This window comes from Pseudomonas sp. IT-P176, from assembly GCF_949767245.1.
Taxonomy (GTDB): domain Bacteria; phylum Pseudomonadota; class Gammaproteobacteria; order Pseudomonadales; family Pseudomonadaceae; genus Aquipseudomonas.
On the sequence record NZ_CATKPN010000056.1, the window covers coordinates 1 to 43,691 of the forward strand.

Genomic DNA, 43,691 nt, shown 5'->3' on the forward strand with positions numbered 1-43,691 from the left:
AAATTCCGAAACCCCTATCTGCGTATGCAGGTAGGGGTTTTGTTCTTGTCCGCGAGAAAGTCCGGCGCCAACCTGACATATCTTTCATGTTCCAGGGCCGCCATTGGGTGGATTAACCCTGAAGTGGACCCAGGGTTTTGTTAAGGTGCAGCTCGTTTTTCAAGGGACTGATGACACGCCCAGGGACCGGCGGTTAATCCAGTCAAAGAGTTGCCGTAGAAATGCCTGAACCCATCCCCATCAAGGACCACGAGAAAGAAACCCGCCTGGTCAACAAACGGCTAATGGCCTGCGCGCTGCTCGTGGCGGCCATCACTTGCGCCCTGGTGGTGCGCTTGTACATCCTGCAGGTCGTCGAATTTGACTACCACTCGACCATCTCCGAAAACAATCGGGTGCACGTGCTGCCCATCACCCCAACGCGTGGCCTGATCTACGACCGCAATGGGGTGCTGCTGGCCGATAACCGGCCCAGCTACAACCTCACCCTCACCCGTGAGCGCGCTACCGATGTGAAAGGCGAACTGGATACCCTCATCAGTTTGCTGCACCTGCCTGGCGAAGACCGTGCATTGTTCGACAAGGCGCTGAAACAGATGCGCCATCCTTTTGTCCCCGTCACCCTGTTCTACGAGTTGAGCGAAGAGCAAATCGCCATCCTCGCCGTCAATCAGTTCCGCTTGCCGGGCATCGATGTCGAACCGCAGTTTGTGCGCAACTATCCGCTGGGCGCGCACTTTGCCCACTCCATCGGTTATGTCGGGCGGATCAACGAGAAAGAATCCAAGACCTTGGACTCAGTGGAGTACCGCGGCACCCAGTCGGTCGGCAAGACCGGCATCGAGAAGTTCTACGAGTCCGAGCTGCACGGTCACGTTGGTTACGAAGAGGTCGAGACCAACGCCCAGGGGCGCGTGCTGCGGGTGCCCAAGCACACCGACCCGATTCCCGGGAAGAACATCGTCCTCAGCCTCGACGTCAAACTGCAAGAGGCTGCGGAAGCCGCACTGGGTGACCGGCGCGGTTCGGTGGTCGCTCTCGACCCGGCCACCGGCGAGGTGCTGGCCATGGTCAGCAAGCCGAGTTTCGACCCCAACCTGTTTGTCACCGGCATTAGTTTCAAGCAATACGCCGCGCTGCACGACTCCATCGACCGCCCGTTATTCAACCGCGTGCTGCGCGGCCTGTATGCGCCGGGCTCGACCATCAAGCCAGAGGTGGCGATTGCTGGCCTGGATGCCGGGGTGGTGACGCCACAGACTCGGGTCTTCGATCCGGGCTACTACCAATTGCCCGACTTCGACCACAAATACCGCAACTGGAACCACAGTGGTGACGGCTGGGTCGACATGGACGCGGCGATCATGCGTTCCAACGACACCTACTTCTACGACCTGGCGCATAAGCTGGGCATCGACCGCCTGCACGACTACATGGCCATGTTCGGCCTCGGCGAAAAAGTCTCGCTGGACATGTTCGAAGAGTCAGCCGGTCTGATGCCATCGCCCGCCTGGAAACGTGCTACGCGCCGCCAGGCCTGGTTCCCGGGGGAGACGGTGATCCTCGGCATCGGCCAGGGCTACATGCAGGTCACCCCCCTGCAGCTCGCCCAGGCCACGGCGCTGATCGCCAACAAGGGCGTGTGGAACCGTCCGCACCTGGCCAGGAGCGTCGATGGCATCGCGCCAGTGGACGAACATCCAATGCCCAACATCCTGTTGAAAGACCCGCGCGACTGGGAGCAGGTCAACCACGGCATGCAGATGGTCATGCACGATGCACGCGGCATTGCCCGGGCGGCAGCGGCGGGTGCCCAGTACCGCATCGCCGGCAAGAGCGGCACCGCCCAGGTGGTAGCGATCAAGCAGGGCGAACGTTACAACCGGGCGAAGACCCTGGAGCGCAACCGCGACAACGCCTTGTTCGTCGGTTTTGCCCCGGCCGAACACCCCAAGATCGTAATCTCGGTGATGATCGAAAACGGCGAGGCCGGCGGTCGTGTCGCAGGTCCCGTGGTGCGCCAGATCATGGACGCCTGGCTGCTGGACAACGACGGCCACCTGAAACCGCAATACGCCAGCCCGAGCAAGGCTCATGGCGACCCTCAGGTATGAAGTTGGCCTGCGTGGCACTTGCCAGTTGCTTGACGTTAACGTAAACATAGAAGGCGACGCCGATTGTCCATGGCGCAGGTTTTGCTTGAGGAAAGTGTTGTCCGAGTCATCGGGCAAACTTCCCTTTACTGCCATCTGAACCGGGTGTAGACATTTGCCCATGACTTGCGTGCTTCGTCGCGAGTATGCACATGGCCCGGCGAGGTACTGGGCGGACCGATCCGGAGCGCTTGATGAGCCTTATAAAAACAACAACCGCAAAGCTGCCACACGAAGCCCGGCTCGCCCGGGAGAAACTGCACCTTGAAGGCGAAGTCCCCGATGGCGTGTTACGCGCCGAAATCGATGCTTCATGGCGACGCAGCCTCAGCCACGGTGTGCACTTCAATGGCAAGCATGAACTGGCGCTGGAATCGAGCGCGAGCCTGGACCTGCTGTTGGCCAGCAATCGGCTGCTGATCGACGCGGCCCTGCCAGCCATCGATTACCTGGCCGAACGCCAGGGCAAGGAAGGGCTGATTATCCTCGCCAACTCCGATGCCACCATCCTTGCGGTCGAAGGCCGCGCCGATCGCCTCAAGGGCAGCGGTCTGCAGGACATCACCCTCGGTGCCTGCTGGAGCGAAGCCGTTCGTGGCACCAACGCGCTGGGTACCGCCCTGGTGGAAGCGCGACCGACGCTGATCGATTGCGGCGAACACTACCTCGATCGCCTGAGCGATTTCTCCTGCACCTCCGTGCCCATTCGTTGTCCCCACGGCGACATCCTCGGCGTACTCGACCTGACCCGCGAAGGTCCGCTGGGCCGCGCCCACGACAGCAGCGCGCTGCTGGCCATGGCTGTCAGCCAGATCGAAAGCCGGGTGTTCAACGCCAGTTATCCGGACGAAATCGTCCTGGCTTTCCACAGTCGCCGGCAATACCTCGAATCCCCCTGGCAAGGCTTGCTGGCCGTGAGCCTGGGCGGGCAGATCCTCGCAGTCAGCGGCCAGGCCTGCCAGTTGCTGCACGCCGAGCGTTCGGCGCTGGTCGGACGACGCTGCGAAGAGTTTCTTGGGGTCGACGGCTTGCAACTGCTGGCGCGTCTGCAGCAGGGCGGTGTCGGCAGCCTGCAAACGGCCAAGGGCGAGTTCTTCTACAAAACCCTGCGCGCCCCCCAGCGTTCGATCAACCTCAGCACGCCCGCGCGCAGCAGCGCAAAACCGCTCAAGGCGCCAGTGGAGCTCGAAGCCCTGGCCGGCAACAATCCGCGTTATGCCCGCGCTTTGCGCATGGCCCGCCAGGGCCTGGCCAATCAATTGCCAGTGTTGCTGCTGGGAGAGACCGGCACCGGCAAGGAAGTCATCGCCCGCGCCCTGCACCTGGCCGGCGCCCGTTGTGACAAACCTTTCGTCGCGGTGAATTGCGCGGCGATCCCCGAAGGCCTGATCGAGTCGGAACTGTTCGGCTACCGCGAAGGCGCATTCACCGGTTCGCGGCGTGGCGGCATGGTCGGGCGCCTGCAGCAGGCCCATGGCGGCACCCTGTTTCTCGATGAAATCGGCGACATGCCCCTGGCCTTGCAGGCACGTCTGTTGCGCGTGCTGCAGGATCGCAAGGTGGCGCCGTTGGGTGCCGGTGAAGAACAGGACATCGACGTCGCGCTGATCTGCGCCACCCACCGCGACCTCAAGCGCCTGGTGGAAGACAAACATTTTCGCGAGGACCTGTTTTACCGGGTCAACGGCATCAGCGTGATGCTCCCGGCCTTGCGTGAGCGCGAGGACTTCAGCGCTTTGGTCGCCCGCCTGCTGGTCAAGCTGGAGGCTCCGGCGGTCGTTCTGCATGACGACTTGAACCGCTTGCTCGGTGGCTACCATTGGCCTGGCAACATCCGCCAACTGGAAATGGTCCTGCGCACCGCGTTGGCCATGCGCGAGCCGGGGGACAGCGTACTGACCCTGGATCACCTGCCCGACAGCATGCTCGACGAATTGAACGCCAGCGAACGCCCGCAGGCGGGCAGCATCCGCGAGAACGAACTGGAACTGATTCGTCAGTCCCTGGACAGCCACCAGGGTAATGTCTCGGCCGCCGCCGACGCCTTGGGCATCAGTCGCGCGACCCTGTACCGCAAGCTTAAACAGTTGCGCAGCTGATGCGGCGCTGGATTGTCAGGCTGGTCGACAGCCCCAACCCCCAGGCACTGGACGCCGCGCTGGCCTGGCTCTACAGCTTCGTGCGACCGCACCGGTTGGCGATCGGCGGGTTGTTGGGGTTGTCGATGTGCGCCTCGCTGCTGGTCCTGGTGCAGCCCTGGCTCACCAAGCTGCTGATCGACGACGGCTTGCTGGCCCGGGACTTTTCCATGCTGGTGCTGATCGCCGCGCTGATGATTGGCGCGGGATTGCTTGGCACGGCACTGTCGGGGATCAACCGTTACCTGCACACCCGACTCTCGGGGCGGATTCTATTTTCCCTGCGTGACGACCTGTACCGGCACCTGCAAACCCTGTCGCCGGGATTCTACGGGCAACGGCGGATCGGCGACCTGATGTCGCGCCTGGATGGCGACGTGGCCGAGATCCAGCGCTTTGCCGTGGACTCGCTGTTCTCGGCGGTATCCAGCGTGATCGGCCTGGTCTGCGCGGTGGCCATGCTGCTGACCCTGTCGTGGAAACTGTCGTTGCTCGCGTTGATCCTGATTCCCCTCGACGTGCTCTGGTTGCGTTGGATGCGGCGCAAGGTCGAACGGGATGTGCGGCAGTTGCGCGAGCGCTCGGCGGACATGTCCTCGTTCATGGTCGAGACCCTGCCGGTGATGAAATTCATCCAGTCCGCCGGCCAGCAACAGCGCGAAGCGCGACGCCTGGAATCCCTGGGCCATGGTTACATGAGCCAGTTGCTGCGCCTGCAAATCACCGAGTTCTTCACCCAGGCGGTGCCGGGCACCCTGACCTCCATGTCACGCGCCTGTGCCTTCCTGATCGGTGGCTACTGGGTGGTGCAGGGCACTTGGCAGTTGGGGGCATTGATCGCCTTTTCCACCTACCTGGGCATGGCCGTCGGGCCAGTCCAGAGCTTGTTGGGCTTGTACGTGGCGATCCAGCGCATGACCGTCAGCCTCGGCCGGGTGATGGAGCTGCGGGGCGAAACGCCGAGCGTGCTGAGCCCGCTCACGCCACAACCGATGCCGACCTGCGGTGAACTGCGTTTCGACAACGTGCACTTCAGCCACCCCGGCCGCCCGAGCACCTTGCGCGGTATCCAGGCACGCATTCCCTACGGCTTGAAGGTTGCCTTGAGCGGTGGCTCCGGCGTCGGCAAGTCGACCCTGATCGACCTGCTGCAGCGTCATCACGATCCGCAGTCCGGTCGGGTACTGCTGGGGGAGGTCGATCTGCGGGAGCTGGACCTGTTCCAATTGCGCCGGCGGATTGCCGTGGTCAGCCAGGACATCGTGTTGTTTCGCGGCAGCCTGGCCGACAACCTGGCCTACGCGGTGCCGGACGCCAGCCGCCAGGCGATTGCTGAAGTGGCGCGGCTGGCGCAACTCCAGAGCCTGATCGAGTCGTTGCCCGAAGGCCTCGACAGCCCATTGGGCGAGCGCGGCCAGCAGCTCTCGGGTGGGCAGAAACAGCGGATCGCGATTGCCCGCGCCTTGTTGCAGGACCCCTTGATCCTGGTGCTGGACGAAGCCACCTCGGCGGTGGATGAAACCACCGAGCGCGAGGTTATCGAAGCCATCGACCGACTGTTTGCCGGGCGCACGCGGATCCTGATCAGCCACCGTCCCTCGACCCTGGCCGATGCCGATTTACGCTTTGAATTGCTCGACGGCCTACTCATTGCAAAAACGGTGCTGCATGAAGCCTGAACTGCTGGTCGGTTTGGTCGACAGCGGCCACTCGGCGGCGCAGCAGCCGCTGGTGGTTGCGCGAAGACGTTTCTCCCTGCTGGACGATGGGCTGGCCGAAGGCGCGCTGTGTGACGATCCGCTGGGCCATGGCAGCGCGGTGCTCGAGGCCATCGGCCGGCGCGCGCCCGCAGCGCGGTTTTGTGTGGCCCAGGTGTTTGACCAGCGCGGGGTCACCAGCGCCTTGCAGATCGCCACCGCGATCGACTGGCTGGTGGCGCAGGACGTTCGCCTGATCAATCTGAGCCTCGGCCTGCGTCAGGATCGCAGCCTGTTGCGCCAAGCCTGCGCCGCGGCGCAGGCCCGCGGCGTGTTGCTTTGCGCCTCCAGCCCGGCGCAAGGCGAGGGGGTGTTTCCAGCCAATTATCCACAGGTGCTGCGGGGCACTGGCGATGCCCGTTGTGCCGAGTCGCAATGGTCGTGGCTCAACAGTGCCCAGGCGGATTTCGCCGCGTGCGTGCAGGGCACCCACCCAGGACAGTCGGGTGCCAGCCTCGGTTGTGCGGCGTTGAGTGGGCACATCGCAGCATTCTTGCTGGCCCAGCCCCAGGCCAGCAATGAGCAGGTCATCCAGTGGCTACAGGACAACGCCCACTATCGTGGCCCTGAACGGCGTATTGGCCCATGAACACGTTGCTGATCCTCGGTGCCGGGCCGGCCGGTGCGGCTACTGCGCTGGGCCTGCGCCGGCTGGGTTACCCAGTGACGCTGGTCAGCGAATGGCGACGCTTTGCGGCACTCGAAGGGGTTTCCCTGCGGGTGCTGGAAGCCTTGCGTGGCGCCGGGCTGGAACAGGCGCTGGCGCAGGGGGCACTGGCGTCCCAGCGACAGGTGTCGTGGAACGGTCAGCAGCATGCGCAGAATATCGAGTACCTGCTGGACCGCCCGAGCTTTGACCGCGGCTTGCGTGAGGACCTGCGCCGAGCGGGCGTCGAGGTCATCGAAGGCCGGGTGCTGAACGTTCAGTCGAGCGCATCGGGACACAAGGTCGAGGTCCAAGGGCGTGAGCCGCTACTGGCGGATTTCCTCATCGAGGCTCGGGGGCGTCAGTCCCCGGCGCTCGGCAAAGGCCTGCGCGGACCGGAAACTGTCAGCCTGCTCAATCGCTGGCAGGGCACGCCGGGCAGTACCGCCAGTGCGGTGGAAAGCCTGGAGCAGGGCTGGGCATGGATGGCCCGGCGCGCTGACGGTCAGTGTTATTGGCAATGGACGGTGGACGTGGCCAGCGCCACATTGCCGGCCAAGGCACTGTTGCTCGACTACTGTCGCCAGCGGCGCGAGGCTTCGGCACTGGCCAGGGCATTCTTTGCCGATGCAGCGCAACTCGACGTGCAGCTGCATGCCCGCAGCAGCACCGCCATATTGTCCTCGCAGGTGTGTGGCGACAACTGGATCCGGGTCGGTGATGCGGCGATGGCCGTGGACCCGCTGTCGGGCAACGGTATTTTCCAGTCCCTGTCATCGGCCCTGCAGGCCCCGGTGGTGATCAATACCCTGCTGCGCAAACCCGAGCGGGCGGCGCTGGCCCAGGGATTTCACCGGATGCGGGTGGAACAATTGTTCCTCAGGTTTGCACGGATCGGCCGGGACTTTTATGCCGACGAACAGCGCTGGCCGCAACAGCCGTTCTGGCAGGCTCGCCGGCAGTGGCCAGACAGCCAAGTGGCACACGCCGAAGCAGACTTTGCCGCGCTGCGGATTGAGCGGGCACCGGTGCTCAAGGACGGCTTTGTCGATGAGGCCGAGGTGGTGATCACCGCAGACCAGCCATTGGGGATCTGGCATGTGCACGGAGTGGAGCTGGCGCCGTTGCTGCGGCGGTTGCGTAGTCAGCCCGCCGCAGAGGCGCTGGCAGGGCTGACGGCAGAACAGGGAACATTGATCAGGCGCTGGTTGTTGACGCAAGGCTACCAGCCCTGAAATGGGTGCTGACTGGGCGGGTCTATTCGCCAGCAAGCAAGCTCCCACAAGGGGGATCGATCACACATCCCCGGTGGGAGCTTGCTCGCGATAGCGCTACAGCTTGATCAACACCGACTTCAATTCGGTGTAATGCTCGATCGCCGCATACCCCATTTCCCGACCCACACCGGACATCTTGTAGCCACCAAAGGGCAGCGCCGGGTCGAGGGCGCTATGGCAGTTGACCCAGACTGAGCCGGACTTGATCCGCGGAATCATCCGGTGCACCGCCGCCAGGTCGTTGGACCAGATGCTCGCCCCCAGCCCATAAGGACTGTCATTGGCCATGCGCAAAACCTCGGCTTCGTCATCGAACGGAATCGCCACCAGCACTGGCCCGAAAATTTCCTCCTGGACCAGCGAGTGCTGTTGGTCGACGTCGACAATCACCGTTGGCTTGACGAAAAACCCAGGTCCGAACTGTTCCCCGCCACAGGCAATGGTCGCGCCGCTTTCCCGGCCCATGTCGATGTAGTTGCTGACGCGTTGCTGTTGCCGCGCGGAGATCAACGGGCCCATCTCAACACTCGGGTCCAGGCCATTGCCCAGCTTCATCGCATTGGCAATGCCGGCGATGTCAGCCACTACATTGTCGAAATGCTTACGCTGCACATAAAGCCTGGAACCGGCGCAGCAGACCTGGCCCTGGTTGAAGAAAATCGCGCTGGCAGCACCCGCTGCGGCACTCGCCAGGTCGGCGTCGGCCATGACAATGGTCGGTGATTTGCCACCCAGTTCCAGGGTCACGCGGGTCATGGAGTCCATGGCGATCTTGCCGATCTGTATGCCCACCGCGGTGGATCCGGTGAAGGTCAGCTTGTCCACCAGCGGGTTGTGGGTCAGGGCGGAGCCTGCGGTGATGCCGGTGCCGGTGACCACGTTGAACACCCCGCTGGGGTAGCCGGCTTCGAGTACCAGTTCTGCCAGCTTGAGTGCGCTCAGCGGGGTTTCGTCCGCGGGCTTCAACACCACGGTGCAGCCGGTGGCCAGGGCTGGACCGAGTTTCCAGCAGGCCAGCAGCAGCGGGAAGTTCCAGGCGACAATGGCGCCAACCACGCCCACCGCTTCCCGCCGGATGAAACTGTGGAACTGCTCATCGGGCATCAAAGGCAGCGAGACTTCGACGCTGGAGCCTTCGATCTTGGTGGCCCAGCCGGCCATGTAGCGCAGGAAGTCGATGGACAATTGCACGTCCATGACCTGGGCCACCGCGGCACTCTTGCCGTTGTTCAGGCATTCAAGTTGCGCCAGCACCTGCGCGTCGCGCTCCATCAGGTCGGCGAGCTTCCACAGCAGGTTCTGCCGCTCGCGCGGGCGGGTGCGGGTCCAGGCCGAATCATCAAACGCCTGGCGGGCAGCGAGCACCGCCCGATCGACGTCGTCCGGAGTGGCCTTGGGCACGACGCACAGGACCTCGCCGGTGGCTGGGTTGTGCAAGGGCATGGTCTGGCCGTCGGCGGCCTCGACCCATTCGGCGCCGATCAGCATGCGCGGGGCGCGCTGGATGAACGCCGAAACGGCGGGAAGCGGAGTGGGGAGCGACATGATGGAGCCTCGTCTTATTCGTGTGCCGAGGCTGATCGCAACCCTTGTGCCAGTTTGCTCGGGGCCCGTATTCAGAGGCTCTTGCGGCGAAAGGTTTAGGTTTTCGCGAGTACTGATGTCGCAGATTGCGACAATTTTTGAGACGCACCGCTGAGACGGGCTGCCGAGTGGCGATGAGCTATCCGTTAGCCCGATGGCGATACCCGCCACACCACCCGTTATCGGCAACACCCCAATCCCCGTAGCAGCTGTCGAGCCCGCGAGGCTACGTTCGAGGACGTAGTCCTCGCCGCCCTTTGCTCCTCATCGCCCCGCCATGCGATCAATCACCGCCCACAACTGCGGGTCGTTGAAGTCTTCGATCACCAGGTGCGCCCCTGCGGCCAGCAGCGTTTCGCGGCGCTGACTGGTCACCAGGCCCACGGTAAAGATCCCGGCCTTTACCGCTGCCGTCAGGCCGGGGATCGAGTCCTCGAATGCCAGGCTCACCTCGGCGCTGGCCTGCAAGCGCTCCAGGCCGGTCAGGTAGGGCAGGGGGTCGGGCTTGGCGCGGGGCAGTTCTTCGGCAACCACTACATGCTCGAAGCGCTCGCGCAGAGCCAATGCCTGCAACATGTGCTCGGCATTCGCTCGTGGTGCATTGGTCACTACCGCCACGCCGATGGCCTGCTCCTGGGCAAAATCCAGTAAGCGTACCAGCCCGGCAATCGGCGTCAGGTGCGCTGACAACTGGCGAAAGCGCTGCTCCTTGCGATCAGCAAAGGCTTCGTGCTCGGCCACCGAGCGTTCGGGGAACAGGTAGCGGCACATGGCGGCATTGGCCTGGCCGCTGACATGAGCTTCGAACTCGGCTTTGGTAAACACCCGGCCGTCCTCCTCCAGCAACAACTGTTGCATCGCCTGCAAGTGCAGCGCGTCGGTGTCGGTGAGGGTGCCGTCGAGGTCGAAGAGCAAAGCATTGAGCATGGCGCAGTTCCCGTAGCTGAAGCGGTTAAGCGGATAGCTGGTCATCCTATACGAGGAACACTCACCTATGCTCGTCTCAGCCTGCAACAGTTGTCGCGAAATTAAACGCCGGGCACCTCAGTGGTTGCCGGAATTACCCGGGTGTTTACCAGCAAAGCATTGATTCAACGAACTATTCATAAGCTGGCACGCTCCGTGTATTGGTCCTTGGTAGACGTTTCTCTTGCCTTCGTCAGCGGCATGTTCGCTGGCGGTAGAAACCATAAAAACGACCGTTCAAAAAAATAAGAAAGCACCGTGCGAGGTTCGACGTTGATGAAGAGAAAACTCCGATCAGGCATGAGCGCCAGTCTCCTGGCGCTTGCCGCGTGTGCCGCCCTGCATGCTCCGCAAAGCATGGCCGCGCGTGACGCCCAGACCATCCTCAAGGAGACCTGCCAGGGCTGTCATACCCCTGAAGCCGAGAACGCCTTGAGCCGTATCAGCCACCAACGCAAGACTCCGGAGGGCTGGCTGATGAGCATCGCGCGCATGCAGGTCATGCACGGCCTGCAGATCAGCGATGACGACCGCCGGACCCTGGTCAAATACCTGGCCGATACCCAGGGCCTGGCGCCGAGCGAGACCGATGGCGTGCGTTATGCCCTGGAACGGCGGCTCAACACCGTCGAGCAATTCGACGAGCAGACCAGCCAGATGTGCGGCCGCTGCCACTCCGGTGCGCGGGTTGCCCTGCAGCGTCGCCCGGCCGAGGAGTGGGAGCGCCTGGTGAACTTCCACCTCGGTCAATGGCCGTCGCTGGAATACCAGGCGCTGTCTCGCGACCGCGACTGGTTCGACCTGGCCCGCAAGGAGATGGTGCCGCTGTTGGCCAAGCGCTATCCACTGGATAACCCGGCCTGGAAAACCTGGCAGCAAACTGCGCCCAAGGCCCAGGCGCTGGTGGGCGACTGGAGCTTCAGCGGGCACCTGCCGGGCAAGGGGGAGCTGGCCGGGATCATGCGCGTCAGCGCCGACGGCGACGATACCTTCAAGGTCAGCGTCAAGGGTCAATACGCCGACGGCACAGCCTTCAACGGCGACGGCAGCGCGATCCTCTACAGCGGCTACGAATGGCGCGGCAACGTGACGGTCGATGGCGTAGTGATGCGCCAGGTGTTCGCCGCCAAAGACAGCGAACTGCAAGGCCGGATGTTCGAGGCCGAGCACGATGAACGTGGGCTCGACTTCCTCGCCGCCAAACAGGGCAGCAGCCGTTTGCTGGCAGTGCAGCCGGGCTACCTGAAGGCCGGCAGCGAAGCCGAAGTGACCCTGATCGGCAGCGGCCTGCAAGGCCAGCCGGACTTCGGTAAAGGCGTCGAGGTGCTCCAAGTCATCAGCCAGAGCCCCGAGCAGATCAAGGTCCGCCTCAAGGCCGCCGCCGACGCCCAGCCGGGCGTGCGTGCCGTGACCTTGGGCAGCTTGAAAGGCCCGAGCCTGTCGGTCTACCAGCAGATTGCCGAGGTCAAGGTGGTGCCTGAATTCTCGGTGGCCCGGATCGGTGATGGCGGGGGTTCGACGCCCAAGGTCCAGGGGCGTTTCGACGCCGAAGCCTGGGGCAAGGGCGCGGACGGCAAGCTCTATCGCATTGGCATAGTCCCGGCGCAGTGGAAAGTCGAAGCCTTCGACGACCGCGCCAGGGAAGACGAAGACGTCAAGTTTGCCGGCACCATGCAGGCGGACAGTGGCGTATTCACCCCGGGCGATGCCGGGCCGAATCCGGCACGCAAGATGTCCACCAACAATGCCGGCAACCTCAAGGTGATTGCCGCCGTCGACGACGCAGGAAAATCCCTGACCGGCGAAGGCCACATGATTGTCACCGTGCAACGCTGGAACAACCCACCCATTCCGTGAGGCCGCTGAACCCGCAGTTTTCAGAGACTTTTTTGGAATGAACGCAGGCCCCGCCAAAGGGGTTTGCACAGGAGGTTTGCCATGGGCGCTATCTTGAATCTGGTCGAACGCAACCTGCACGAAGTGCAGGTGGATGCCGACCGCATGCTGTTTCACATTCCCAGCAGTTCGCTGTTCGCCAGCGATGCCCTGACCGGCAGCATCATCGATGCCCTGCGCGGTCACGGCTGTTCCAGCGCCGAGTTGATCCAGCGCCTGGCCAGCCAGTTCGGTGGCGAGGAAATCCACGAAACCCTGCGCGAGCTGATGGCCTTGGAACTGGTCAGCGACGGCTCGCCGCTGACCCCGGACATCGCCGCCAAACGGGTCGAGCGCACCGCCATCAACACCGTGGTGCTCAACGTCAACACCGGCTGCAACCTGAGCTGCACCTACTGCTACAAGGAAGACCTCGACAAGCCCTCGGCCGGCAAGAAGATGGAGGTCGAGACCGCCATCGCCTCGGTGGAAATGCTCCTGCGCGAATCCCCCGATGAAGAGCGGTTTACCGTGGTGTTCTTCGGCGGCGAACCACTGAGCAACCGCAAGCTGATCGAGTACATGGTCGACTATTGTGAAAAGCGCTTTGCCGAGGCGGGCAAGTTCGTCGAATTCGTCATGACCACCAACGCCACGCTGCTCACCGAGGACACGGTGGACTACCTCAACGCCCACCGCTTTGGCTTGTCGGTGAGCATCGACGGGCCGAAGACCGTGCACGACCGCAACCGCATCACCGTGGGCGGGCAGGGCACCTATGACGTGGTTCGGCGCAAGGCCGAGATGTTGTTGTCGCGCTACAACAGTCGCCCGGTCGGAGCCCGCGTGACCCTGACCACCGGCGTCACCGACGTTGAAACTATCTGGGATCACCTGTTCAACGAACTGGGTTTTGCCGAAGTCGGCTTTGCCCCGGTGACCTCCGGCGATATCAGCACCTTCAACCTGTCCAGCGACGAATTGATCGAAGTCTTCGCCAGTATGAAACGGCTCGGTCGGCGCTACCTGGAGGCCGCGCTGGAACACCGCAACATCGGTTTCTCCAACCTGCACCAGTTGATCACCGACATCCACGAGGGCCACAAGAAAGCCCTGCCGTGTGGCGCCGGGCTGAAGATGCTGGCGGTCGACCACAAGGGCGAACTCAACCTGTGCCACCGCTTCACCGGTTCGTCATTGCCGACGTTTGGCAACGTCCACAGCGGGGTCAAGCAGGTGGAGTTGAACGACTTCCTGTCCCAGCGCCTGGACCGCAGCAACACCGGCTGCGAGGACTGCCAGATCCGCAACCTGTGCTCCGGCGGCTGCTACCACGAAAGCTACGCCCGTTACGGCGACCCGACGCACCCGACCTATCACTACTGCGAACTGATGCGTGACTGGGTCGACTTCGGCATCGAGGTCTACACCCGGATCATGGCTCACAACCCTGCGTTCATCAGCAGTTACATCACTCCGCGCAAGGCTCACTGATATGAAACATCTCAAGCCCATCAATAACAAAGCGTTGAAGCTGGATCAGGCCGCGGATGAAAACCGCATCGAAGAAGTGGTGGCCATGAGTTCGGTCGCCGGGTGCGCCTCGACCACCGACCCGGGTTGGGAAATCGATGCCTTTGGCGGCGTGTCGTCGTTGTGCCAACCGATGGAGGCCGACCTCTATGGCTGCTCGGACCCGTGCTGGTGGCCGGCCCAAGTGCCCGACATGATGAGCACCTACCCGGACTGGAACAAGGATGCCCAGGCCTCCAACGACAACTGGCGCAACCTCGGCACTGTCTTCCCCAAAGACAAGTAATCGGACAAGAAGAAGGATTCCAGCATGCTTCGTACCAAAGCCTGCGGCCTGGCCGCTTTCGCCTTCCTGGGCAGTGTTTCGCTCAGTGTTCTGGCCGATGAAAACCTGGCGCTCAACGCCGGTCACGAATACATGGTGACCACCAATTACCCCAACAACCTGCACGTCATCGACCTGCAGACCGACACCCTGTACAAGTCCTGCAAGCTGCCCGATGCCTTTGGACCGGGGACCATCCAGCTGTCGCCGGATCGCAAGACCGCCTACGTGCTCAACAACCACTATGCGGATGTCTATGGCATCGAGCTGGACAGCTGCAAGCAGGTATTCCACGCCAGCATCACCCAGCAACCGGGGGAGAAGGCCCGCTCGATGTTTGCCTTTACCGTCAGCCACGACGGCAAGGAGCTCTACACCATCGCCAACCCGACGCGGATGCTCAACGACCGCTACGAAGTGCAGGCGCCCCGCCTGGATGTCTACGCCACCGACGCCGGTGCCAGCGCCAAGCCGGTGCGCAGTTTTCCGGCGCCCCGCCAGCTGACCATCATGCAGAGTGGCGGCGACGGCACCCTGTACGTGGCCGGTGCGGATGTCTACAAGGTCAATGTGCAGACCGGCAAGTTCGACGTGCTGATCCCCAGCCGACACTGGAAACGCCCCAACTACAGCGCGCCGGACGTGCTCTACGTATGGAACCAGCAGACCTATCGCCATGACTTCTCGCTGCTCTACACCGCAGCGAAATTCAAGGACAAGAAACAGGACCCGGCCACCGCCGAGTACCTCTACGGCCTGTTCAGCGTCGACCTGAAGACCGGCAAGACCGAGACCACCGACTTCGGCCCGCTGACCGAAATCTACTTCAGTGGCATGCGCTCGCCCAAGGACCCCAACCTGATGTTCGGCGTGCTCAATCGCCTGGCCAAGTACGACATCAAGCAGAAGAAGCTGATTCAGGCGGCGACCCTGGACCACTCCTACTACTGCATTTCCTTCAACAAGGCCGGCAGCAAGATCTACCTGGCCGGGACCTTCAACGACGTGGCGATCTTCGACCCGGAGACCATGCAGCAGATCGGCAACATCAAGCTGCCGGGCGGCGACATGGCGATCACCACGGCGCAGGTCTTTACCCGGTAAACGGGCTCATGCTCTTGACGTGAAACATCAGTGGCCCTTTAAACCCCGGCATGCGGTTTTTAAAGGGCCGCTGGTGGCCTGGGCCCATCCAGCGGTCAAGAACGCACCGGGCAACTGAGGTCGCCTTCCTGGCAGTCGAGGTAGCCCTTGAGTGTCTCGGCGCGTTTTTGCGTCAGGTCCGCCAGGCATTGGTTGTGGATCAGCGGGTAAACGCTACCGCCTTCGACCCCGGACGCGGCAAAGGTGCACTCGGCATCACGGAACGCCAACCACGCGCGTTGCGCCGTCAGCAGGCTTTTTTTACCTTGCGGGTTGTCCTTCAGATGGCCATTGATCTGTTGGTACAGCGTGTTGAGCCGGGCGTCGGCCTGTTTGTATTGCCTGGCCGCGCACTCATTCAGCGTGCTCTGGTTGCTGGCGTTGGCGCAGTCATCGGCCTGCACGCCAGTGGCCGCCAATAGCGGCAGGAGGCTTAGAAGAAAAACTGTACGCATGGGAAAACTCGCTGGCGCTGAAAGTTGGGTGAGTGTAGATCAGAGGCCAAATCTTCAGCGTCCGGTGTCCGCCGGTGGCTGCCATTGTGCGCACTCGACCACGCCTTGATGGGCCAGCCACGGCACATCGTGGGAGGTCCAGATATGGGCCTGGGGTTTCTGGCCCGGGTCGTCATCAAGGGTCGCGACCCGCACGATCACATGGGGCTGTGCCGGGCGCTCGGCCATCAGGTGACTGCCGCAGCGCGAGCAGAAATGCCGCAGCTTGCCGGGCGAGGACTCGAAGCAGGACAGCAGCTCAAGACCCCGGGTCCAGCGAAAATGCTCACGCATGACCCCCGCCGTCGAGGCGAATGGCGCCGCATGGGCCTTGCGGCAGGTATGGCAATGACAATGGCTGATCGGCATGTCGAGGCTGTCGACTGCATAGGCGATGGCCTGGCACAGGCAACTGCCGTGGAGTGTGGGCATGGGGTATTCCTTTACGGGACTGACGAGCGGTAGAAAGCTGACGTTACCACTGTTGGCCGGGGCCTGTCGGGGCTCGGAACGATGGACGTTACTGCGAGTCGGATCTGTTGAATGCAACGGCAAGATTGCTCGTTCGGTCGTCCGCGCCTAGTGTTCATCACAGGAGGTGCTCAATGCACACATCAGATCGCATCGAAAGAAAGATCCTGCTCAAGGCCCCGCGCTCGACCGTCTGGCGCGTGATCGCCAATGCCGAAGCCTTTGGCCAGTGGTTTGGCGTGGCCCTGGAGGGCAAGCGTTTCGTCGCCGGCGCGCGGACCCAGGGGCAGATTACCTACCCAGGCTATGAGCACATGGTGTGGGATGTCGAAGTCATGCGGGTCGAGCCGGAGCGGGTGTTCGCCTTCCGCTGGCACCCCTATGCCGTGGACCCAGGCACCGACTATTCTGGCGAGCCGACGACCCTGGTGCAGTTCGAACTCGAGGACATGGACGCTGGCACCTTGTTGCACGTGGTCGAGTCGGGGTTTGATAAGATCCCGGCAGAGCGTCGTCTCAAGGCCTTTCGCATGAACAGTCGCGGCTGGGACGAGCAAATGAACAATATCGAGACCTACCTCGCCACCCCTTGAACCCCCGCTGAGCCTTGAATTACCCCGCATGTTTGAACCCTACCTAAGCCAATGGCAGTTGCTCCCCGCAGGGGAGCCCATCATCACCCTGGGCAGCCGCCTGCTCCCGGTGCGTTACCAGGGGACGCCGGCGATGTTGAAAATCGCCCTCGATGACGAAGAAAAGTTCGGCAACCTGTTGATGAGCTGGTGGGCGGGAGAGGGTGCTGCCCGGGTCTACGCCCATGACGGTGCGGCGCTATTGCTGGAGCGGGCCGAAGGCCGGCGTTCGCTGCTGCACATGGCTATGCACGGGGCGGACGACCAGGCCAGCCGGATCATTTGTGACGCCGTGGCGCGCCTGCATGCACCCCGTTCGGCACCGCTGCCGCCATTGGTCGACATGCGGCAATGGTTTCGCTCCTTGGCCCCGGCGGCGCGCCGCCATGGCGGGCGGTTGCGCCAGTGCCTGGCCTGCGCAGAGTACCTGCTGGCCACGCCCCAGGAAGTCGTCGTGCTGCACGGCGATGTGCACCACAGCAACATCCTCGATTTCGGCCCGCGGGGCTGGCTGGCGATAGACCCGAAGCGGGTGACCGGCGAGCGCACCTACGACTACGCCAACCTGATCTGCAATCCGGACCTGCCGAGCGCCACCGACCCGCTACGTTTTACCCGGCAAGTGGCGTTGGTCGCGGCGCAGGCAGGGCTGGAACGGCGGCGGTTACTGCAGTGGGTCCTGGCGTTTGCCGGCCTGTCCGCCGCCTGGTTCCTGGAAGATCACGACGTGCTCGCGGCCGACAAGCAACTGCAGGTGGCAGATCTCGCATTGTTGGCCTTGGAAGTTGGACAACCCGAGGGTGGTTGACCTTCGTTCTTATGGCGAATGTCTTACACGTGTTACTGGCTATGTCGTCTATTACGCATTGGATCCGAAGCGTAATCTTCACCCATCGACTGAGCACAGGATGTACTCAGGGTCATGGATGATCGGCCATATGCAAGGAACGCAGCGACAGGATGTCGTCATGGTCTTGAAACCCGCTTCGGCGGGTTTTTTTATGGGTGCGATAAAGTGCCGGTCCACCCTTCACTCGCTCAATCTGGCTGCCGCCCGTTGGGTGATCAGCGTGCGCTGGGCGAGCGAGTCGGCGGCCAGTTGCCTGGCCCGCTGCAGTACGGCCTCGGGCGCGGTCTGCGGTTCGCCCGAGGCAAAGGGCGGGGCGGGTGCGTACTCGAGCTGCAACTGCACCAGTTGCGCGACGTCATCGCCATACAATTCAGCCGCCAGGGTCAGGGCAAAGTCGATCCCGGCGGTGATCCCGCCACCGGTCAACAGGTTTCCGTCGCGCACCACCCGCTCCTGCACCGCAATCGCCCCCTGCAGGCCAAGCAACGAGTGATAGGCCCAGTGGGTAGTCGCACGTTTGCCCTTGAGCAGGCCGGCGGCACCCAGCACCAGGGCACCGGTGCACACTGAGGTCAGGTAGCGCACCTTGGTTGCCTGGGCCTGGATGAACGCCAGCGTCTGCGCATCTTCCATCAACGGCCCGACACCGCTGCCACCAGGGATGCACAACACATCCAGGTCCGGGCAGTCGGCGAAACGGCAGGTCGGCTGCAGCACCAGGCCGGTGCTGGCCGTCACCGGCGCGAGGTCTTTCCAGATCAGGTGCACCTGCACGTCCGGCAGCGACGCCAGCACATCGTAGGGCCCGGTCAGGTCCAGTTGCTGCACTTGGGGGAACAACAGAAAACCGATCTGCAACGGCATGGCGCTCTCTCCTGGGTTGGTAAATTCGTCCCCCGGCAGGGGTGGACGACTTGACTCTAGGCTTCTAGTCTTTGGCGTACACGCCAATCAGCCCTCGAATTACGCCAATGTTCACCACTCCACCGAAACCCATTCATGTGCTGGCCTTCGCCAAGGTGCAACTGCTGGACGTCACCGGGCCGCTGCAGGTCTTTGCCTCGGCCAATGATGTTGCGGCCCAGCGCGGGATGCCGACACCCTATGCGCCCCAGGTGATCAGCCCGGGTGGCGGGGCGGTGCTGTCTTCGGCCGGTCTGGCCTTGCTCGCCGAACCCTTGCCGGATACAGCCTCCGACACCCTGATCATCGCCGGTGGCTGGGGGGTGTATGCGGCGGCCCAGGACCTCGCGCTGGTGGAGTGGGTGCGCCAGCAGGCGAGGATTTCGCGGCGGGTGGCTTCGGTCTGCACCGGGGCTTTTCTGCTGGCGGCCAGCGGCTGGCTAGATGGGCGGCGAGTGGCGACCCACTGGACCCGTTGCGAACAACTGGCCCGGCAACACCCGCGCCTGCAGGTCGAGCCCGACCCAATCTTCATCAACGATGGCCCGGTCTGGACTTCGGCCGGGGTGACTGCCGGTATCGATCTGTCATTGGCGCTGGTGGAGGCCGACCTGGGGCGCGCGATGGCCCTGGAAGTCGCCCGGCAACTGGTGGTGTTCCTCAAGCGCCCAGGGGGCCAGGCACAGTTCAGCGTGACCCTGGACCTACAACAGCAGGGCAATCGCTTCGACGACCTGCACGCCTGGATCGCCGACAACCTCAGCCTCGACCTCGGCATCCCGGCACTGGCGCTGCAAGCGGGCATGAGTGAACGTAGCTTTATCCGCCACTACCGCGCCGACACTGGGCAGACCCCAGCACGTGCCATTGAGAGGATCCGGGTGGAAACTGCGCGCCGGCTGTTGAGTGATTCTGCGCTGCCGATCAAACGCATCGCGGTGCAGTGTGGGTTTGGCAGTGAGGAGACGTTGCGGCGTGGTTTTCTGCGGGTTATGGGGGTTGTGCCGCAGGTGTATCGGGAGCGGTTTTCGCGGGTGTTTTGATCTTGGGGTGCGCGCCCTAAACCCTCACGGCTGCCAGTACCCGTCATCCCCACTCAATTTGCGGTCAAGAAAACACGCTGCGCTGATCAGCGCCAGGTGGGTCAGGGCCTGAGGGGTATTACCCAGGTGGCGGGCGTGGCTGTCGAACTCTTCGGCGTATAGCCCCAGTGGGTTGGCGTAGCGCAGCAGTTGTTCGAACTCCAGGTGGGCCTTGTCCAACTGGCCGGCACGGGCCAGGCATTCGACGTACCAGAACGAGCACGCGGCAAACGCGCCTTCGGTGCCGCTGAGGCCGTCGATCTGGCTGTCGTCGTTGTGGTAGCGATAGACCATGCCGTCGCGCACCAGGGATTTCTGGATCGCTTGCAGGGTCGACAGCCAGCGCGGGTCCTTGGCGCTGACAAAACGCACCAGCGGCATCAACAGCATCGAGCCATCCAGGGCCGTGCCGCCGAGGTGCTGCACGAAGTGCCCGCGCTCGGCGTTCCAGAAGTTGTCCCAGATGTCGGCGTAGATTGCCTGGCGGGTCTGGTCCCAGCGGGCAAACGGCGCCGGCAGCGAGCGTTTCGAGGCCAGGCGGATTGCCCGGTCCAGTGCGACCCAGCACATCAGTCGCGAATGCAGGAAGTGGTGCTGCTCGCCGCGCATTTCCCAGATGCCGACATCCTCGCTCTGCCAGGTGTCGCAGACCTGATCGACCACTTCCACCGTGTGTTTCCAGCCCTCATGGGAGATCGCCTCGCCGTACTTGTTGACCAGGTACACCGCGTCCATCAGTTCGCCGAAGATATCCAGTTGCACCTGATCGTAGGCCTGGTTGCCGATGCGCACCGGCCGCGCGTTGCCGTGGCCGCTCAGGTGGCTGAGTTCGCTCTCCGGGAGTTCCTGGCGACCATCGATGCCATACAGAATATTCAGCCGGGTCGGCTGGCCCTGACAGTCACTGACCCGCCCGCGCAACCAACGCATGTAGGCGTTGGCTTCCTCGACAAAACCCAGGCGCATGAAGGCGTAGACGGTGAACGAGGCGTCGCGGATCCAGGTGTAGCGGTAGTCCCAGTTGCGGATGCCGCCCGGGGTCTCCGGCAGGCCGAAGGTGGCGGCGGCGAGGATTGCGCCGTGCTTGCGTGAGGTCAGTAACTTCAATGCCAGCGCCGAGCGGTTGACCATCTCCCGCCAGCGTCCGCGGTAGGTGGATTTGCCGATCCAGTCGCGCCAGAACTTTACGGTCCGCTGCAGGCACAGGTCAGTGTTGTCGGCCTGCCAGCGCGGGTCGTCGAGGGCGCCGAGGACGAACTCGGCGCTCTGCTCCTGCTGCAACTCGAAGCGGGCGCTGGCGGCCTTGTCTACTAGCTGCAGGGGCTGGCTGGCGCGCAGGCGCAGACTTGGCTGTTGCGGGGCTTCGAAGCAGATGTCCGGCCCGTCCTCCCGTGCCGTGGTGGCGGCGCGCGCGTAGTCGTGGCGCACCGCGCAATGCAGGTCGAAGGTGGCGCTGCCGCTGACCATGCGCACCCGGCGAATCAGCAACGGCAGGTCATCTTCACTGTCGCCGATGACCAGCAGGTCGGTGATTTCCACCACCGCCCGGGCGCTCAGCCAGCGGGTTTGCAGCACGTTGGTGTCAGGCAGGTAGATCTGTTCGCGGCGCGCGTCCGGCAGGTCGGGGGCCAGCTGAAAAATCCCCGCCTTGGGGGTGTCCAGCAACGAACAGAAGATCGACGGGCTGTCGAACTCCGGCCAGCAGAAGAAATCCACGCTGCCCTTGTCGTTGACCAGCGCGGCACTGCGCAGGTCGCCAATGATGCCGTGGGCGTCGATCGCGCTTTGGCGTTCGTCACGATGATCAGCCATGTCCAGTCAGCCTCGCACAAAGAGCGTATTCAGCAGACTGACGCAAAGGCGGGGGAGTTCAGGTTCAGGTCGGTTTATTTGCGTTGGGGTCGCCGCTGCGCTCGTCGTTCATCCCTGATAGCGTCCGCTGCGTTGGTGCCACTCGCGACTGCCGGCGACCCAGGCTTTGACCCCGCCGAGAAATCGCTCGAGTTCCCAACTGGCCCCTGGCAACACCCGCTGTTCGGCCGCCTCGTAGGCATACACGACGTCGTCATGGATCTTCGCCGCCAGGCCCATGGCGTCGGCTAGCGAGCAGTGCTGCTGGGCGGCCAACAGCCGCGGCAGGTTGAAGTCCTCCTGCTCGGTGAGGCTTTCCTTGTGGGCGGAATAGAGGTCGTTGGCCAGGATGGTGGCACTGGCCGCGAGTGTGGTGACCCGGCGCACCAAGGGCGCGGAGTAGAGATTGGCCGGCAGTTCATAACCGCCGATGACGTCGATCAGCGACATGCACGGCAGGAAGCTGTTGACCTGGCGGTGGGCCAAGTACTCCCAGACTCGGGGTGGTTGTTTGGTCATGCGCCAGGAGGCTTCCGCCCCCATGGTCACGAACATGGCGATGATCTCGTGTCGGACCCTCGCCACTTGCGCCGGCGTGGCGAACCCCGCTACACGCGCCATGTAGGCACGTAACCCCTTGAGCACGGGGTCGGCATTCAGGGCCTGGTGCAGATCGGGCGCAAACTCATAGCTCAGGTGCGCAGGCTCCAGGGCAGCCAATGCCAGGGACAGGCGTGCGCCCACCAACTCCGGCACCGATCCACACTGCTCGTCATCGCAGTAGTAGTCATCCACCGCGAACAGCGCGGCGATGCACTGCGCTGAAAGTAAGAGGCGCTCGGGTGCGTCGGTGTCCGGATGGCACAGCATGGCGAAGCGACCGAACTGCGCGCCACGCAATTTCGGCATCTGCCCGGCGAAAATGCCGACTTGCTCGACCCAGGGGATCAGCAATGTGTCGACCTGCTGCCCGAGCGGCTCGTTTATCCGTACCGGTTCGGGGCAGTGCAGGGGCGGTATCACCCAGGGAAGATCAAGTGAATGGCTCATGGCGTTCTACCTCACCGGCAGCTTTCGCTGTTCGCTGCTCAGCACTGGCGCTGGGCGAGTTCCTTCCAGCGTCGCAATCCGCCGGGGCCAACCTGCTGAAAGATCCGCACGAACCAGACGCTGAACATTTCTGGGCTGGCTGCGATGAGGCGATCCAGGTCGGCGAGTTTCTGCCAGCGCCAGGCGTGGGCTTCCTCGGGGTTGGCAAGGGGCGCGCAGCGGCTGATACCGGCGAATACATGGTCGTACTCGTGTTCGATCAGCTGATTCGACACCGGCTCGTGGTAGAGCAGGGTGGTGACCGGCGTGAGCCGGCAGCGCAGGCCCATTTCCTCGTGCAGCCGGCGCCTGGCCGCCGCACGTGTACGCTCCCCGGGCCGCGGGTGTCCGCAGCAGGTATTGGTCCACAGCCCCTGGGAGTGGTACTTGCCCAAGGCTCGTTGCTGCAACAGCAGGCGGCCGTTGCTATCGAAAATGAACACCGAGAAGGCCCGGTGCAGCAGGCCTTGCTGGTGGGCGTAGAGTTTGCCTGCCGAGCCGATCTCGCGGTCTTGCAGATCAACCAGAATCAGCGACTCTTCCATTGCCTGGCTCCACGTGACCGGTTTCGCTCGTACTGTGGCGCAAAGATTCGATCCTGCCTACTGTCAGAACTGTCAGGTCCGCGGTGCTAACAGCAAGCCGCGCAACATCAGCTCCAGAGCTGCCAACGCTTCGTCCAGGCGTTCGGCGGGAGCTTGATCGCGGGCGATCCACAGGGCGGCGTGGACCAGGCTGCCGTTGATCAGGCGTGCCAGGGCCTGGGGTGGGGCGGCAGCGATGGTCTGCCGCTCCATCAACTGTTCGAGCAGGCGGGTGAGGGTGGCGATGCAGTCCATTTGCAGCGACAGTGTCAGGTCGCCCAGCACGGCCGGGGCATCGAGCAGCATGATGCGCTGGATCTCGGTTTCCTGGGCCATCTGCAGGTACGCGGTGCAGCGCTGGCAGAAGCCGCTCCAGGGGTCGCTGGCAACGGCTGAGATGGCGTCGAGCCGGGCGTCCATTTCGCCGTCGATCTGCGCGACTACCGCCGCCAGCAGGCCTTTCTTGTCGCCAAAATGGTGATACAACGCGCCACGCGTCAAGCCAACGTCGGCGGTCAAGTCGTCCATTGAGGTGGCGCCATAGCCCTGGGTGGCGAAGGCGTGGCGGGCGCTGCTGATCAATTTGGCGCGGGTCTGCTCGATCATTTCGGCGCGTGGTCGCTGGCCCATGGTGTCCCTCACGGTTTTTTCGGTTTGACATACGACGCGTATGTTTGCATGCTTTTGTACATACGCGGCGTATGTATTTTTACCACGTCGACGCTTTATGGCAAGTTGCATGCCCCAAAAGAGGATGGAACCCGATGGCAAACCCCTATTCGGCCTTGTTCAAGGCACCCGGCAGCCGGGCCTTTGTGCTGGCCGGGATGATTGCGCGCATGCCGATTTCCATGACCGGCATCGGCCTGATCACCATGTTGTCGCAGCTGCACGGCGGTTATGCATTGGCCGGTGCCGTGGCCGCGACCTTTGCCTTGGCCACGGCCGTGTGTGCTCCCCAGGTGTCGCGCCTGGTCGACCGTTACGGTCAGGGCCGGGTGCTGCCCATCGCCGCGTTGCTTGGCGGTGGTGCGCTGTTGCTGCTGTTGCTCTGTACCCGCTTGCAGGCGCCGCACTGGACCCTGTTTGTATTCGCCGCGTTGGCCGGTTGCATGCCGAGCATGTCGGCGATGGTGCGGGCGCGCTGGACCGAGATCTACCGCGGCAAGCCTCAATTGCAGACCGCCTACGCCCTGGAGTCGGTGCTGGACGAGGTCTGTTTTATCGTCGGCCCGCCGCTCTCGGTGGGGCTGTGCGTGGTGGCCTTTCCCGAGGCCGGGCCGCTGGCGGCACTGCTGGCGTTGGCCATCGGGGTCAGTGCGTTTGTCCTGCAGCGCAGCACCGAGCCTGGCGTGCATCCCCATGACCAGGCGCAACCCGGCTCGGCCATCGCCTCGGTGCACGTGCGCTGGTTGATCCTGCTGATGGTCGCCCTGGGCACCATCGTCGGCGTGGTCGACGTGGTCAGCGTGGCCTTCGCCCAACAGCAAGGGCAGCCGGCGGCGGCGAGCATTGTGCTCTCGGTGTATGCCATCGGCTCCTGCCTCGCGGGCCTGGCATTTGGTGCGCTGAAAACCGAGGTGCCGCTGCCGCGCCTGTTCCTCTATGGCGGGGTGGCGACGGCGCTGACCACGCTGCCGTTGCTGCTGGCGAGCAACATTGTCGGGCTGGCACTGACGGTATTCATCGCCGGGCTGTTTTTTGCCCCGACCCTGATTGTCGCCATGGCCCTGGTCGAACGCATCGTGCCGCCGGCCAAGCTCACCGAGGGCCTGACCTGGCTGGTGACCGGCCTGAGCATCGGCGTGGCCATCGGCGCCGCCGGTTCCGGCTGGCTGGTGGACGCCTTTGGCGCGCGCAGTGGATTCTGGCTGGCGATTGTCGCGGGGGCGGTGGTGCTGGGGGCGGCAGTCCAGAGCTATCGTCGCTTGCCCTGAGTGAACGGCACTTTTAGTAGTAGGGGCAATTGTGCCCAACGACTGCTCCTAAAAGGAACACTTGTACGTGGGTGAGGCATCCTGTCGAGTGCTGAATGTAGGGCCGGTCTGTGGCTTGCGTAGGATCGGTCTTGATCAGCCTTGGAGGGCTGGTTTTGCTATGTGGGATGGAACTAGGGTTCGGGGTTTTAAGACAGGCTGAAAACGCCATGGAGCCCGCCTCGTGTCCACCCAATTACCCAGATTTTTCGACCACAACCGGCATAAGCTGCGGGTCGAGGGGGTCGAGGCGCCGCTCGACGTGCTCGCTTTCGAAGGCGAAGAGCAGCTCAGCCAACCGTTCAGCTACCGCATCGAATTCACCAGCAGTGCCGGGGAGATCGAGGCCGCGCAGATGCTCGGCCAGCGTGGGCAGTTGAGCCTGTACGCCTTGGCGTCGAAGGTGCCGGTGTTCAGCTTCAGCGCCCCCGACGTGGTCCTGCCCTTGCGCACGTTGCGCGGTGTGGTCACAGCTTTTCGACGCCTGTCCGGCTCGGCCGATGAAGCGCGTTATGAACTGACCCTGCAACCGCGCCTGGCGTTGCTGGCGCGGGGCAAGCAGTTTCGTATCTACCAGCACCAATCGGTGCCGCAGATCGTCGAGAGCATCCTGCGCAGCCGCCACGATTTTGAAGGCCAGGACTTTTTTTTCGACCTGCTGCGCGAGTACCCTAAGCGCGAGCAGGTGATGCAGTTCGGTGAAAGCGACCTGGCCTTTATCTCGCGGCTGCTGGCCGAGATCGGGATCTGGTACCACGTCACCAGCGACGAACGCCTGGGCATCGACGTGGTGGAGTTGCACGACGCCCAACGTCACTATCAGTTCGACGTCGAACTGCCGTATCGACCGACCTCCGGCCTGAGCAGCAGCGCCCAGGACGCCGTCTGGCAACTGCAGACTCGTCACCAGGTGGTGGAGCAACACGTTCACTTTCGCGCCTACGACCCACGCCAGGCCAACGCCTGGCTCAAGGGCGACGTGGACCAGAGCCGCGGGGCGAGCAGCACCTACGGCGAGGCCTATCTGTACGCCGAACCGTATACCGAATTGGGCGACGCCCTCGATCAGGACGAAGAGCTGCAAAGCGAGAGCGGCTTTTTCTACGCCCGCCTGCGCCACGAGCGTTACCTCAACGACCAGACGCAACTCAGCGGCATCAGCAGCAGCGCCACCCTGGCGCCGGGCCAGGTCTTGAACATTTCCGGCGCTGCGCCCCAGGCCTTTGCCCCTGGCGCGTTGATCACTCACCTGAGCCTAAGCGCCGCCCGCGACCGCAGCCTGGAGGTCAGTTTCCAGGCCATTCCCTACTCGGACAGCGTGTGCTTCCGCCCGCCGGTCCCGAGCAAACCGCAGATCGCCGGCACCGTGCCGGCGCGGGTCACCAGCAACCGGGCCAACGACCCCTACGGCCACATCGACCTCGAAGGGCGCTACAAGGTCAACCTGCTGTTCGACCGCGACAGCTGGAAACCCGGCGAAGAAAGCCTGTGGCTACGCCTGGCCCGCCCGTACGCCGGCGACACCCACGGCCTGCACCTGCCGCTGATCGCCGGCACCGAAGTGGCCATCGCCTTCGAACAGGGCGACCCGGATCGCCCCTACATCGCCCACGCCCTGCACGACAGCCAGCACCCCGACCCCGTGACCCTGCGGAATTACAAACGCAACGTGCTGCGCACCCCGGCCAACAACAAATTGCGTTTGGACGACAGCCGTGGCGAGGAGCACATCAAGCTCAGTACCGAGCACAGCGGTAAGAGCCAGCTGAACCTCGGGCATGTCGTTGATGACAAGCGCCAACCCCGAGGCCAGGGCGCGGAGCTGCGCACCGATGGGCACGGGGTTATTCGTGCCGGCAGCGGCGTCTTCATCAGCGCTGATGCACAGCCCAAAGCCCAGGGACCGATGCTGGACATGACTGCTGCGCTGGGCCGGTTGCAACAGGCCGGCGACCAACTGGAAAGGGTGTCGGCCGATGCCCAGGCCGCCAACGCCGATCCCGCCGATGTACAGGCGCAATTGCAGTTGCTCAAACAAGACCTGGAACAGCTCAAGTCGTCCGTGTTGTTGCTCAGCGCGCCACACGGCATAGCACTCACGAGCGGCAAACAGCTGCAGTTGGCCGCGCAAAACAACCTGATGCTCAGCGCCGGTGCGCAAGCGGACATCAGCGTGGCCAAGCGGTTATTCATGGGGGTGGGGCAGGGGTTAAGCCTGTTTGTGCGCAAGCTGGGCATCAAGCTGATCGCCAACCAGGGCCCGGTGAGCGTCCAGGCGCAGAACGACACGCTGCAACTGATGGCCCGCCATGGCCTGGAGATCACCAGCACCGAGGATGAAATCCGCATCACGGCGAAGAAAAAAATCACCCTCAATGCCGGGGGTAGCTACATCACCCTGGATGCCTACGCTATCGAGTCCGCGACGGCAGGAGACGTCCGTATCAAGGCGGCGCACTTCGAGTACGTTCCGGGCAAGGTTGCGCAGGCCGCACGGCTCGGGGCACTGCCAGCCCCCATCGATCCGCCGCTGGCGTTCAACCAGCAATTTCGGATATTCGCCGATGACGCCGAGCAGGTCCTGGCCAATATGCCTTACAAGATCACCGCAGCCGGCGGCAAAGTCTGGAAAGGCAATACCGACAGCCAAGGCTTTACGGAGCGTGTCTTCACCGCCAACCCTGAAGAGCTTTCGCTGAGCTATGGCCTGGAAGAAGAGGAGGAAGAGGAAGAACTCGACGGCATCACCCTGCGCCTGGGCCTGTTCTTTGATGGCACCGGCAACAACCAGGCTAATGCCGCCGCTACCGAACAATGCCGGCGCGAGGATCTGCAGTTATTCGACCGCGACGAACTGGCAAGCATCGTCCAGCAGTGTGAGCGGTATGGATTTGATGGGTTCGATGGGGATGGATTCGACCGGGGGCCGGATGACAGTTTTGGGAATGCACCGAGTAATGTGGCGCATTTATTCAACCTGTATCCAGACAGTACTGCGACGCCAGTAACGCCTGCTACAGAGATCGTTTATCTCAAGGTCTATCTAGACGGCATCGGTACACGAAGTGGTGGCAGCGACTCACTTTTCGGTCAGGGCACGGGGCGAGGGGAAACCGGGGTTGTGGCGCGGGTGGAGCAAGCGCCAGAGGCTATCATAGGTCAACTTCGTGACTTTACGGGTGCCAACCCCGGGACTTCCATTCGCCGTATCGAGTTCGACATCTTTGGCTTCAGTCGTGGCGCCGCCGCTGCGCGGCATTGCGCCAACGAGCTGCTCAAACCGGGTCGAGGCCTGTTCAGCGAATTGCTGCAAGGCGGTCGCTTCGGCCTGCAGGCCAGTTTCGACCCTGCGGTGGATGTCAGCCTCAACCTGATCGGCCTGTTCGACACCGTCGCCGCCATCGTCGGCCTGGACCTCGATCCGGCCAACGATCACAACCCGGGGGTCAACCTGTACCTGCCCCCCGGTTGCGCACGCCAGGTCATCCAGTTGCAGGCCCGGGACGAGTGTCGGCACAACTTCGCGCTCAACAGCGTATTGCACGGCCATCAACAAATCAGCCTGCCCGGGGTGCATTCGGACATTGGCGGTGGTTACCTGCCGCGTGGTCGCGAATGCCTGTGGTTGACCCAGCCACGCCGTATCAGCCTACCGGCCCACCGCCCGATTACCAGCCATCCGTTGTGGGCGCAAGCCCATGCCCAGGTGCAGGCGCTGCGTGCCAGTGGCCTGGCTGGGGAGGGCCAACTGACGATCAAGAGTTGGCCGCTCTCCCGCGCGCCGAGCGGCAAGCTGGAGCCCCTTGAGCAGGAGCACCTGCTGACGATTGAACTGGAGCGCCCGATGCGCGGCGAGTTGGCGCTGGTAGCGCTGCGGGTCATGCGTGAATTGGGCGTGCGTCATGGGGTGCCGTTCAAAGAACTTGAAGCACGATCTGACTTGGCGATACCGATCGACTTGCAACCGATTGCCGAGCACATCCTGGATCAGGTTCTGGCAGGTCAGGAGGTCTGTCTCGATCCTGCCCAGGAGCGCTTGTTACGGGGTCGCTACGTCCATCAGTCCGCGCACTGGATTCCCAAGAGGGGAATGTTGATCAACAAGCCAGCGGCCGACAACACGCGCAATATCTACTCCAACCAACCGCAGAAGGGTTACCCGCAGTGACGCGCTCGCTCGTGCTGGCTGCGCTGTTGTTCAGCCTGTGCGCCTGCGCCAGCGGGCCGAGGCCGCCCGCACCTCCCAAGCTGCCTTACAACAGTTGGTATGTCGGTCTCGCCGCACCGCGTTTTATGGAGGTCTGGGTCGAGACCGTGGATGTTTTGGATCAGCGTGGCTTGGCGTTTTTTCATGTGTTTGGCGGAGTCGCCAGTTACACAGGCCAAGCAAAAGGGTGGCACAAAGGAGGGGGGGCAACGAAGCCCGTGAGCAACGTCGACTTGCCGGAACGGCTGTTCCTGCGCTGGCAATCGCTGGTAGAGCCGCAGGCGTACAAGATCCGCATCCCGATTCCGCAATGGGTACGCGACGAGATGGTGAGGCCGGAGCGGGTGTTTTGCGAAGCCGACCAAGCAGACGTAACGCTGTATCGCAACAGAATAACTCTGGGCATGGCCCCCGGTGGCATCGTAAAGGTCTGGGTGGGAGCGGGCTGCCTGGGCTTCAAGGAGGTCGGGCGTTTTCAGGCGGAGATCGAGCCGCTGGGTCCGTACCGGGGCAAGAGCAACGGCCAGTACATTCCCATAGAGCCTGAGAACAAAGCCTATATCGACCAACACGGAATCCCCTATGGCACTTGGTAAGTTGATTCCGCTCAAGCGCCTGACCTTGCTGATTACGCTGTTGTTCAGCCTGTGCGCCTGCGCGAGCGGGCCGAGGCCGCCCGCACCACCCAAGCTGCCCTACAGCAGTTGGTATGTCGGTCTCGCTGCACCGCGTTTTATGGAGGTCTGGGTCGAGACCGTCGATGTGCTGGATCAGCGTGGCATGGCGTTTTTTCATGTGTCTGGAGGCGTCGCAAGTTATACCCGCAAACCAGAAGGGTGGCACAAGGGTGGAGGGTCGATGATGCCCGTGAGCAACGTCGACCTACCGGAACGGCTGTTCCTGCGCTGGCAATCTTTGGTAGAGCCGCAGGCCTACAAGATCCGTATCCCGATTCCGCAATGGGTGCGCGACGAGATGGTCAAGCCGGAGCGGGTGTTTTGCGAAGCGGACCAAGAAGACGTAACGCTCTATCGCAACAGAATAACTCTGGGCATGGCCCCCGGTGGCGTCGTAAAGGTCTGGGTGGGAGCGGGCTGCCTGGGCTTCAAGGAGGTCGGGCGTTTTCAGGCGGAGATTGAGCCACTTGGGCCTCATCGCAATGGCAACGGTATTTATTACCGAGCACCGAAACCCGAAGCCCAAGCCTATATCGACCAGCACGGTATCCCCTATGGCACTTGGTAAGTTGATTCCGCTCAAGCGCCTGACCTTGCTGATTGCGCTGTTGTTCAGCCTGTGCGCCTGCGCGAGCGGGTCGAGGCCGCCCGCACCTCCCAAGCTGCCTTACAACAGTTGGTATGTCGGTCTCGCCGCACCGCGCTTTATGGAGGTCTGGGTCGAGACCGTGGATGTGCTGGATCAGCGTGGCTTGGCGTTTTTTCGTGTACATGGGGGGGTAGCCGGCTACACCCGCAAACCCGAGGGTTGGCATAAGGGTGGCGGGAAAATGAAACCGATAAACAACGTCGACCTGCCGGAACGGCTGTTCCTGCGCTGGCAATCGCTGGTAGAGCCTCAGGCCTACAAGATCCGCATCCCGATTCCGCAATGGGTGCGCGACGAGATGGTCAGGCCGGAGCGGGTGTTTTGCCAAGGCTCCAAAGAGTGGATAGATGACTATCGGGAGATGATCACCTTAGGCATGGCCCCCGGCGGCATCGTCAAGGTCTGGGTGGGTGGGGCGTGCCTGGGCTTCAAGGAAGTCGGGCGTTTTCAGGCGGAGATTGAGCCGCTGGGTCCGTACCGGGGCAAGAGCAATGGCCAGTACATTCCCATAGAACCGGAGAACAAAGCCTATATCGACCAGCACGGTATCCCCTATGGCACTTGGTAAACATCAGGTTCTGATTATCTCAGGGCACTTTCGTTTAAATCAGTCGTTATATGTGCGAACAAAGGAGTAACGCCATGCAAACGGTCAGGCATGCGGGAAGTACCAGTAGCGCAGGGGACGCGGTGACCAAGGTGGTCTCTGCGGACAACGCCTTGAGGTGGGTTTAGGCGAATGGGCGAATGGGGACCGGCAAAATAAACCGTCCCCATTTCCGCAGTGGATTCTGGCTGGCGATTGTCGCGGGGGCGGTGGTGCTGGGGGCGGCAGTCCAGAGCTATCGTCGCTTGCCTGCTTGATCAGGACTGCTTGGCCTGCATGGCTCCCATAACAAAAACGCCGCTGGCCCATTCCTGGGGCAGCGGCGTTTGCGGTTGGCGGTTTAAAAGTTGTAGGTCATGTCCGCCGTGACGGTGCGACCTTCGCCGTAGTAACAGTCCAGCGTGCTGTTGCAGGCGGCGACGTATTTCTTGTCTTCGATGTTTTCCAGGTTCAGTTTGACCTTCACGCCTTTGACCCGCAGGGGCGATTTTTCCAGGTCGTAGGAGAGCATGCCGTCGTACACGGTGTAGGACGGAATCTGGAACGAATCTTCCTCGTAGTCCGAGCCGTAGCTGCTGCGCACGTAACGCACGCCCAGGCCAGCGCCGAGACCGGCGAGCGCGCTGTGGTCGAAGCTGTAGTCAACCCATGCCGAAGCGGTCAGCGGCGGGTTCATGGCTATGGTACGACCCTCGCGACCATCGTTGGTGCTCTGCCACTTGATCTGGTTGCGCGACACCGAACCCAACACGCGCAGGTTCTGGGTGACGTTGACCTTGCCTTCCAGCTCCACGCCGCGCGAGCGCACCGCGCCGCTCTGGATACTGAAGCCTGGGTTGTCGAGGTCGTTGGTCAGCATATTCTCCTGGTCGATCTGGTACACCGACAACTGGATGAAGCCGTCGATCGCGGTCGGCTCGTACTTGACGCCCACTTCATACTGCTTGCCTTCGGTTGGCTTGAAGGCTTTTTCATTCATGTCCACGCCGGTTTGCGGCAGGAACGATTCGGCGTAGCTGACGTAGGGCGTCAGGCCGTTCTCGAACAGGTAGCCAAAGCCGGCCCGGCCGGTGAACTTCTCATCCGTGGACTTGGTGTCAGCCATGGTGCTGCCTGGCTGGGTGTTTTCGGTGGTGGCGTAGTCATAACGCCCACCGAGGGTCAGGAACCACTTGTCCCACCGCATCTGGTCCTGCACGTACAGGCCGGTCTGCTTGACTGTGTTGTCCCAGCGGTACGGTTGGCTGAAGGTGAACTCGCTGCCATAGACCGGGTTGAACAGGTCGATGGCCGGGCCGTTGCGGTCGTACAGGCCGAGGAACTTGGTGTTGAAGTGGTAGTAGTCCACGCCCAGCAGTACGGTGTGGTCGAGCTCACTGGTCTTGAACTTGGCCTGGGCGGTGCTATCGATGCCGTAGACCTTGTTGGTCTGCGACCAGTCCACGCCGAAGCGTTTCTGGTAGCGGTTGTCGTCAACGCCGGTGGCCGGGTTGGGAATGTAGGAGTAGCCGTGCAGCGGCGCGACGTACTGGTCATCCACGTAGGCGTAGCTGGTGCGTTGCTTGAGGGTCCAGATGTCGTTGAGTTCGTAGGCCGCGTCATAGCCGACCACAAATTGCTCGCGGTCGTATTTGTTCAGGCCTGGCTCACCGAGGAACAGGTCGCGGCTGATCTTGCCATTGGGGCTCTTGAACACCGTGCCTTCTGCCGGCAGGCCCTGGGCTTCCGGGGTGTCGCGGTCTTTCTGGTACTGGGCGAACAGCGTCACGCTGGTGCGCTCGTTCGGCAGCCAGGTCAGGCTCGGCGCCAGCAGCATGCGGTTGGTGTCGGCGTAGTCGATGTTCGAGTTAGCGTCGCTGGCCAGGCCGGTCAGGCGATAGAGCAACTCGCCCTGGTCGTCGATCGGGCCGGCGAAGTCGAAGGCGCCGTACTTGCGGTCGTAACTGCCGGTGCCCAGGACCACTTCATGCAGCGGCGTGGCGGTCGGGCGCTTGCCCACCAGGTTGACGATCCCGCCTGGCTGGTTTTGTCCGTAGAGCACCGAGGCCGGCCCCTTGAGCACTTCGATGCGCTCCAGGGTGTAGGGGTCGATCTGCAGCGAGCCGCCGGTACTGCCGCCGCCGTAGGGCAGGTGCAGGCCGTCGAGGTACACCGGGGTCGGGGTGAAACCGCGGGAGGTCGGCTCGTCGAAAATCCCCACGCGGTCGGAGAAACCGCCGCCGGTCATGCCCGCGGTGTAGCGCAGCGCTTCGGTGACGGTCTGCGCGCCACGGGATTTGACTTCGTCGGCGGTGACCACGTTGACGGTCTGCGGGATTTCATTCAGCGGTGTATCGGTTTTGGTCCCGGTGCCGCTGCGCTTGGCCACAATCCCGTCAACCGGCCCCCATGCCGATTCCTGGGTCGCAGAAATGTTGGTCGGGTCCAGGTCCACGGAGTTCGCGCTGCTGCGGGTGCGCAGGGTCAAGGTATTGCCCTGGACGCTGTAGTTGATGCCGGTGCCTTGCAGCAACTGGGCGATTGCCGCGTTGGAATCCAGGCTGCCCTTGATCGCGGTGCTGCGCAGGCCGGCGACATCGTCCGGGCTGTACAGCACTTGCAGGTTGGTCTGGCGACCGAATTCCTGCAGCGCGCTACCCAGTGGCTGGGCCTGGATGTTGACCTCGACCACCTGCGCCTGGGCCTGGCCGATCAGCGGCGCGGTCAGTGCCAGGGCGCACAGGGTCGGCAGCCGTGGACGAAAGGAATGGCGGATCAGCAGGGCCTTGGCCAGTGGGTGGAGTCCGTGTGGTGCGGGCATTATTCTTTTACTCTTCAATGCGTTGACTGAGAATTATTTGTACCTTCTGTTAGTAAGACGCGAGCCCTTGGAAAAACCGGAAAGGCTTGATGAGGTTTTTTACGAAATTTTCACAATCAGGTCGGTGATGCAGACGCGCAGCCCTGCCGTGTCATCACCAATTGCCCCCCAGCGCCTTGTACAAGCCAATGCTGGCCTGCAACCGCGCCAGGCGCAGTTGCACGTTCAAGTCCTGGGCGGCGAACAGGGTGCGTTGGGTTTCCAGCACGCTGAGCAAATCCTCGGCACCGGCCTGGTAGCGGCTCTGGGCGATGTCGAAGGCGGTCTGGGCCTGGGCCAGTTCCTCGCCTTGCCATTGGCGTTGCTCATCGAGGCCGCGGATGCTGGTCAGGGCTTTTTCGACGTCGGCAAAGCCATTGATGATCGCCCCGCGATAACTTTCCAGCAGTTCTTGCTGGCGCGCGGTGGCGCGGTCGCGTTCGGCGCTCAGGCGGCCATTGTTGAAGATCGGCGCTACCAGCCCGGCCGTGAGGTTGTAGAACGGACTGCGCAGCAGGTCGCCGAAGGTGTCGGCACCCGAGCCGATATTGGCGCTCAGGGTGACGCTGGGCAGCAGCGCCGCACGGGCCACGGTGACGTCGGCCTGGGCGGCGGCCAGTTGCGCTTCGGCGCGGGCGATGTCGGGGCGGCGGCTGAGTAGGTCGCTGGGTACCCCGCTGGCGATACTCGGCCAGCTCATTTGGGCGAAGTTCAGGTGGCTGCGCGGCAGCGCTTGCACCGGGCGACCGAGCAGGGCCGCGAGGGTGATCCGGGCTTCTGCGGCCTGCTGTTGCACCAGCGGTAATTGCCGCTGTTGGGCCGCGACCAGGCTCTTTTGCTGGGCCAGCTCCAAGGCTGTGGCTGACCCCGAATCGTAGCGGGTCTGCACCAGTTTCAACACGCTTTGCGCGTTGCCCAGGTTCAACTCGGCGATGCGGCTTTGCTCGGCCAGCGACAGGCTTTGGCTGTAACTGTTGGCCACGCTGCTGAGCAGAGTCAGCTCGACGGTTGCCTGATCGAACTCGCTGGCGCGCACCCCTTGCAGCGCGCTGTCACGGGCGGCGTGCCGGGCGCCCCAGAAGTCGATCTCGTAGCTGGCGCTGAGGCTGGCGTCAAAGTAGTCCACCGCCTGGTTGCTGCTGTCGGCGTCCAACTGGCTGTAGCCATTGCCGCGCAGCAGCTTCTGGCGGTTGGCATTCAATCCAGCCTTGACCTCCGGCAGCAACGGGCCACCGGCGATCACCGCCGTCGCCTGGGCCTGACGCACCCGTGCCACGGCGGCTGCCAGGTCATGGCTGCCGAGCTGCGCTTCGGCGATCAGGCTCTCGAGCTCCGGACTGCCGAACGTGGCCCACCATTGCTGGCGGTTTTTCTCGGGCTTGGTGCTGACGGGTGATTGCCAGGCGGGCGGCGCGCTGATGCCGCTGTCCGGGCGCTCGGCGGGGGTCCCGCAGGCACTGAGCAGCAGGCAGGCGCAGAGCAGACTCAAAGGCGGCTTCATAGGTCGATCATTCACTGGTTAGGGCCGTGACCGGGTCGAGCCGGGCAGCTTTACGGGCCGGCATGAAGCCGAAGATTACGCCGGTGACCAGGGCGCAGCCGAAGGCGCCGAGGACCGCGAACAGGGAGAACGCCACGGCCACTTCACTGAGGATCAGCACGCCGCCCACCAGCAAGGCCAGGGCGATCCCGGCAATGCCGCCAACCACCGAGAGCATCACCGCTTCCGTCAGGAACTGGCGCAGGATGTCCCGTTGCCGGGCGCCGGTGGCCATGCGGATGCCGATCTCGCGGGTGCGTTCGCGCACGGTCATGAGCATGATGTTCATCACTCCGATACCGCCCACCAGCAGGGAAATCGCGGCAATCGAGCCGAGCATCAGCGACAGGGTATTCTGCGTACGCGCCTCGGCCTGGATCATCGCTGCGTTGTTGGTCAGCTCGTAGTCCTTCTTGCCGTTGTGCAGCTTGCGCATCAACTGGTCGATGGCCTGTTCGGCTTCCTTGACCTTGCGCGCGTCGGCGGCGGCAATGGCGATGTACTCCGGCTCGTACGTGCCGAACAGGCGCACGCTGGCCGCGGAGTAGGGGATGGCGATGCGGTCGTCGCTGTCCTGATCGCCCGAGCTGGCGCCTTTTTCCGCCAGCACACCGACCACCTGGAACGGCACGTTCTCGATCAGGATGTACTGGCCGATCGGGTCGGCGACGTCCTTGAGCAGTTTGTCGCGGACCTTCTTGCCGATCACCGCCACCGCCGCGGCATTGCGCTCGTCGGCTTCGGTGAAGTAGCTGCCCTCGACCACCGGCCAGTTGAAGATCGCCGGGAAGTTGGTGTCGTTGCCGCCGACGTAGCTCAGGTGGTCGGCATTGCCAAAGCGCACCCCGGCTTCGGCGCCATTGACCGGCATGATGCGCTTGATCTGCGGCAGGCGGGCCAGGGCCGCGACGTCGCTGAGGGTAACTACCCCTGGGGGCGTGCGCGGGTTTGGCGACGAGCCGCTGAGGTAGATGATGTTCGAGCCAAAGGCACCCATCTGCGCCATCACCTGGCGCTTGCTGCCTTCGCCCACCGCCAGCATCACCACCACCGAAGCCACGCCGATGATGATCCCGAGCAGGGTCAGGGCGGTGCGAAAGCGGTTGATCCACATCACCCGCCAGGCCGCGTGCACCGCATCCAGCAGTTCGCCTTTCCAGGCACCGCTGGCTGCGCTGCCCTGGCTCAGGCGTTGGCGCAGGTCGACGGCCTGCAGGGCGCCGGGGTTGGCCGAATGCTGGACCTGCGGGTTGTCGGCGGCACTGTCGCTGATGATCAGCCCGTCGCGGATTTCGATAACGCGCTTGGCCCGGGCCGCGACTTCGCGGTCGTGGGTAATCAGGATCACCACGTGACCCTGGCTCGCCAGTTCATCGAGCAGGGTCATGACCTCGGCGCCACTCTGGCTGTCGAGGGCGCCGGTGGGTTCATCGGCGAGGATGATATGGCCGCCGTTCATCAACGCGCGGGCAATCGACACCCGCTGTTGCTGGCCGCCGGAGAGCTGGTGGGGACGGTTGCCGGTGCGCTCCGCCAGCCCCAGCCGGGCGAGCAGGGCGGCCGCGCGGGCATGCCGTTCGGCGGCCGGGGTGCCGGCGTAGATCGCCGGCATCTCGACGTTTTCCTGGGCCGAGCCCGAGGGAATCAGGTGGTAGCCCTGGAACACAAAACCGAAGGCTTCACGGCGCAGCCAGGCCAGTTCGTCGCTGTCCAGTTGCGCGACGTTTTCCCCGGCAAACCGGTACTCACCGGCGCTCGGGCGATCGAGGCATCCGAGGATGTTCATCAACGTCGACTTGCCGGAACCGGAGGCGCCGACAATCGCCACGAACTCGCCGGCATGAATCGACAGGTCGATGCCGCGCAGCACGTGGACTTCGGGGGCGTCACCGCCGCCGTAGGATTTGCGGATGTGTTTGAGGTCGATCAGCGGCGTTTGCATTCAACCCTCGTTGCCGTCGACCGGACCGATCAGCAGGTGATCGCCCTCATTCACGCCATCGAGGATCTGCACCTGCAAGCGGTCGCTGAGGCCGGTGCTGACTTCCCGGGCTTCAATGCTGCCGTTCTTGGCAACCACCCGCACACTCTGGCTGCCGGCCCTGGCGCCGTTCTGCAGGGCCGAAACCGGAGCGGTGAGCACGTCTTTCGCCGCACCGGCGACAAAAAACACCTGGGTGGTCATCTCCGCCATCAGCGCGTTGTCGGCGTTGTCGACGTCGAGCAATACGGTGTACAGCACCACCCGCGCGCTGCCGCTTTTACCGCTGCTGGACGGGCTGCCACCACCGCTGCCCTGGCCACTCTGGTCCAAGGGCTTGGGCGGCACCGGGAGAATCTGTCGCACCGTGCTTTGCCAGCGCCGCGCACCGCCTGCGAGGGTCGTGAAGTAAGCCTGCATGCCAGGTTTGACGTGGCCGATATCAGCCTCCGAGACCTCGGCCCAGACGGTCATCGGCGACAGTTTGGCGATACGCAGGATCAACGGCGTCTGCTGCTGCGCGTTGAGGGTCTGGCCGGTTCGGGCATCCAGCGCCACCACCGTGCCAGCCATCGGCGCATAGATGCGTGTGTAGCCCAGCTCGGCCTGATCGCTGCGCAGGCTGGCTTCGGCCTGGCGGATCTGGGCCTGGAACATCTGGATGCGAGCCTCGGTGGCGCGCAGTTCGGCGTGGGCGGTCTGCACATCCTCTTCACGGGTGGCGCCGCCGGCGGCGAGGTTCTGCTGGCGCTGGTATTTCTGCCGGGCCAGGTCGTGCTGGGCGCGTTGTTCCTGCAGTTGGGCCTTGAGGTTGTCGATGGAGAAGCGCCCGGCATCGAGCTTGGCGTTCTGGGTCGCGGGGTCGATTTCCACCAGCAGTTGACCTTCCTTGACCACATCCCCGACTTCGACGTGGATGTTCTTGATCTGTCCCGAGGCCTGGGCGCCGACGTCGACATAGCGCCGTGGCTGCAAGGTGCCAAGGGCGGTGACGCTACTCTCGATGTCGCCGCGGCTGACCTGCACCGTGGCGAACTGATCCCGGCCGGGGGCGTTGAGCTGCCAGGCAGCCAGGGCAATAACCGGGATCAGGCAAAGGCCTGCAAGCAAGGCACGGCGGGTCTTTCGCGGGTGTTTCATGCAGGGTTCCGATCAATGGAAATCGTCCCCTGCCGGTTGGCGCAAACAGCGCGACCACAGCCAGGCCCTGCCAGAAATCCCGGCAGTTACGGGGAACTGTCCTTAATACGATGAATTGACGGGCAAATTTAGGCGCTGACACAAAGGGTTACAGCTGCCCGTCGGGATTATTTACCGCGCAATCGACGCAGTGCTTTAAATCTATATGAGAATTACTATAAATTACACACCGCAGATTTGCCATCATCGTGCCGCCATCGTTTTCCTCAGGCGTTGGCCAGGTTCAAGGACAGGTACCGTTTATCAAAGCGGTCGGGAGTCACGTTGGAAAACTACTATCGCGAGCTGGTGCGTTTCCTCAACGCCAAGCTGGGCAACCGCCAGGTGGCCGAAGATGCGGTGCATGACGCCTACGTGAGGGTGCTGGAACGCGCCAGCGACACGCCGATCGAACAGCCACGCGCCTTCCTCTATCGCACTGCCCTGAACCTGGTGATCGATGGTCATCGGCGCAATGTTGCGCGCGCGGCCGAACCGCTGGAAGTGCTCGACAGCGAAGAGCGCTTCCATAGCCCGTCGCCGCAGAACAGTCTCGCGCAAGCGCAGCGCATGGAGCTGTTGCAGCGCGCCCTGGCTGAACTGCCGCCGCTGTGCCGCGAGAGTTTCCTGTTGCGCAAGCTCGAAGGCATGTCCCACCCCGAGATTGCCGAGCACCTGGGCATTTCCCGCAGCCTGGTGGAGAAGCACATCGTCAATGCCATGAAACATTGCCGCTTGCGCATGCGCCAATGGGATGCGGTTTGAGCGGTTGTCGCTCGCTGCAGGCTACAACCACCCCGAGCGTTTAAAGCTGCCCCACAGCGCGACGCAACCCACGCTGATAAACCCCAGCACCGCGAAATAGCCGTAGTGCCAGGTCAGCTCCGGCATGTTCTGGAAGTTCATCCCGTAGATCCCCGCCACCGCTGTCGGAAACGCCAGGATCGCCGCCCAGGCGGCGAACTTGCGTTGCACCACGCTTTGCCGTGACGCCTCCAGCAGCACCCCGATCTCGATGGTCTGGCTGGCAATGTCGCGCAGGGTGGTGAGGTCTTCCATTTGCCGCGTGACATGAATCTGCACGTCCCGAAAGTAGGGGCGCATGTTCTTGTCGATAAACGGAAACTTGAGTTTCTGCAGCTCTTCGCTGATCTCCACCATAGGCGCGGCGTAGCGACGCAGGCGCAACACGTCGCGACGCAGGCCATGCAGGTTCTGGATATCCCGCTCGTTCAGGGCGCTGTTCAGCACGTTGTGTTCCAGCGCGTCGATTTCGCCGTGAATCGCTTCGCCCACCGGCTGGTAGTTTTCAATCACGAAGTCGAGCAGGGCATACAGCACGAAATCTTCGCCATGCTCCAGCAGCAGCGGGCGCGCCTCACAGCGCTGGCGCACATGAGCATAGGAGGCCGAGTGGCCGTTACGGCAGGTGATGATGTAGCCCGTGCCGGCAAAGATGTGAGTCTCGATGAACTCCAGCACGCCGTTCTCGCGCACTGGTGAGTAAGTCACGATAAACAGCGCGTCACCGAAGGTCTCGAGCTTGGGCCGGCTATGTTTTTCCAGGGCGTCTTCGATGGCCAGTTCGTGCAGGTTGAACTGGCGTTGCAGGTTGGCCAGCTCCAGCGCACTCGGCTCTTCGAGGCCGATCCAGACGAAGTGGCCGGGTTTTGCCGCCCAGGCCGCGCCTTCATCCAGGGTGATATTGGTGACTTTCTTGCCGGCGCTGTAGACCGCGGCCGCAACGACTCTACCCATAATTCCGATTCACTTCTTCTTCGCCGATGGCAGTGACAAGCAGGGTGCAGCTTAGCCTGCTTGTGGAGGTCGGGGCGAGGGTAAACCGGAGCGCGGGCTCGGCGCTCAGGCGGCTTGCAGTTGGTGGTCCATGGCCTCGATGCATTCACGCATCTGCTCGCGGCATTGCGCGATCAGTTGCGGCATGTCATCCAGGGTCAGGCCAGCGGTAGGGATCGGCGGCAGCGAGCGGATCAGGATCTGGCCGCTGTTCCAGCGATTGAGGCGCATGTGGTTGATGTAGTTGCTGACGCACACCTGCACGATCGGCACGCCGGCGGCAATCGCCATCTGGAACGCGCCCTTCTTGAACGGCAGCAACTCCTTGCCCAGGTTACGCGTGCCCTCGGGGAACACCCAGATCGAGGTATCTTTGTGCTGCAAGGTGTGGGTGGTGGTGAGCATCGACTGGCGGGCCTTGTGAGCATTGCCGCGGTCGATCAGCACATTGCCGGCCAGCCAGAACAGTTGCCCGAACAGCGGCACCCATTTCAGGCTCTTCTTGCCGATGCACACGGTGCGGTGGGGCACCACGTTGCCGAGCACAAACAAGTCGTAGTTGGACTGGTGGTTGGCAATCACCACGCAGCTTTGCTTTTTGTGGGTCAGCGAGTCGACGTCGGTCTTGACCCGCAGGCGCAGGATGCACATCGCCGGCCAGGCATAGAGGCGGGCGCACAATCGGCTGTTATCCGGATTGAACGGCCGGCACAGCCCAAGCAACACACCCAGCACACCCGCCAAAACAAAATGCAGGCCCATCAACAACATACGAAACAGATACAGCATCTACAGGCCCACCGGAGCAAAAGGTGGCGCAGTGTACGGATGTGCACTGTTTTCGGCAATTGCCGCTATATAGGTAGGAGATGGCCGATGTTTAAGCGCATGTTTCCAACATCTGCTGATGGATGCGGGCTAGAGCGTTTAAGCGCTTTTCGGTTGCCTATGTAGGAAAAACCCCAATGCTTGGCGACAACGCCGCACTTTGTACGATCGAACGCCCGCTCCCACAGGTTTGCTGGCCGTACGCAAAATTTGCGGACCGCCAGATTTACTGTAGGAGCGAGTGCCCGCTTGCGGCTTGCTCGCGATGGACGTCAACGATTACGCATGCTGGCAGAACAAACGCGTTGTTTTTAAGTTCATCGCAAGCAAGCGCAGGCCCTGACCTTAAACCAGGTGAGCCTGGTCCTGGACGATTGCGCTGTCCAGCGCATCCAGCAAGCCCTTGCGAACCTTGAGCTTGGTGTTCTTGTGGGCAGTCATGTTGATCTTCTTCAACTGACGGGCCGCCGCCAGTGCAGCACTTTGCAGCTCCTCGGCCGCTACCACCTTGTCGAGGAAGCCGGCATCCACTGCGCCTTGCGGGTCGAACATCTCGCCATTGATCACCGAACGGTGGAACGCCGACTTGCGCAGGCGATCACGGGCCAGCTCGATGCCGGCGTGGTGCATGGTCATGCCGATCTGCACTTCATTCAGGCCAATGCTGAACGGCCCCTCGACCCCGATCCGGTAGTCAGCCGACAACAGAATGAACGCGCCCTTGGCCACCGCATGCCCAGGGCACGCGACGATCACCGGGAACGGGTGGGCCAGCAGGCGGCGGGCGAGGGTAGAACCGGCAGTCACCAGGCTCACGGCTTCCTTGGGACCCGCCGTCATCACCTTCAGGTCATAACCGCCGGAGAGAATGCCCGGCTGGCCGGTGATGATCACCACCGCCCGATCCGTCACGGCCTGGTCCAGCGCAGCATTAAACGCGGCGATCACGTCCGGGGAGATGGCATTGACCTTGCCATTGCTCAAGGTCAGGGTCGCGATACCGTCTTCGAGGTGGTAGGAAATCAACTCACTCATGACGCTATTCCTTGTATTGAAGTGCAGCAGACGTTACCCATGGCCGTCGGCCAGGTAAAGCGCCATGACTGACCGGCCAGTCAGCCAAACCGGCTCCGCCAGGCATGGCCGGCCACGGCCGCCCGGCATTCCCCTCTATATAGAGGCACGGCCCGGGCCGGAGAATGGCCGGTTTGCCCTACCCACAAAACCGCGCGCCCGAACAAATCTCTTAAGCGCATGAAAATTCTGAAAAAAATGTTTGCCATCAGAAAAGCTTTCGACTACATTAGCGCGCCTCGACAGACAGAACTTGTTTGAAGAGATACGGTGAAGTGTCCGAGTGGCTTAAGGAGCACGCCTGGAAAGTGTGTATACAGGAAACTGTATCGAGAGTTCGAATCTCTCCTTCACCGCCACATTCTGCAAACACAAACCCCCGATTTTCCTAGAGAAAGTCGGGGGTTTGTGGTTTTTGGCGTCTGGAAAAAGGAGGTATGGGAGTCTCCATGAGAACGCCCAATGTTGGTCTGTCCGCGATCTACCCCAGTTTAGGGTGCTTTGGCATTCCAATGACATAGGGGGCTTCATTGCTTCACGTGCCGTAATGGTGGTTGATCATGTTTGCGCTGGTGTAGTCCAACGCTCGACTATCCAGTCGATTGGAATTGCGCCGTGGGGGGCGGCAACTGGTTGTCCCCGTTTCCGTAAGTTGGACGAACATGCCGTCGTATTTCGCAGCGATGTAATCAGCCAGAAGGGTCGTGCCGGCGACTTGTTCTACGCAGTGGGTATGTTCATCGGTGAGGGGCGAACTCCTTGATCAGTATGCAGTGGATTGCAGCAGCAAAAACTCGACCACCCGAATAGGTGCAATTGACTGCGGTTACCACATTATTGCAATTCTCCAGAGCTGGGCGTTTCATCTTCTGGGTTTCCCTGGGTTCGCTGCGCCTACAGTTAGGTTCATGCTACCAATGATTCGTCCGGTTGCTCGTTTGCGTCAGCCAGGATTCCGGGAAGCGCCTCTTCCCCCAGTCACTC

Annotated in this window: 33 protein-coding genes, 1 tRNA gene and 1 pseudogene; 19 read left to right on the forward strand and 16 right to left on the reverse strand. The window is 62.8% G+C overall.

Features of this window, described 5'->3' with window-relative positions:
- Positions 1-221: 221 nt before the first annotated feature.
- From mrdA to ACM6IP_RS16320, 5 genes are all read left to right on the forward strand, one after another.
- Entirely contained in the window at positions 222-2,114 is a 1,893-nt protein-coding gene (gene mrdA / locus ACM6IP_RS16300; protein ID WP_414861872.1) for a penicillin-binding protein 2, read from the forward strand.
- Between the two features lie 233 nt (positions 2,115-2,347).
- Entirely contained in the window at positions 2,348-4,252 is a 1,905-nt protein-coding gene (locus ACM6IP_RS16305) for a sigma-54-dependent Fis family transcriptional regulator (protein WP_414861873.1), read from the forward strand.
- The gene (locus ACM6IP_RS16310) at positions 4,252-5,970 is read left to right on the forward strand and encodes an ABC transporter ATP-binding protein (protein WP_414861874.1); all 1,719 of its coding nucleotides are present in this window, start codon (positions 4,252-4,254) and stop codon (positions 5,968-5,970) included. Before ACM6IP_RS16305 ends, ACM6IP_RS16310 begins: the two co-directional genes overlap by 1 nt.
- Positions 5,960-6,637 (forward strand): S8/S53 family peptidase, encoded by a 678-nt coding sequence (locus tag ACM6IP_RS16315; RefSeq protein ID WP_095165626.1) that lies wholly within the window; start codon positions 5,960-5,962, stop codon positions 6,635-6,637. Before ACM6IP_RS16310 ends, ACM6IP_RS16315 begins: the two co-directional genes overlap by 11 nt.
- Entirely contained in the window at positions 6,634-7,929 is a 1,296-nt protein-coding gene (locus tag ACM6IP_RS16320) for a tryptophan 7-halogenase (protein ID WP_414861875.1), read from the forward strand. Before ACM6IP_RS16315 ends, ACM6IP_RS16320 begins: the two co-directional genes overlap by 4 nt.
- A 96-nt stretch (positions 7,930-8,025) precedes the next feature.
- Here ACM6IP_RS16320 and ACM6IP_RS16325 read toward each other — a convergent pair whose 3' ends face one another.
- The gene (locus ACM6IP_RS16325) at positions 8,026-9,516 is read right to left on the reverse strand and encodes an aldehyde dehydrogenase family protein (RefSeq protein WP_095165624.1); all 1,491 of its coding nucleotides are present in this window, start codon (positions 9,514-9,516) and stop codon (positions 8,026-8,028) included.
- A 303-nt stretch (positions 9,517-9,819) separates the two neighbouring features.
- On the reverse strand, positions 9,820-10,482 hold the full coding sequence (locus ACM6IP_RS16330) for an HAD family hydrolase (protein ID WP_414861876.1): 663 nt from the start codon (positions 10,480-10,482) through the stop codon (positions 9,820-9,822).
- A 315-nt stretch (positions 10,483-10,797) separates the two neighbouring features.
- Between ACM6IP_RS16330 and peaA the strand changes: the two genes are divergently transcribed.
- The 4 genes from peaA (at position 10,798) to peaD (ending at position 15,358) form a co-directional block, all read left to right on the forward strand.
- A complete protein-coding gene (gene peaA, locus ACM6IP_RS16335; protein WP_414861877.1) occupies positions 10,798-12,378 on the forward strand; it encodes a quinohemoprotein amine dehydrogenase subunit alpha in 1,581 nt (526 codons plus the stop codon).
- A gap of 81 nt (positions 12,379-12,459) precedes the next feature.
- Positions 12,460-13,890, forward strand: coding sequence for a quinohemoprotein amine dehydrogenase maturation protein (gene peaB / locus ACM6IP_RS16340; protein ID WP_095165622.1), 1,431 nt, complete (start codon positions 12,460-12,462; stop codon positions 13,888-13,890).
- Position 13,891: 1 nt separating this feature from the next.
- Positions 13,892-14,215, forward strand: a complete 324-nt coding sequence (qhpC, locus tag ACM6IP_RS16345; protein WP_095165620.1) for a quinohemoprotein amine dehydrogenase subunit gamma — start codon at positions 13,892-13,894, stop codon at positions 14,213-14,215.
- Between the two features lie 24 nt (positions 14,216-14,239).
- Positions 14,240-15,358: a quinohemoprotein amine dehydrogenase subunit beta gene (peaD, locus tag ACM6IP_RS16350; protein ID WP_414861878.1), complete on the forward strand. Its 1,119-nt coding sequence runs from the start codon at positions 14,240-14,242 to the stop codon at positions 15,356-15,358.
- A gap of 95 nt (positions 15,359-15,453) precedes the next feature.
- On the opposite strand, the gene ACM6IP_RS16355 is transcribed toward peaD, so the two are convergent.
- Together ACM6IP_RS16355 and ACM6IP_RS16360 are read right to left on the reverse strand one after the other, a co-directional pair.
- Positions 15,454-15,852, reverse strand: coding sequence for a lysozyme inhibitor LprI family protein (locus ACM6IP_RS16355; RefSeq protein WP_095165617.1), 399 nt, complete (start codon positions 15,850-15,852; stop codon positions 15,454-15,456).
- Between the two features lie 54 nt (positions 15,853-15,906).
- Positions 15,907-16,323: a GFA family protein gene (locus ACM6IP_RS16360; protein WP_095165616.1), complete on the reverse strand. Its 417-nt coding sequence runs from the start codon at positions 16,321-16,323 to the stop codon at positions 15,907-15,909.
- A 173-nt stretch (positions 16,324-16,496) separates the two neighbouring features.
- Between ACM6IP_RS16360 and ACM6IP_RS16365 the strand changes: the two genes are divergently transcribed.
- Positions 16,497-16,955: an SRPBCC family protein gene (locus ACM6IP_RS16365; protein WP_159997188.1), complete on the forward strand. Its 459-nt coding sequence runs from the start codon at positions 16,497-16,499 to the stop codon at positions 16,953-16,955.
- Between the two features lie 28 nt (positions 16,956-16,983).
- Positions 16,984-17,802: an aminoglycoside phosphotransferase family protein gene (locus tag ACM6IP_RS16370; protein WP_414861879.1), complete on the forward strand. Its 819-nt coding sequence runs from the start codon at positions 16,984-16,986 to the stop codon at positions 17,800-17,802.
- Between the two features lie 222 nt (positions 17,803-18,024).
- Here ACM6IP_RS16370 and inhA read toward each other — a convergent pair whose 3' ends face one another.
- Positions 18,025-18,708, reverse strand: a complete 684-nt coding sequence (gene inhA, locus ACM6IP_RS16375; protein ID WP_159997184.1) for an isonitrile hydratase — start codon at positions 18,706-18,708, stop codon at positions 18,025-18,027.
- Positions 18,709-18,815: 107 nt separating this feature from the next.
- Here inhA and ACM6IP_RS16380 point away from each other — a divergent pair, with 107 nt between their 5' ends.
- Positions 18,816-19,790: a GlxA family transcriptional regulator gene (locus tag ACM6IP_RS16380; protein ID WP_414861880.1), complete on the forward strand. Its 975-nt coding sequence runs from the start codon at positions 18,816-18,818 to the stop codon at positions 19,788-19,790.
- Between the two features lie 24 nt (positions 19,791-19,814).
- Here ACM6IP_RS16380 and ACM6IP_RS16385 read toward each other — a convergent pair whose 3' ends face one another.
- The 4 genes from ACM6IP_RS16385 to ACM6IP_RS16400 all read right to left on the reverse strand — a co-directional run bounded on the left by ACM6IP_RS16385 (position 19,815) and on the right by ACM6IP_RS16400 (position 23,983).
- Positions 19,815-21,641: a glycoside hydrolase family 15 protein gene (locus ACM6IP_RS16385; RefSeq protein WP_414861881.1), complete on the reverse strand. Its 1,827-nt coding sequence runs from the start codon at positions 21,639-21,641 to the stop codon at positions 19,815-19,817.
- Positions 21,642-21,749: 108 nt separating this feature from the next.
- Positions 21,750-22,730, reverse strand: a complete 981-nt coding sequence (locus tag ACM6IP_RS16390) for a family 2 encapsulin nanocompartment cargo protein terpene cyclase (protein ID WP_143501122.1) — start codon at positions 22,728-22,730, stop codon at positions 21,750-21,752.
- Positions 22,731-22,768: 38 nt separating this feature from the next.
- Positions 22,769-23,314 (reverse strand): isopentenyl-diphosphate Delta-isomerase, encoded by a 546-nt coding sequence (gene idi, locus ACM6IP_RS16395; protein WP_095165605.1) that lies wholly within the window; start codon positions 23,312-23,314, stop codon positions 22,769-22,771.
- A gap of 72 nt (positions 23,315-23,386) precedes the next feature.
- Positions 23,387-23,983: a TetR/AcrR family transcriptional regulator gene (locus ACM6IP_RS16400; protein ID WP_414861882.1), complete on the reverse strand. Its 597-nt coding sequence runs from the start codon at positions 23,981-23,983 to the stop codon at positions 23,387-23,389.
- A gap of 134 nt (positions 23,984-24,117) precedes the next feature.
- Between ACM6IP_RS16400 and ACM6IP_RS16405 the strand changes: the two genes are divergently transcribed.
- The 5 genes and pseudogenes from ACM6IP_RS16405 (at position 24,118) to ACM6IP_RS16425 (ending at position 31,430) form a co-directional block, all read left to right on the forward strand.
- Complete coding sequence (locus ACM6IP_RS16405) at positions 24,118-25,290, forward strand: MFS transporter (protein WP_414861883.1); 1,173 nt, start codon at positions 24,118-24,120, stop codon at positions 25,288-25,290.
- A 223-nt stretch (positions 25,291-25,513) separates the two neighbouring features.
- A pseudogene (locus ACM6IP_RS16410) lies at positions 25,514-27,796 on the forward strand (type VI secretion system Vgr family protein); the annotation flags it as partial.
- 1,697 nt (positions 27,797-29,493) lie between these two features.
- Positions 29,494-30,132, forward strand: coding sequence for a DUF2931 family protein (locus tag ACM6IP_RS16415; protein ID WP_414861884.1), 639 nt, complete (start codon positions 29,494-29,496; stop codon positions 30,130-30,132).
- On the forward strand, positions 30,119-30,781 hold the full coding sequence (locus ACM6IP_RS16420) for a DUF2931 family protein (RefSeq protein WP_414861885.1): 663 nt from the start codon (positions 30,119-30,121) through the stop codon (positions 30,779-30,781). The genes ACM6IP_RS16415 and ACM6IP_RS16420 overlap by 14 nt, the downstream gene beginning before the upstream one ends.
- Positions 30,768-31,430 (forward strand): DUF2931 family protein, encoded by a 663-nt coding sequence (locus ACM6IP_RS16425; protein WP_414861886.1) that lies wholly within the window; start codon positions 30,768-30,770, stop codon positions 31,428-31,430. The genes ACM6IP_RS16420 and ACM6IP_RS16425 overlap by 14 nt, the downstream gene beginning before the upstream one ends.
- Before the next feature lie 379 nt (positions 31,431-31,809).
- Here the strand turns inward: ACM6IP_RS16425 and ACM6IP_RS16430 are convergent, their stop codons facing one another.
- From ACM6IP_RS16430 to ACM6IP_RS16445, 4 genes are all read right to left on the reverse strand, one after another.
- Complete coding sequence (locus ACM6IP_RS16430) at positions 31,810-34,269, reverse strand: TonB-dependent siderophore receptor (protein WP_414861887.1); 2,460 nt, start codon at positions 34,267-34,269, stop codon at positions 31,810-31,812.
- A 154-nt stretch (positions 34,270-34,423) separates the two neighbouring features.
- On the reverse strand, positions 34,424-35,809 hold the full coding sequence (locus ACM6IP_RS16435) for an efflux transporter outer membrane subunit (RefSeq protein ID WP_414861888.1): 1,386 nt from the start codon (positions 35,807-35,809) through the stop codon (positions 34,424-34,426).
- A gap of 7 nt (positions 35,810-35,816) precedes the next feature.
- A complete protein-coding gene (locus tag ACM6IP_RS16440; protein ID WP_414861889.1) occupies positions 35,817-37,790 on the reverse strand; it encodes a MacB family efflux pump subunit in 1,974 nt (657 codons plus the stop codon).
- Positions 37,791-38,969 (reverse strand): efflux RND transporter periplasmic adaptor subunit, encoded by a 1,179-nt coding sequence (locus ACM6IP_RS16445; protein WP_159997168.1) that lies wholly within the window; start codon positions 38,967-38,969, stop codon positions 37,791-37,793.
- Between the two features lie 324 nt (positions 38,970-39,293).
- Between ACM6IP_RS16445 and ACM6IP_RS16450 the strand changes: the two genes are divergently transcribed.
- Positions 39,294-39,773: a sigma-70 family RNA polymerase sigma factor gene (locus tag ACM6IP_RS16450; RefSeq protein ID WP_095165594.1), complete on the forward strand. Its 480-nt coding sequence runs from the start codon at positions 39,294-39,296 to the stop codon at positions 39,771-39,773.
- A gap of 21 nt (positions 39,774-39,794) precedes the next feature.
- Here the strand turns inward: ACM6IP_RS16450 and ACM6IP_RS16455 are convergent, their stop codons facing one another.
- The 3 genes from ACM6IP_RS16455 to ACM6IP_RS16465 all read right to left on the reverse strand — a co-directional run bounded on the left by ACM6IP_RS16455 (position 39,795) and on the right by ACM6IP_RS16465 (position 42,668).
- Positions 39,795-40,766, reverse strand: coding sequence for a magnesium and cobalt transport protein CorA (locus tag ACM6IP_RS16455; RefSeq protein WP_095165592.1), 972 nt, complete (start codon positions 40,764-40,766; stop codon positions 39,795-39,797).
- 105 nt (positions 40,767-40,871) lie between these two features.
- Positions 40,872-41,594, reverse strand: a complete 723-nt coding sequence (locus tag ACM6IP_RS16460) for a 1-acylglycerol-3-phosphate O-acyltransferase (protein ID WP_159997166.1) — start codon at positions 41,592-41,594, stop codon at positions 40,872-40,874.
- A gap of 384 nt (positions 41,595-41,978) precedes the next feature.
- Positions 41,979-42,668 carry a crotonase/enoyl-CoA hydratase family protein gene (locus tag ACM6IP_RS16465; protein WP_095165585.1) on the reverse strand — a complete coding sequence of 230 codons (690 nt, stop codon included), beginning with the start codon at positions 42,666-42,668 and terminating at the stop codon, positions 41,979-41,981.
- Between the two features lie 308 nt (positions 42,669-42,976).
- Between ACM6IP_RS16465 and ACM6IP_RS16470 the strand changes: the two genes are divergently transcribed.
- Positions 42,977-43,066: transfer RNA gene (locus ACM6IP_RS16470), tRNA-Ser, on the forward strand.
- Positions 43,067-43,691: the final 625 nt, after the last annotated feature.

Excerpts from the sequence above, each read along its gene's own strand:
- ACM6IP_RS16305 (WP_414861873.1), top strand. The coding sequence starts at position 2,348 with ATGAGCCTTATAAAAACAACAACCGCAAAGCTGCCACACGAAGCCCGG.
- ACM6IP_RS16465 (WP_095165585.1), bottom strand. The coding sequence starts at position 42,668 with ATGAGTGAGTTGATTTCCTACCACCTCGAAGACGGTATCGCGACCCTG.
- ACM6IP_RS16435 (WP_414861888.1), bottom strand. The coding sequence starts at position 35,809 with ATGAAGCCGCCTTTGAGTCTGCTCTGCGCCTGCCTGCTGCTCAGTGCC.
- peaD (WP_414861878.1), top strand. The coding sequence starts at position 14,240 with ATGCTTCGTACCAAAGCCTGCGGCCTGGCCGCTTTCGCCTTCCTGGGC.
- ACM6IP_RS16405 (WP_414861883.1), top strand. The coding sequence starts at position 24,118 with ATGGCAAACCCCTATTCGGCCTTGTTCAAGGCACCCGGCAGCCGGGCC.
- peaB (WP_095165622.1), top strand. The coding sequence starts at position 12,460 with ATGGGCGCTATCTTGAATCTGGTCGAACGCAACCTGCACGAAGTGCAG.
- ACM6IP_RS16325 (WP_095165624.1), bottom strand. The coding sequence starts at position 9,516 with ATGTCGCTCCCCACTCCGCTTCCCGCCGTTTCGGCGTTCATCCAGCGC.
- inhA (WP_159997184.1), bottom strand. The coding sequence starts at position 18,708 with ATGCCGTTGCAGATCGGTTTTCTGTTGTTCCCCCAAGTGCAGCAACTG.
- ACM6IP_RS16315 (WP_095165626.1), top strand. The coding sequence starts at position 5,960 with ATGAAGCCTGAACTGCTGGTCGGTTTGGTCGACAGCGGCCACTCGGCG.
- ACM6IP_RS16310 (WP_414861874.1), top strand. The coding sequence starts at position 4,252 with ATGCGGCGCTGGATTGTCAGGCTGGTCGACAGCCCCAACCCCCAGGCA.
- ACM6IP_RS16430 (WP_414861887.1), bottom strand. The coding sequence starts at position 34,269 with ATGCCCGCACCACACGGACTCCACCCACTGGCCAAGGCCCTGCTGATC.
- ACM6IP_RS16320 (WP_414861875.1), top strand. The coding sequence starts at position 6,634 with ATGAACACGTTGCTGATCCTCGGTGCCGGGCCGGCCGGTGCGGCTACT.
- ACM6IP_RS16440 (WP_414861889.1), bottom strand. The coding sequence starts at position 37,790 with ATGCAAACGCCGCTGATCGACCTCAAACACATCCGCAAATCCTACGGC.
- ACM6IP_RS16400 (WP_414861882.1), bottom strand. The coding sequence starts at position 23,983 with ATGGGCCAGCGACCACGCGCCGAAATGATCGAGCAGACCCGCGCCAAA.
- qhpC (WP_095165620.1), top strand. The coding sequence starts at position 13,892 with ATGAAACATCTCAAGCCCATCAATAACAAAGCGTTGAAGCTGGATCAG.
- ACM6IP_RS16330 (WP_414861876.1), bottom strand. The coding sequence starts at position 10,482 with ATGCTCAATGCTTTGCTCTTCGACCTCGACGGCACCCTCACCGACACC.
- idi (WP_095165605.1), bottom strand. The coding sequence starts at position 23,314 with ATGGAAGAGTCGCTGATTCTGGTTGATCTGCAAGACCGCGAGATCGGC.
- ACM6IP_RS16385 (WP_414861881.1), bottom strand. The coding sequence starts at position 21,641 with ATGGCTGATCATCGTGACGAACGCCAAAGCGCGATCGACGCCCACGGC.
- ACM6IP_RS16425 (WP_414861886.1), top strand. The coding sequence starts at position 30,768 with ATGGCACTTGGTAAGTTGATTCCGCTCAAGCGCCTGACCTTGCTGATT.
- ACM6IP_RS16455 (WP_095165592.1), bottom strand. The coding sequence starts at position 40,766 with ATGGGTAGAGTCGTTGCGGCCGCGGTCTACAGCGCCGGCAAGAAAGTC.
- peaA (WP_414861877.1), top strand. The coding sequence starts at position 10,798 with ATGAAGAGAAAACTCCGATCAGGCATGAGCGCCAGTCTCCTGGCGCTT.
- ACM6IP_RS16445 (WP_159997168.1), bottom strand. The coding sequence starts at position 38,969 with ATGAAACACCCGCGAAAGACCCGCCGTGCCTTGCTTGCAGGCCTTTGC.
- ACM6IP_RS16370 (WP_414861879.1), top strand. The coding sequence starts at position 16,984 with ATGTTTGAACCCTACCTAAGCCAATGGCAGTTGCTCCCCGCAGGGGAG.
- ACM6IP_RS16355 (WP_095165617.1), bottom strand. The coding sequence starts at position 15,852 with ATGCGTACAGTTTTTCTTCTAAGCCTCCTGCCGCTATTGGCGGCCACT.
- ACM6IP_RS16390 (WP_143501122.1), bottom strand. The coding sequence starts at position 22,730 with ATGAGCCATTCACTTGATCTTCCCTGGGTGATACCGCCCCTGCACTGC.
- ACM6IP_RS16420 (WP_414861885.1), top strand. The coding sequence starts at position 30,119 with ATGGCACTTGGTAAGTTGATTCCGCTCAAGCGCCTGACCTTGCTGATT.
- ACM6IP_RS16380 (WP_414861880.1), top strand. The coding sequence starts at position 18,816 with ATGTTCACCACTCCACCGAAACCCATTCATGTGCTGGCCTTCGCCAAG.
- mrdA (WP_414861872.1), top strand. The coding sequence starts at position 222 with ATGCCTGAACCCATCCCCATCAAGGACCACGAGAAAGAAACCCGCCTG.
- ACM6IP_RS16460 (WP_159997166.1), bottom strand. The coding sequence starts at position 41,594 with ATGCTGTATCTGTTTCGTATGTTGTTGATGGGCCTGCATTTTGTTTTG.
- ACM6IP_RS16360 (WP_095165616.1), bottom strand. The coding sequence starts at position 16,323 with ATGCCCACACTCCACGGCAGTTGCCTGTGCCAGGCCATCGCCTATGCA.
- ACM6IP_RS16365 (WP_159997188.1), top strand. The coding sequence starts at position 16,497 with ATGCACACATCAGATCGCATCGAAAGAAAGATCCTGCTCAAGGCCCCG.